General features: G+C 36.4%; 54 protein-coding genes (2 of these 54 cut by a window edge). 39 read left to right on the top strand and 15 right to left on the bottom strand.

Annotation, left to right across the window (positions count from 1 at the left end):
- Positions 1-722: the start of a SulP family inorganic anion transporter gene (locus tag QE109_RS07460; protein ID WP_281093811.1), read on the bottom strand. Its footprint begins 958 nt before the window's first position; the window shows 722 of its 1,680 coding nt (coding positions 1-722); its start codon is at positions 720-722; its stop codon lies off the left edge, out of view.
- A gap of 188 nt (positions 723-910) precedes the next feature.
- Between QE109_RS07460 and QE109_RS07455 the strand changes: the two genes are divergently transcribed.
- Genes QE109_RS07455 through QE109_RS07435 form a run of 5 tightly spaced genes read left to right on the top strand, consistent with a single transcriptional unit; the run spans position 911 to position 5,978 of the window.
- Complete coding sequence (locus tag QE109_RS07455; RefSeq protein ID WP_281093810.1) at positions 911-2,287, top strand: deoxyribodipyrimidine photo-lyase; 1,377 nt, start codon at positions 911-913, stop codon at positions 2,285-2,287.
- Positions 2,280-4,361 carry an LTA synthase family protein gene (locus tag QE109_RS07450; protein WP_281093809.1) on the top strand — a complete coding sequence of 694 codons (2,082 nt, stop codon included), beginning with the start codon at positions 2,280-2,282 and terminating at the stop codon, positions 4,359-4,361. The genes QE109_RS07455 and QE109_RS07450 overlap by 8 nt, the downstream gene beginning before the upstream one ends.
- A gap of 18 nt (positions 4,362-4,379) precedes the next feature.
- A complete protein-coding gene (sfsA, locus tag QE109_RS07445; protein WP_281093808.1) occupies positions 4,380-5,096 on the top strand; it encodes a DNA/RNA nuclease SfsA in 717 nt (238 codons plus the stop codon).
- Between the two features lies 1 nt (position 5,097).
- Entirely contained in the window at positions 5,098-5,388 is a 291-nt protein-coding gene (locus QE109_RS07440) for a LysO family transporter (protein WP_281093807.1), read from the top strand.
- Entirely contained in the window at positions 5,388-5,978 is a 591-nt protein-coding gene (locus QE109_RS07435; RefSeq protein WP_281093805.1) for a LysO family transporter, read from the top strand. Before QE109_RS07440 ends, QE109_RS07435 begins: the two co-directional genes overlap by 1 nt.
- A gap of 75 nt (positions 5,979-6,053) precedes the next feature.
- On the opposite strand, the gene tpx is transcribed toward QE109_RS07435, so the two are convergent.
- Entirely contained in the window at positions 6,054-6,554 is a 501-nt protein-coding gene (gene tpx / locus QE109_RS07430) for a thiol peroxidase (protein ID WP_281093804.1), read from the bottom strand.
- Between the two features lie 158 nt (positions 6,555-6,712).
- On the opposite strand from tpx, the gene QE109_RS07425 reads away from it, so the two are divergent.
- From QE109_RS07425 to QE109_RS07410, 4 genes are all read left to right on the top strand, one after another.
- A complete protein-coding gene (locus tag QE109_RS07425; protein WP_281093803.1) occupies positions 6,713-7,186 on the top strand; it encodes a pyridoxamine 5'-phosphate oxidase family protein in 474 nt (157 codons plus the stop codon).
- A gap of 35 nt (positions 7,187-7,221) precedes the next feature.
- Positions 7,222-8,022 (top strand): inositol monophosphatase family protein, encoded by an 801-nt coding sequence (locus QE109_RS07420; protein ID WP_281093802.1) that lies wholly within the window; start codon positions 7,222-7,224, stop codon positions 8,020-8,022.
- Positions 8,023-8,085: 63 nt separating this feature from the next.
- On the top strand, positions 8,086-8,715 hold the full coding sequence (locus tag QE109_RS07415) for a flavodoxin family protein (RefSeq protein ID WP_281093801.1): 630 nt from the start codon (positions 8,086-8,088) through the stop codon (positions 8,713-8,715).
- Positions 8,716-8,759: 44 nt separating this feature from the next.
- Positions 8,760-9,587 (top strand): carbon-nitrogen hydrolase family protein, encoded by an 828-nt coding sequence (locus QE109_RS07410; protein ID WP_281093800.1) that lies wholly within the window; start codon positions 8,760-8,762, stop codon positions 9,585-9,587.
- Positions 9,588-9,715: 128 nt separating this feature from the next.
- Here QE109_RS07410 and QE109_RS07405 read toward each other — a convergent pair whose 3' ends face one another.
- The gene (locus QE109_RS07405; RefSeq protein WP_281093799.1) at positions 9,716-10,459 is read right to left on the bottom strand and encodes an HAD-IB family hydrolase; all 744 of its coding nucleotides are present in this window, start codon (positions 10,457-10,459) and stop codon (positions 9,716-9,718) included.
- A gap of 169 nt (positions 10,460-10,628) precedes the next feature.
- On the opposite strand from QE109_RS07405, the gene QE109_RS07400 reads away from it, so the two are divergent.
- Together QE109_RS07400 and QE109_RS07395 are read left to right on the top strand one after the other, a co-directional pair.
- Complete coding sequence (locus tag QE109_RS07400) at positions 10,629-11,237, top strand: acetate uptake transporter (RefSeq protein WP_281094039.1); 609 nt, start codon at positions 10,629-10,631, stop codon at positions 11,235-11,237.
- 140 nt (positions 11,238-11,377) lie between these two features.
- Positions 11,378-11,605, top strand: coding sequence for a hypothetical protein (locus tag QE109_RS07395; RefSeq protein WP_281093797.1), 228 nt, complete (start codon positions 11,378-11,380; stop codon positions 11,603-11,605).
- A 134-nt stretch (positions 11,606-11,739) separates the two neighbouring features.
- Here QE109_RS07395 and QE109_RS07390 read toward each other — a convergent pair whose 3' ends face one another.
- On the bottom strand, positions 11,740-12,381 hold the full coding sequence (locus tag QE109_RS07390; RefSeq protein ID WP_281093796.1) for a lactate utilization protein: 642 nt from the start codon (positions 12,379-12,381) through the stop codon (positions 11,740-11,742).
- A gap of 199 nt (positions 12,382-12,580) precedes the next feature.
- Here QE109_RS07390 and QE109_RS07385 point away from each other — a divergent pair, with 199 nt between their 5' ends.
- Positions 12,581-14,896 carry an ATP-dependent Clp protease ATP-binding subunit gene (locus QE109_RS07385; RefSeq protein ID WP_281093795.1) on the top strand — a complete coding sequence of 772 codons (2,316 nt, stop codon included), beginning with the start codon at positions 12,581-12,583 and terminating at the stop codon, positions 14,894-14,896.
- Positions 14,897-15,133: 237 nt separating this feature from the next.
- On the opposite strand, the gene QE109_RS07380 is transcribed toward QE109_RS07385, so the two are convergent.
- Complete coding sequence (locus QE109_RS07380; protein ID WP_281093794.1) at positions 15,134-16,501, bottom strand: D-serine ammonia-lyase; 1,368 nt, start codon at positions 16,499-16,501, stop codon at positions 15,134-15,136.
- Positions 16,502-16,617: 116 nt separating this feature from the next.
- Here QE109_RS07380 and QE109_RS07375 point away from each other — a divergent pair, with 116 nt between their 5' ends.
- The 3 genes from QE109_RS07375 to QE109_RS07365 all read left to right on the top strand — a co-directional run bounded on the left by QE109_RS07375 (position 16,618) and on the right by QE109_RS07365 (position 18,649).
- Entirely contained in the window at positions 16,618-17,124 is a 507-nt protein-coding gene (locus QE109_RS07375; protein ID WP_281093793.1) for a hypothetical protein, read from the top strand.
- The gene (locus QE109_RS07370) at positions 17,121-18,092 is read left to right on the top strand and encodes a helix-turn-helix transcriptional regulator (RefSeq protein WP_281093792.1); all 972 of its coding nucleotides are present in this window, start codon (positions 17,121-17,123) and stop codon (positions 18,090-18,092) included. The genes QE109_RS07375 and QE109_RS07370 overlap by 4 nt, the downstream gene beginning before the upstream one ends.
- Positions 18,093-18,205: 113 nt before the next feature.
- The gene (locus tag QE109_RS07365) at positions 18,206-18,649 is read left to right on the top strand and encodes a GyrI-like domain-containing protein (RefSeq protein WP_281093791.1); all 444 of its coding nucleotides are present in this window, start codon (positions 18,206-18,208) and stop codon (positions 18,647-18,649) included.
- A gap of 98 nt (positions 18,650-18,747) precedes the next feature.
- Here the strand turns inward: QE109_RS07365 and QE109_RS07360 are convergent, their stop codons facing one another.
- Genes QE109_RS07360 through QE109_RS07345 form a run of 4 tightly spaced genes read right to left on the bottom strand, consistent with a single transcriptional unit; the run spans position 18,748 to position 23,212 of the window.
- Complete coding sequence (locus tag QE109_RS07360; protein ID WP_281093790.1) at positions 18,748-20,490, bottom strand: NADH-dependent [FeFe] hydrogenase, group A6; 1,743 nt, start codon at positions 20,488-20,490, stop codon at positions 18,748-18,750.
- A gap of 13 nt (positions 20,491-20,503) precedes the next feature.
- The gene (locus QE109_RS07355; protein ID WP_281093789.1) at positions 20,504-22,297 is read right to left on the bottom strand and encodes an NADH-ubiquinone oxidoreductase-F iron-sulfur binding region domain-containing protein; all 1,794 of its coding nucleotides are present in this window, start codon (positions 22,295-22,297) and stop codon (positions 20,504-20,506) included.
- A 13-nt stretch (positions 22,298-22,310) separates the two neighbouring features.
- Positions 22,311-22,706, bottom strand: coding sequence for a (2Fe-2S) ferredoxin domain-containing protein (locus QE109_RS07350; RefSeq protein WP_281093788.1), 396 nt, complete (start codon positions 22,704-22,706; stop codon positions 22,311-22,313).
- Positions 22,706-23,212 carry an NADH-quinone oxidoreductase subunit NuoE family protein gene (locus QE109_RS07345; protein WP_281093787.1) on the bottom strand — a complete coding sequence of 169 codons (507 nt, stop codon included), beginning with the start codon at positions 23,210-23,212 and terminating at the stop codon, positions 22,706-22,708. The genes QE109_RS07350 and QE109_RS07345 overlap by 1 nt, the downstream gene beginning before the upstream one ends.
- Positions 23,213-23,517: 305 nt before the next feature.
- Between QE109_RS07345 and QE109_RS07340 the strand changes: the two genes are divergently transcribed.
- From QE109_RS07340 to QE109_RS07235, 22 genes are all read left to right on the top strand, one after another.
- On the top strand, positions 23,518-24,528 hold the full coding sequence (locus QE109_RS07340) for a hypothetical protein (RefSeq protein ID WP_281093786.1): 1,011 nt from the start codon (positions 23,518-23,520) through the stop codon (positions 24,526-24,528).
- Positions 24,529-24,681: 153 nt separating this feature from the next.
- Positions 24,682-25,437: a tRNA pseudouridine(38-40) synthase TruA gene (truA, locus tag QE109_RS07335; protein WP_281093785.1), complete on the top strand. Its 756-nt coding sequence runs from the start codon at positions 24,682-24,684 to the stop codon at positions 25,435-25,437.
- Positions 25,438-25,553: 116 nt separating this feature from the next.
- On the top strand, positions 25,554-26,840 hold the full coding sequence (gene larC, locus QE109_RS07330; RefSeq protein ID WP_281093784.1) for a nickel pincer cofactor biosynthesis protein LarC: 1,287 nt from the start codon (positions 25,554-25,556) through the stop codon (positions 26,838-26,840).
- 129 nt (positions 26,841-26,969) lie between these two features.
- The gene (gene larE / locus QE109_RS07325) at positions 26,970-27,746 is read left to right on the top strand and encodes an ATP-dependent sacrificial sulfur transferase LarE (protein WP_281094038.1); all 777 of its coding nucleotides are present in this window, start codon (positions 26,970-26,972) and stop codon (positions 27,744-27,746) included.
- A gap of 39 nt (positions 27,747-27,785) precedes the next feature.
- The gene (gene larB, locus QE109_RS07320; protein ID WP_281093783.1) at positions 27,786-28,532 is read left to right on the top strand and encodes a nickel pincer cofactor biosynthesis protein LarB; all 747 of its coding nucleotides are present in this window, start codon (positions 27,786-27,788) and stop codon (positions 28,530-28,532) included.
- Between the two features lie 237 nt (positions 28,533-28,769).
- Positions 28,770-30,419, top strand: a complete 1,650-nt coding sequence (gene hcp, locus QE109_RS07315; protein ID WP_281093782.1) for a hydroxylamine reductase — start codon at positions 28,770-28,772, stop codon at positions 30,417-30,419.
- 229 nt (positions 30,420-30,648) lie between these two features.
- Positions 30,649-31,395, top strand: coding sequence for a transposase (locus QE109_RS07310; RefSeq protein WP_281093781.1), 747 nt, complete (start codon positions 30,649-30,651; stop codon positions 31,393-31,395).
- Positions 31,396-31,514: 119 nt separating this feature from the next.
- Positions 31,515-32,354, top strand: a complete 840-nt coding sequence (locus QE109_RS07305; RefSeq protein ID WP_281093780.1) for a Cof-type HAD-IIB family hydrolase — start codon at positions 31,515-31,517, stop codon at positions 32,352-32,354.
- Positions 32,355-32,450: 96 nt separating this feature from the next.
- Positions 32,451-33,551, top strand: a complete 1,101-nt coding sequence (aroB, locus tag QE109_RS07300; protein ID WP_281093779.1) for a 3-dehydroquinate synthase — start codon at positions 32,451-32,453, stop codon at positions 33,549-33,551.
- A 9-nt stretch (positions 33,552-33,560) separates the two neighbouring features.
- Positions 33,561-34,916: a 3-phosphoshikimate 1-carboxyvinyltransferase gene (aroA, locus tag QE109_RS07295; protein WP_281093778.1), complete on the top strand. Its 1,356-nt coding sequence runs from the start codon at positions 33,561-33,563 to the stop codon at positions 34,914-34,916.
- The gene (gene aroC / locus QE109_RS07290; protein ID WP_281093777.1) at positions 34,906-36,006 is read left to right on the top strand and encodes a chorismate synthase; all 1,101 of its coding nucleotides are present in this window, start codon (positions 34,906-34,908) and stop codon (positions 36,004-36,006) included. The genes aroA and aroC overlap by 11 nt, the downstream gene beginning before the upstream one ends.
- Positions 35,999-36,847, top strand: coding sequence for a shikimate dehydrogenase family protein (locus tag QE109_RS07285; RefSeq protein WP_281093776.1), 849 nt, complete (start codon positions 35,999-36,001; stop codon positions 36,845-36,847). The genes aroC and QE109_RS07285 overlap by 8 nt, the downstream gene beginning before the upstream one ends.
- Positions 36,848-37,068: 221 nt before the next feature.
- Positions 37,069-37,905, top strand: a complete 837-nt coding sequence (locus QE109_RS07280; protein ID WP_281093775.1) for a methyl-accepting chemotaxis protein — start codon at positions 37,069-37,071, stop codon at positions 37,903-37,905.
- A 29-nt stretch (positions 37,906-37,934) separates the two neighbouring features.
- A complete protein-coding gene (locus QE109_RS07275; protein ID WP_281093774.1) occupies positions 37,935-38,810 on the top strand; it encodes a branched-chain amino acid ABC transporter permease in 876 nt (291 codons plus the stop codon).
- An 8-nt stretch (positions 38,811-38,818) separates the two neighbouring features.
- The gene (locus QE109_RS07270; RefSeq protein ID WP_281093773.1) at positions 38,819-39,805 is read left to right on the top strand and encodes a branched-chain amino acid ABC transporter permease; all 987 of its coding nucleotides are present in this window, start codon (positions 38,819-38,821) and stop codon (positions 39,803-39,805) included.
- Between the two features lies 1 nt (position 39,806).
- A complete protein-coding gene (locus QE109_RS07265) occupies positions 39,807-40,616 on the top strand; it encodes an ABC transporter ATP-binding protein (RefSeq protein WP_281093771.1) in 810 nt (269 codons plus the stop codon).
- On the top strand, positions 40,609-41,337 hold the full coding sequence (locus tag QE109_RS07260; protein WP_281093769.1) for an ABC transporter ATP-binding protein: 729 nt from the start codon (positions 40,609-40,611) through the stop codon (positions 41,335-41,337). Before QE109_RS07265 ends, QE109_RS07260 begins: the two co-directional genes overlap by 8 nt.
- Before the next feature lie 96 nt (positions 41,338-41,433).
- Complete coding sequence (locus QE109_RS07255; RefSeq protein ID WP_281093768.1) at positions 41,434-42,705, top strand: ABC transporter substrate-binding protein; 1,272 nt, start codon at positions 41,434-41,436, stop codon at positions 42,703-42,705.
- Between the two features lie 172 nt (positions 42,706-42,877).
- A complete protein-coding gene (phaZ, locus tag QE109_RS07250; protein ID WP_281093767.1) occupies positions 42,878-43,765 on the top strand; it encodes an intracellular short-chain-length polyhydroxyalkanoate depolymerase in 888 nt (295 codons plus the stop codon).
- A 1-nt stretch (position 43,766) separates the two neighbouring features.
- A complete protein-coding gene (locus QE109_RS07245) occupies positions 43,767-44,585 on the top strand; it encodes an alpha/beta fold hydrolase (protein WP_281093766.1) in 819 nt (272 codons plus the stop codon).
- 196 nt (positions 44,586-44,781) lie between these two features.
- Entirely contained in the window at positions 44,782-45,435 is a 654-nt protein-coding gene (locus tag QE109_RS07240; RefSeq protein WP_281093765.1) for a sigma-70 family RNA polymerase sigma factor, read from the top strand.
- A 150-nt stretch (positions 45,436-45,585) separates the two neighbouring features.
- Positions 45,586-47,124 (top strand): putative polysaccharide biosynthesis protein, encoded by a 1,539-nt coding sequence (locus QE109_RS07235; protein WP_281093764.1) that lies wholly within the window; start codon positions 45,586-45,588, stop codon positions 47,122-47,124.
- Positions 47,125-47,249: 125 nt separating this feature from the next.
- On the opposite strand, the gene speB is transcribed toward QE109_RS07235, so the two are convergent.
- The 5 genes from speB to QE109_RS07210 all read right to left on the bottom strand — a co-directional run bounded on the left by speB (position 47,250) and on the right by QE109_RS07210 (position 53,881).
- Positions 47,250-48,098, bottom strand: coding sequence for an agmatinase (speB, locus tag QE109_RS07230; protein ID WP_281093763.1), 849 nt, complete (start codon positions 48,096-48,098; stop codon positions 47,250-47,252).
- Between the two features lie 3 nt (positions 48,099-48,101).
- Positions 48,102-48,947 (bottom strand): polyamine aminopropyltransferase, encoded by an 846-nt coding sequence (gene speE / locus QE109_RS07225; protein WP_281093762.1) that lies wholly within the window; start codon positions 48,945-48,947, stop codon positions 48,102-48,104.
- A 134-nt stretch (positions 48,948-49,081) separates the two neighbouring features.
- Positions 49,082-50,530 carry an aminotransferase class I/II-fold pyridoxal phosphate-dependent enzyme gene (locus QE109_RS07220; RefSeq protein ID WP_342637119.1) on the bottom strand — a complete coding sequence of 483 codons (1,449 nt, stop codon included), beginning with the start codon at positions 50,528-50,530 and terminating at the stop codon, positions 49,082-49,084.
- A 60-nt stretch (positions 50,531-50,590) separates the two neighbouring features.
- The gene (speD, locus tag QE109_RS07215) at positions 50,591-51,403 is read right to left on the bottom strand and encodes an adenosylmethionine decarboxylase (protein WP_425365113.1); all 813 of its coding nucleotides are present in this window, start codon (positions 51,401-51,403) and stop codon (positions 50,591-50,593) included.
- A 333-nt stretch (positions 51,404-51,736) separates the two neighbouring features.
- Positions 51,737-53,881 (bottom strand): heavy metal translocating P-type ATPase, encoded by a 2,145-nt coding sequence (locus QE109_RS07210; protein WP_281093759.1) that lies wholly within the window; start codon positions 53,879-53,881, stop codon positions 51,737-51,739.
- Between the two features lie 211 nt (positions 53,882-54,092).
- On the opposite strand from QE109_RS07210, the gene QE109_RS07205 reads away from it, so the two are divergent.
- The gene (locus QE109_RS07205; protein WP_281093758.1) at positions 54,093-55,949 is read left to right on the top strand and encodes a U32 family peptidase; all 1,857 of its coding nucleotides are present in this window, start codon (positions 54,093-54,095) and stop codon (positions 55,947-55,949) included.
- 9 nt (positions 55,950-55,958) lie between these two features.
- Entirely contained in the window at positions 55,959-57,299 is a 1,341-nt protein-coding gene (locus QE109_RS07200) for an aspartate aminotransferase family protein (RefSeq protein ID WP_281093757.1), read from the top strand.
- Here the strand turns inward: QE109_RS07200 and QE109_RS07195 are convergent.
- A protein-coding gene (locus QE109_RS07195; protein WP_281093756.1) for an ABC transporter permease crosses the window boundary here: on the bottom strand, positions 57,276-57,671 show its 3' portion. The gene runs 330 nt beyond the window's last position; 396 of the gene's 726 nt are visible here — the last part of the coding sequence; the start codon falls outside the window, past its right edge; it ends in the stop codon at positions 57,276-57,278. The genes QE109_RS07200 and QE109_RS07195 overlap by 24 nt on opposite strands.

Raw genomic sequence — 57,671 nt, 5'->3', positions numbered from 1 at the left:
CTGAAAGCGGGTATATGTGGCATTGGGAGAGCTGAAGATAACTCGCCAAATTTTGAACCAATAGTCATCACATCTATACCGGATATTTGGACGATCAAAGTTGTGACAATTAAGGCAACTAGTGATCCGGGAATCTTAATTTTATCTTTTGGCCAAAAAACTATAATTAATAGAGCAATTATACCAATTAATAATGTATATAAATGCGTCGTATTTATAGCGCTCATGTAGGCTTCCCATTTGCCAATGAATTCTGCAGGGACAGATTCTATACGAAGTCCCAGAAAATCTTTTACTTGGGATGAGAAAATTGTAACTGCAATACCACTTGTAAATCCTGTTGTTATAGGATGAGGAATATATTTGATGACACTACCAAGTCTAAATAGACCCATCAGAATCATCATTGCACCACCCATCATCGTCGCCATAATAAGGCCATCAACACCGTATTTCACAACGATTCCATAGACGATGACCATAAAAGCGCCTGTAGGTCCACCTATTTGAACACGGCTACCTCCAAGGAATGAGATTAAGAAACCAGCAATAATAGCAGTATGTAGTCCTTTTTCGGGGCTTACACCTGATGCTATAGCAAGTGCAATGGAAAGTGGTAAAGCGATTATTGCAACGATAATACCTGCTGTAAAATCACTAAGAAACTGTTGTTTTGTATAATTTTTAATGGTTGTAAAAAACTTAGGTCGAAATTGATTCATCTTTCCCCCTTTGCAAGTTGAAATATAACGTTAACAAAGCATCTGTTGATAATAACAGCCAATGTTGTTATAATTGGTTCGTATATGAACGCTAATCTTGCAACTGATATTGTCGTATAAAACACCCATATTATTGTAGCACTTTAATGGGAGTGTTACCACATTCATTTTAAAAGGAAGACAATACAATGATCTCTAATGAAAGAATTCAATATTTACATAAAAATGGCGTAAATCAAGAGGGAAAGTTTATAGTCTATTGGATGCAAGGTGCTCAGAGAGTGCTTGACAACCATGCCCTTGAATTTGCTATATTAAAAGCCAATGAGCTAAATGTACCTCTAATAGTAGCTTTTGTAATAATACCCGATTTTCCCAGTGCTAACGCACGTCATTTTCTCTTTATGTTAGAAGGTCTACTTGAAGTAAGCAAAGCACTTAAGGCGAGAGGTATAGGTTTTTATTTACAGAAGGGTCAGCTTTTGGAGCAATTGTTAAAGCTTGAGAAAAGCACAAAAGTTTTGATTATGGATAAGGGATATGGTACTTACGAACGAGAGATTAGAGCTGAAGTTACAGCAGCATTTGGCTGTGATGCTTATGAAATTGATACAAATTTAGTCGTACCAGTTGAAACTGCTTATCAGAAGGAAGCTTATGCAGCTTACGCCATAAGACCTTCTATTATGCGATTGATAGATCAATTTAATGAGCGCTGTGAAGAGAGACTGCCCCATATCGCTTTTGTATCATTTCAAGACTTGGATATGGCTAATAGCCTCGAAATTGATAACCCTGTAGCGTTTATGGCTGAACATCTTAGTCATTTAGAAAGTCTTCCTAAGATAACTGGATTTTATGGTGGCACTTCGCAAGCAATTAATAAACTAGAAGCTTTTGTTGAAGATGGATTGGCACTATATGAAAACAAACAATCTGATCCTGGGAGTTTTGGCACTTCAAAACTGAGCCCATATTTGCATTTTGGCCAAATCGCACCAGTAACAATACTCAGTAGAGTTGAAAATAAATCAAAAGCATTTGTAGAGCAACTTGTTGTAAGACGGGAACTTGCTTATAATTATATCTACTTTTCAGGAGACAATAGATTAACACTAAAAGAGACACTGCCTAGCTGGGCTTATGAGTCGTTGATGGCCCATGCATCAGATACAAGAGAATACCTATATAATCTTTCAACACTAGAATCTGGAAAAACACATGACCCTTATTGGAACGCAGCACAACTAGAAATGGTGCTAAGTGGTCATATGCATAATACGATGCGTATGTACTGGGGAAAAAAGATAATCGAATGGACAAACCACCCAGAGAAGGCATATGAATGGATGCGATACTTAAATGATAAGTATTCTTTAGATGGAAGAGACCCCAACGGTTATGCTGGAATTGCATGGTGTTTTGGAAAACACGATAGGCCGTGGAGAGAGAGAGCCATCTTTGGTAAAATCCGGTATATGAACGACAAAGGCTTAATAAGAAAATACAATATGACAGAGTACCTTGCCCATGTAGCGCAGTTGAGAGGAGCAGATTTTGAATAAATATAATAAAAAAAAGATAGATTTTTTAGAATCTTGGCGGACAAATGCAATTCCATTTTTGAAGATGATAATGATTTATGTGTTTATCATTATTGGCACTGAAGCAGTTTTTAGAAAGAGCTTAGTTGGCACTCTGACTTGGGTTGCACAGTCTCCTTTTCTATTTTTACTTAACCTTGCAATGTTGGTTATGGTCTCAAGCTTACTTCTGATTATTACCAAAAGGATTGTATGGGTAACGATTTTTGTTGGTACAGTAGCAACGATTCTAAGCTTTGTGAATATAGGTAAGTATGCACTTAGAAATGTCCCGCTGCTGTATGAAGACTTTTTTCTTGTGAAAGAAGTTTGGGTTTTGATGCCTCAACTGGTGAACGCAAAGACACTACTGATGGTAGTGATTGGTGCTCTTGTACTTGCAGCTATTAGCTTTTTCTTGTTTAAATTCTTTAAAAGCAATTCTCTTCATAAGCATAGGTTACTTTCGGCGACAGTGATGATGGTATCATTAATTTTGTTGATCGTTGGTCAAAATGTAAACTCAGCTGATATTGATATTTCCAAGAGTGGCTTTTTATATTCTTTGTCCAATAATACGAGAGCAGCCTCGGTTGTCGTTGATGAAGCACAGCTTGAAGCTGCTGACAATCTGTTCACAAAATATGTGCAAGAGTATAACACACAAAATCCAGCTGATTCTGTAGAAGATGCTGTTAAGCCCAATATCATTATCATTCAAAGTGAAGCTTTTTGGGACATCAATAAACTTGGTATAAAAATGTCTAAGAATCCGATTTCATTTTTTGAATCTTTACGAGAAGAAAGCCACTATGGTGAACTTTATGTCCCAGTTGTAGGTGGTGGTACTTCTAATACGGAGTTTGAGATATTAACTGGCATGACGCTCAAAAATTATTCTAATGATTGGTATATGGTTTATCCCAATGAGATTAAGAGTTCCACAGTATCATTGGCTTCAATTTTAAGAAAACAAGGCTATGAATCTGTTGGAATTCATCCTTATATGTCATGGTACTACAACCGCTTAGAAGTATATAAATATCTTGGATTCAATGCATTTAAAACCATTGAGTTTATGAATAACATTGATAAAGTTGGGGACTTTGCTTCAGATCAGTATGCAACAGATCAAATTATTAAGGCAGTAGAGACAACTGACAAGCCGCTTTTTAATTTTACAGTCACAATGCAAAATCATGGACCATATGGAAATCTTAGATTTGCTGCGGATGAGTTTGATATCGATATTAACTCAAAAATGTCTGATTCTAGCCGCTATTTCCTTCATAATTATGTACAAGGTCTTTACCTTTCGGATTTAGCACTTGAAAATCTAGTGGACTATCTTAGAGAATGTGGAGAACCGACAATTCTTGTGTTTTATGGTGATCACTTGCCGATGCTAGGTGAAGATTATCAGGCTTATAGAGATGTTGATTATGTAGGCGATGAAGATAATGCGTCGCTCCAAGTAGACCTTCGAATGATGGCGATCCCATATGTGATGTGGAAAAATTATGATGATACCTCAGTTAAGACACCTACAATGAACGCTTCTTACTTAACTTCGTATTTGTTGAAAGAAGCAGGTCTTGATATGCCAGATTATCTTAAAGCACTCTACATGGCAAGAGAGAGTATGCCATTATACTTTAGAAATTTTGGTTATGATGTAAAAGGAGATAAACTCTCATCTGATACTGCGGAGTTTATGAACACAAAAGCACTTTATTTATCAATTTATGATGATTTAAAAGAAGGAGTAGGCACTAGCGACTGGCTAATTGATGATTTTGTAGATTACAATAAGGCTTTATCTGAAATTCACATCAGTTCAGCAACTGTGTTAACAAATCAAACAGATATAGTGGGGAACCATTTTTATGAATCAATGGTTGTAATGGTCAATGGTGAAAAAACAAGTTTTGAATTTGTGGATGATCAACATATTACACTAAAAAAGAAACTGACATCAGGTGATAAAATTGAGATGAAACTATATGATAGTGAAGATAAAATTCTAGGAAGTGCGCCAGTTTTTATGATGCCTTAATGATAAGAGAGGTTTATAATGAAACTATTAAAAATTGAGGATTTGATTAAAGGGAAATTTATAGCCCGTCCAAATCGCTACATCGCAGAAGTTGAGATTGATGGGAAAATAGAAACTGTTCATGTGCATGATCCTGGCAGGTTAAAAGAATTACTATTTGAAAATAATGAGGTACTGGTTAAATATGTAGCTTCAGAAACACGTAAAACAAGCTGGGATATGATAGCTGCTAAAAAAGAAAATGAATTTGTTTTGATTCATTCTGGCTATCATCGTTATATTGCTGAAGCTATACTAAAACACCCTAAGCTCAATCCTTTCGGTGAATTTGAAACTTTAAAAGCTGAAGTTAAATATGGAAAATCTAGAATTGACTTTAAAGGCAATATAATGAATACACAAACAAAAGTAATCGAAGAATTATGGGTTGAAGTGAAAGGCTGCTCACTATCTGAAGATAAAGTAGCTATGTTTCCTGATGCACCTACGATCAGAGGCACTAGGCATCTAGAGGAACTTATAGAGATTAGAAATCATGGTGCAAGAGCAGGTGTTTTACTTTTGGTTTTAAGTGATGCAGACCTATTTGTACCAAAGATAGATACTGATCCAAAATTTTACGAAGCCTTTTATAGAGCAATAGATAGCGGTGTTGAAATCCACCCTATAAAAGTGTTGTTATCATCATCAGGTGATTTAAATTACTTTGGCACAGTGCCAATAAAGGATGTCTAATATGAGTAGTATTTTGCTTTATCTAGGGTTGTTAATTGTGGGCGGCTTTTTAAGTTACAAAGGATGGATTCATAAGAATTTAAGTGCTAAAATCGATAAACTTCAATTGGCGTGTTTGTTTGCTCTTTTATTTGTGATGGGGATGCGTATCGGCATGAATGATCGCGTACTAGAAGCTTTTGCACAAATAGGATTACATGCAGTGCTTTATGCAATTTTCACGGTGGCTGGAAGTGTATTTATGGTGCATATCCTCCTTAAATTTTTTGGAAAACGTAAGGAGGCAAACTGATGACGATCAAGATTATTTTAGCTGTAATTATAGGTGGTGTTGTGGGTTTCTTTGTACCAGATTCGTTTTATGCAGCAACAGATGTACTTTTGACAATAGGGCTATGTTTGCTTTTGTTTTTTGTGGGAATAGATATTGGAAAAAATAAAAATGTAATGCGTGATATCAAACGTTCAGGGCGACTTTTTTTCTTGATACCACTTGGTGTAGCAGTGGGAAGTTTACTTGGCGCGATTGGTGTTGGTTTTCTTTTAGGTTATCCAATCAATGAATCAGGGGCAATTGGTTCGGGTATGGGCTGGTATACTTTATCATCAATTATCATCGCACCTTATTCTTCAGAACTTTCGGTACTCGCTTTTTTAACCAATGTAGTTAGAGAGGTATTTGCAATTGCGTTAATTCCTATTATTGCTAAGCATATTGGATTTATTGAGGCAATTGCACCATCAGGAGCAACTGCTATGGATACAACTTTACCGATTATTTCTCGTAATACCAACGGAGAAACAGCAATTTTATCTTTTTCAACGGGTTTAATCCTCTCCACTATGGTTCCTATTTTAGTGCCACTTTTTTTATTCAAGTAAAAACTTCTAATGGATTGAAAGCACAAAAAAGGGGAGTCACAACATAATAATGTGAGACTCCCCTTTAAATATTTTTTACATTGTTTCAATAAATTCTAAAACTTTATCATAGTCGGGATGTGAACCGACTTCTTTAACATATTCTACATAGCGAACTTCATCATTGGCATCTACAACAACGATTCCTCTTGCTAATAGTCTAAGTCCTTCAATCGCATAACCATACTTGACACCAAAATCTAAATTTTTATGATCTGAAACAACAATAGAGTTTTCGATGCTATTGGCTACACAAAATCTCTTTTGAGCAAATGGTAAGTCAACGCTTATTGTAACAACCATTACATCTGGATTTTTAGTTGCTTCTTCGTTGAAGCGAATCGTTTGAAATTCACAGATGCGTGTATCGATTGAAGGTACAACACTATAAACTCTTATTTTTCCTTTTAATTCTTCAGAATTAAATTCAGACATATCTGGTTTAGTTGCTTTAAATTCAGGAGCCTTCATACCAACTTTTATTTCTTCACCTAATAAAGTAATAGGATTTCCACCCATAGTGATTTGATCTCTCATGTAAAACCTCCATATTTTTGTTTACATACTATAGTTAACCCAAAGCATCAGATTTAAACAATTTTCTCAGTAGTTTACAAAATGTTAAAAAATGGCGTTCACAAGGCTATAGAATGGGTGTATAGTGAATATTGTAGGAATGAAATTAGGAGGTAATTATGTTTAGACCTATGCGAAAAACAAAAAAAGAGATGCCGTTAGAAAGAATAGAAAAATTGATATCAGAGGGTGAATATGGTGTTCTAGCAGTAATTGATACAAATGGTTACCCGTATAGCATCCCTGTAAACTATGTTGCTGATGCGAAAAACATCTATATACATTGTGCAACTGAGGGGATGAAGATTGATGCAATCCTAGCAAATGACAAAGTATCATTTACTATAGTAGGTAGACATTCAGTTGTTGCAAAACGCTTCTCTAGTGATTTTGAAAGTGTTGTCTGCTTTGGAAAAGCAAGGTTTATTGATGACGAAGTTGAGAAATTAGAAATTCTAAAATCATTTATTGTTAAATATGCGCCTGATTTTCAAGAAAGTGGTTTTAAATACGCGAGTACTGATCATATGAAAACTTCAATAATTGCGATAGAGATTGAACATAAAACTGGTAAGACGACTCTTGATTTGTAAATATAGCTATATTAATAGAAAGAAAAGGAATTTAGATGTATAAAATAGAAGAAAGATATCATCCTATAATTGAACTTGCCCTAGAAGTCGGTGCACTTCAGAGACAATTTTTTAGAAAAGATGGGCTTGAGATTTCAACCAAAAGTAGTACAGTTGACATGGTTACAGAAGCCGATATAGCATGTGACCAATTGATTGTTAATCGTATAAAAGAACTGTTTCCACTAGACGAGATCTTATCTGAGGAACAAGGACTACAGCCTTTAACGCAAGATGAAACATCTGGTTATCAATGGATCATAGATCCACTAGATGGAACGACAAATTTCTCTATAGGTCATCCAATCTTTGCAGTATCAATCGCTAGATGGTATAAAGAAGAGCCAGAGTTTGGCGTAGTTTATATCCCCATGTTAAATGAACTCTATTATGCTCAGAAAGGGCGTGGTGCTTTTTATAACGACAAAGTGATGCGCATCTCAAAACAGACAAAGCTCAATGAATCTGTTCTTGCTACAGGTTTTCCATATGATCGCGCCACTGCTATAAATAATAATTCTAAAAATATTGAAAAGATGATTCCATTAATCAAAGGGGTAAGAAGAATGGGAGCTGCAGCATATGATCTTTGTCTAGTGGCTTCTGGTATATATGATGCGTATTGGGAGCTTAGATTAGGTAAGTGGGATATGGGTGCAGGTTGTCTGATGATTACTGAAGCTGGTGGTGAGTTTAGGATGACCATTGACGATGGCAAATATAATGTAATCACAGGGCCCAAAGCACTCTGCGATCAAATTGAAAAAATAGTAAATATGTCTAATGGTGACGAGTAATAAAATATATTTTTAATTTTAAAAAAAGTGACATTTGAAATTTTATGACATATGATATTCTGTATGTCAAAGGATAAGAGGATGGATATCAAGATGATAAAAAAAAGTATTGTGATCGTAATGGGGAGTCATCGTAGTAACGGCAACACACAGTATTTAGTTCATAATCTTGTGGATAGATTAAACACATTAGCACTTTATCCACAAGTGATTGATGTGAATACACTTAATATAAAACATTGTATCGACTGTAATATATGCAAAGAAAATTGGGGACAATGTGTGCATGATGACGATATGACAGATGTCTACGCACTGTTTAAACAAGCTGATGTGCTCATAATTGCTTCTCCTGTCTATTTTAACGGTGTAACAAGTAAGCTTAAAACACTGATTGATCGATGTCAGATGATTTTTTTGTGTGACTTTGAACATCATAAGCCATTTGTTGAACAAGTAAATCCAGATGAAAAATTGGGTTTTGTATTTTCTATAGGTGGCGCCAATACTTATCCTCATCAATTTATGGGGAATGAGCTGACAATTAAACTCGTTTTTGATAACTTGAGAGTACCTCTTACAAATCACTTGAAATACTTTGGTACAGACCATCAACTTTTAGTTGACCGAAGTGAAGTTTCAAAGGATTTAGATGAAATCGTAAAGGATATTGAAGCATACTTAATGCCGTGAGATGGCAGTTTGTAAATGAAGACTATAACAAAGGGGTGAGTAGTTTGAAAGAGAAGTTCAAATTGGGATTAATTCAGATGATTACATCTAGGGATAAATCGATTGCAGTTGGCAAAGCTATTGAAAATATCTCACAGCTAGCAGACAATGGGGCGAATCTTGTTGTCCTACCTGAGATGTTCAATTGTCCATATGAAACCCAACGCTTTCCGAGCTATGCCGAGCCAGAAGGTGGCGAAACATGGCAAAAGATGCAGCAAATTGCCATTGAAAAGAAAATTTACCTTGTTGCAGGTTCTATACCTGAGATAGAGGCAGGCAAGATCTATAACACTTCATTTGTATTTGATCCAAATGGAAATCAAATAGGCAAACATAGAAAAATTCATATGTTTGATATAAATATCGAAAATGGGCAATATTTTAAAGAGTCTGAAACGTTAGAAGCTGGAAATCAACCTACTGTTTTTGAAACAGAGTATGGTAAAATTGGTTTGGCAATTTGTTATGATATTAGGTTTCCTGAACTGGCGAGGCTTATGGTAGCAGAGGGTGCAAAAATGATCATATACCCAGCAGCATTTAATATGACTACTGGACCAGCACATTGGGAACTGTTATTTAGATCTAGAGCTGTGGACAATCAAGTTTTTACAGTGGGTTGTGCACCTGCTAGAGATTACTCTTTAGGATATATCTCTTATGGCAATTCTATTGTGGTTGATCCTTGGGGTGATGTTTTAGGCAGACTTGATGATACTGAAGGCTACTTACTAGGTGAAATTGATTTTAATGAAGTAAGACAGATTAGAGAACAACTGCCAATCATCAGACAACTTAGAAATGATGTATATTCAACTAAGTTAAAATAGTATAACAACAAGACAATCAAGAAAAACCTGTGATTCTTCTTTTAAAAGAGAATCACAGGTTTTGTTGATTTTTGTCCGTTTCTTTCAGCTATTACTTAATAGAAGCAAAATATTCAAAATTAATTAAATCATATATGAAGTTGTTCCTCACTGATAATCTTCACACTTGCATCTAATTCATAGACTAAATCTTTTCTTTCGATGATGACTTTAGCGCGTTTAGCAAGCTCAGGTGTGGTTTTTATGTTGAGCAAGAGTTCTCTAGCTGGATTGATAGCAACCGGATGACCAACGCGACTTAACATAGAAAAATCTCCGTTTGTGTCGCCATAAGCAAAACTTTGAGATAAATCTATATTAAATTCTTTAACGATTTCATCAATTGCGCTATTTTTACTATCAGAATCCCACATTGGGACTACTTCCCCTGTATAACATCCGTCGCGATCGACTAAATAGCCAGTTCCGCGATAGCCATCAATGTTATATTTATCAGCCATTTTTGAAACTAGAAAATCTGGACTTCCAGAAATGAAGAAAACTTTATGACCCTGCAGTTTATGCCATAAGATGCGGCTTCTCGTGTACTTGTAAACAATATCACCATGTAGTGTAACAACTTGATTAGAGATAAACTCTAGATCTGCAACACGCCTTCCTTTTAAAGCATCGTAATAAGTGTTTACAAGTTCCATCATATAATCATCATATTCTCCGACGCGTTTACGCCATTCAGTAAAAGCGTTTTTGAGACTAGTATGCCAAAGGGCGGGATCTATAATCTCATATTTTACCATCTTTTTAAAGTGTTCTATCATCAATGAATTGCGGTAAAGTGTACCGTCAATATCAAAAAATGCAGCTATATTCATATATTCCTCCAATTTAGTTAAGTGTTGTTTGACTATTATTATATTATACCCTTTGCGTGGAAACTTGCGACCTTTTTTTTACGATGATTTTTCTTGATATGGTGGGACATTTATGATAATCTAATTTGGAGTTTGATTTTTAGTGAAAGATTTATCATTGGGAGGATTTATCGTGGATCAGAACGAAAGAAAGATTTTTACAGCAGACCCGTCGGCACTTGGATTATTTGGTCTTGCTATGGTTACTTTTGTGGCTTCAACGCAAAAGTTAGGATGGACTACAGGTACATCTTTTATTATTCCTTGGGCAATTTTCTTAGGTGCAATGGCACAAGTATATGCATGTGTTAATGACGCTAAAAAAGGAAATGTATTTGGTGCTACAGCATTTGGTGCGTATTCACTATTTTGGTTAGCTGTTGCAATGACTTGGATGACCTCAAATGGCGTTTTCGGAGAGGCAATGAAAGCTAATGCTGATGTCAAACAGCTTGGTTTCGCTTTTCTTGGCTATTTGATTTTCTCACTTTATATGACATTGGCATCACTTGAAACAAATAAGGTTCTAATGATTATTTTTGTATTAATTGATTTTCTTTTCCTTGGATTATCTTTAAGTGTAATTTGGGGCATAGAGATTGGTCATGAGATTGCTGCAGTGAGTGAGTTTTTAATTGCACTTGTTGGTTTCTATGGATCAGCAGCAAATGTAATCAACCATACTTTTGGTAGAGCTTTCTTACCTGTTGGTAAGCCACTTGGTATTTTCAAAAAATAACAAGTTACTAGTTGAATTTACAAATTTGCCGCACAGTGATGTGCGGCTTTTTTTTTAAAATCATATCCTGTTTTTTATTTCTCGACTATTCAATTTAACGAATTTGATGTACAATAAGGTTGAAGATGTAAGGAGGTTATATGACTGAGAATATTTTAAAGGTTCAAATTGAACAAACCGAAGGATTGCCATTTTCAGAAGAAGCAATTTTCAAGGCAGTCGCTGATAATTTAGATAGAATTGACACTGAAAGTGATGAGGCGTGTTTACTTGTTACTGGTCCTATGGCGATGATTTTGTATTGGGAAGGCGATAAGGTAATCGTTGAACGTGTAATGCGTTCAGACGATTTAAAAAACGAGCTATAAGTACGTGAATGTCTAGGAAAAATTCAGTATAGAAACTGGATTTTATTATGTTATGAATCATAAATTAAAAAGCTCTTACTAGAACAGGGATTATCGTCTAGAAAGAGCTTTTGTTTATTAACAAATCAAGTATATTAATAGCCATAGTTTCCATCGACAAAGATGACATGTATTCTGTCTTTATCGCGTTGATGAGCAATGATACTGTAACTACAGCAAATTCTACCTTCACTTCGACAATCCGAACAGGAGCCAGTAAATGTACAAGGTGTGCCAGTATTTAATCTAACATTATTTGCTGGGGCACAAACTTCACGGTTTCTTGTAACCGCTTCTTCGATATTCTTTACGATTTTGTTTGCAGATAAGATGATGAATACTTTGTCTGGTCCATATGAGATTGCAGCAACTCTATTGCCAGCCCCATCTACATTATAGAGTTCTCCTTTTTCAGTAATGGCATTTGAACTACAAAAATATGCATTTGCTGAAAAGGCATTTCTGTGTACTTGCTTAAGTTCAGCTGCTGTTATTTCAGGTGCATAGCGATCATAAAAATGATAAGGTTGTTCACGAATCCAATCAATCAAACCCGTTTCAAAAAGAGTCATTGAACCACCAACTGCAACTGAAGCTTGCTCAGGTACAAGTTTTTTGAGAAGGTCTTTAAGTGCATCAGTTGAATGAACATAATAACCATTCATGTTGTTTTTGGATAAATTCACAATTGTTCGTGCAATACGTGCTTCGGTAACTTTTTTGAGATTTTGATCCATCTTTTTTCTCCTTTTGTTAAATTGATAGTTTCAGTTAGAGTGTATCTAAAAAACGTAATAAAAACAACTTTTTGCGTTTATTCATAAAAAATTTAATATTTATAGGATTAATTATTAGTATGAGTAGGTTATAATTAGGGTAACTAACGTAAATAGAGGTCTTAGATGTTTATAATATAAATGATAAGGTGAGTGAAATATGAAAAAATGTTCTGAATGTAAAAAAAATGTAGCTATGATGAGGACGGCAAAAACTGAGAATGGCAAGACTGAATATGTAGATTTGTGTCTTGAATGTGCTCAGAAAAAAGGCTACCCAGTTATGGATGAAATAATGAATCAAATCAACTTAAGCCCAGAAGAGATGGACAATCTTTCAAAGCAGATGAATCATCTTTTTGACAATGTTTCTCAGGACGAAGATAATCCTTTGATGCAGTTTATGAATTTTGATCAAGATCATGAGCATTTTGATGATGAAGATGAAGAAATTGATCTTGAAGGCTATGATGATGCTTTTGTTGATGAAGAAGAGGATTTTAGTTACGATGAAGCTGAAGCCGAAGAAAGAACAGGTAACGATAAGAAGAAATCTAAGAAACTTAAACTAAAAACACTTAGTAAATACGGTAGTAACTTGATTGAAAAAGCAAATAAGGGTGAAATTGATAGAATTATAGGTAGAAATCGTGAAATTGACAGAGTCGTACAGATCTTAAATCGACGTAGTAAAAATAATCCACTCTTGTTGGGTGAGCCTGGTGTGGGTAAAACAGCAATCGCAGAAGGGCTTGCTGTGCGTATCGTGGAAAAACAAGTGCCTGAAAAGTTATTGGATACGGAGATTTATCTTTTGGACATGACTGCAATTGTTGCAGGAACTCAGTTTAGAGGACAATTTGAAGGTCGTATGAAAGCCATTATCACTGAAGCTTCAAAACATGGCAATATCATATTGGTGATTGATGAGGTCCACAATATCATGGGAGCAGGTGAAGTACATGGTGGAGTTATGAATGCAGCCAATATACTTAAACCTGCACTTGCAAGAGGCGAAGTACAGATTATAGGTGCGACAACACTGGATGAATATCGTAAGCATATTGAGAAAGATGCAGCGCTTGAAAGACGTTTTCAACCTGTGATTGTTGATGAACCAAGTGTTGAGGACAGCATCGAAATCTTAAAAGGAATCAAAGATTATTATGAGAGTTTTCATAAGATTGTTATAGATGATGATGTGATAGAAGCAGCTGTAAAGATGTCAGAACGCTATATTACGGATCGTTTTTTACCAGATAAAGCAATTGATGTTATTGATGAAGCAGGCTCTCGCGCAAATCTAAAAAATCATGGTTTGGTTGAAGTTAAGGCGTTAGAAGAAGAGATTCAAAGGCTAGAAACGTTAAGAGCAGAAGCAACTGAAGCCGGTGATTATGAAAAATCTGCTGAGCTTAAAGCGGAAATGATTCGATTAACTGAGAAAATAGAGAATTTAGATAAAGAAAGTGCACATGTATCTTTAACTGTAGAAGATGTAGCATATGTGATTGAAGCATGGACCAAGATTCCAGTTAAAAGTATCACAGAAGAAGAAGCTGAGAAGTTAATTGAACTTGAGAATAGACTACACAAACGCGTGATTGGTCAGCAAGATGCTGTAGATGCAATATCAAAAGCAGTGAGAAGAAATCGATCTGGATTTAGAAAGAAAAGAAAGCCAGCATCTTTTATCTTCGTTGGTCCAACAGGTGTGGGTAAAACTGAACTTGCTAAGTCTTTAGCAGAAGAACTCTTTGGAACTGAAGACGCAATCATACGTGTTGATATGTCAGAATTTATGGAGAAACACACCGTTTCTAAATTGATTGGTGCCCCTCCTGGATATGTAGGCTATGAACAAGGCGGTCAGTTAACCGAAAAAGTAAGAAGAAAACCCTACTCGGTAATTTTGCTTGATGAAATAGAAAAAGCACATAGTGATGTCTATAATGTTCTCTTACAAATTCTTGAGGACGGTAGATTGACAGATGGTCAAGGAAGAACTGTTTTCTTTGAAAACACAGTAATTATCATGACTTCAAATATTGGTACAAATTTAAAATCTACTGGTATAGGCTTTGGAAGCGAGTCAGACCAAAAGATGGATCATACGATTCGTGAACTGCTCAGAGAATCTTTTAGACCTGAGTTCCTTAACCGAATTGATGATATCATTGTCTTCAAAGCACTTCTTCATGATGAGCTTAGACAAATTGTCGATCTTCAGCTTAAAGAAGTTGCTAATGAAGTAAGAGATAAGAAGATGACACTTGAAGTAACAGATGAAGTGAAGAAATTATTAGTTGATGAAGGTTTCGATGAAAAATATGGCGCAAGACCACTTCGACGTACAATTCAACGTATGATCGAAGATGAGATTGCTGAACTTTATATTAGAAAACTCATCAGTGAAGGTAATTTACTCAAAGCGGTAATTGAAGAGAACAAAGTTAAGATAAAAGTTCAGGCATAAATAAATGGCTAGTATCAATTGGATTTTATGTATCAATATAGTTTCAAGTTAAGTGCGCTAATAGAACTGTAATTAATAAAAAATAATAATTTATAAAAATAGTAATTGAGAAATAGTAATTAATAAAGAGAGTAAATGCTAGAACTTTAGAAACAAAGTTACGGCACTTACTCTCTTTTGTTATATTTTAGAGTGCTTTAGTAGATTTACTTTCTACTTAGAACTTTATGCTTCAATTTAGAACTCAATTTTGGTTTTTTCACCTCTTGAGATGAATTCTGTCATAATGGATTCAGGCACAAGACCACCTCCAGTTGCCCATGAAATATGGTGTGCGTTCTCCATCTTTTCTAGTAAGTTATTTTCAAGTAAATATTCGAACCCCACTGTATCGTAGAAAAGATTAATGGGGCCAGTAAAACCAGCTAAAGCGGAGGGCTCTAAGCCTTTATGTTCAGAAAGAGAAAACATATAAAGCAACCAATATAATTTGTCATCTGAAATGGTGTAAGCGCCATCAATCAAAGTTGAAACCACTCTCCCAACAAATCCAGATGCTCTCCCTACTGCCAATCCATCGGCATCGGTTATATTGTCAAGACCAAGCTCTGAAACTGAAATGGCGTTGTGTTTCTCTGTAGCAAGTCCGAGTAACATGCAGGGTGAGTGTGTCGGTTCAGCAAAAAATATACGAACATTATCACCATAAATTAGTTTTAGACCATAACTGATACCACCAGGTGCTCCACCAACACCACAAGGTAAGTAAATAAAGAGTGGGTGAGCATCATCAACGATTTGGTTTTTAGAATCCAGTTGCTCTTTTAACCTTAAAGCTGCTACTGCATATCCAGTGAATAGTAAAATAGAATTTTCATCATCAATAAAATAGCAATATGGACTTTGAAGTGTGCTTTTTCGACCTTCCTCCACAGCCATAGAATAATCAGATGCATGTAAAACAACTTCAACACCTTTATGTTTAAGTAGTTCGACTTTCCATGATTTTGCATCTTGTGACATGTGAACCGTCACATTAAAGCCGAGCGCAGTACCTATAATGCCAATACTTAAACCGAGGTTTCCTGTGGAGCCAACCACAAGTGTATACTGTGAAAACAAGTTACGTGCTTCGGAGCTATCAAGAACTGAATAATCAGATGAAATAGTAATTAGCCCACTCTTAAGTGCTAATTGTTCAGCAAGGTAGATCACTTCATAAACACCACCTCTTGCTTTAACTGAACCTGCTATTTCAAGGTGGGAATCGAGTTTTGCACTCCAACTCCCTATGATTCTACCTCCAATAAATGTTATAAGGCTTCTTTGAAACGCCTCAATAGGTGTTAGTTCAGATTCTATGAGACCATTTTTAGCGATCGTTTCAGGGAATAGTTTTTGGAAAAGAGGTGCAAATCGTCTTAAGCGCTGATCTGCCTCGATGATATCATCAAGTGTAGGTAGTATTGAAAATTCTTCTTCTAAAGTTGCAATGGCTTCACTATATTTTTTTTTATGAGGATTAATCCAAAGTTGCTCTTTATAGGCTTTTAAATCAGAGAGTACTGAATCAATATTGCTTTTATCAATTGTTTTGCTTTCCATAAGATTACCTCCCAATAATGTAATGTCATTTTAATATTAACAGATTTATGGAACATTTAAAATCTAAATAAAGAATGGTATAATGAACTCAATAAGCGCGTTAAAAGGAGAGAAATATGACACTTATGAAGCAGTTAAATAAATATAAACAAACGATCCTTATGACTTTGAGTTTGATACTCATAATTGGTTTCTTTATCCCTTGGGTTGTAGATAATCCTAGCAATGAAACTTTTGCAAAGTCGGATATTAGCATGTCTGGCTATAAGATTTTTACTGGATACCACGAACTCGCTTCAACTTTTAAACCCCTAGTAGAGGCTTTAGGATATCCTAAAATTGCTTTTTTACTGAATTTAGGTTACGTACTCATCTTGTTACCATTTTCAAGTCTAGTTGCACTTGTTTTCAACGGGTTGAGATTAAAGCATGCTTTAGTAGCCAACTGGGTTGTTTATATAACGCATACCATAATTCTGTTTTCGACATTTTTAGTGATTGTTCTCTTTAAAGATTTGAGAATACTATTTTATTCGTTACTTTCATTTACTGCTGGGTTTTATTTGGTGTTAGTTGTTGCAATACTAGGAATTGCAGTCTTGATTTTGACGAGGAAAAAATGAAACATTATCGTTTGATGGGGATTCTGTTACTACTTGAAAATAATGCCGTAATGACTGCAAGCCAACTTGCAGAACATTTTGAAGTTTCTGTAAGAACAATTTATAGGGATATAGATGTCTTATCTGAGGCTGGTTATGGAATTGTTACTGAGAGTGGTAAAGGTGGTGGAATATCTTTGATGTATTCTAAGCGACTTAGGTTAAGTGCTATGGATGAAAAAGAATTATTCCAGGTTGCTCAAAAATTTGCTACAAAAGATCCCGATGATCTTCATGCACAAAATATTGCCTTGAAGATAAGAAGTCAACTTCCTAAAGAAGCACAAGTTGTTTTTGATAAATTGACAGAATCAACTTTAATTGATCACTCAAATTGGCAAGGCAAAATCCTCAATAATGATGAAGTGGAATTTTTAATCCAGGAAGGGATAATAAAGTCGTTAAAAATAGTCATTGATTATACCAGTGGTACGGGATTTAGTACCAATCGTATAGTCTGGCCACTTGGGATCGTTAGAAAAATAAATCAGGCTTATCTTGTTGCTTTTTGTGAAAAACGTAAAGAAATTAGGACTTTTAAAATAGATAAAATTTCAAGGATTGATTTGAGTCAAACTTCGTATACGTTTGAGGGGACATTTGATTTAAAGAAGTACTGGGGAGATGCAACTGGAAATTATAGCAAAAATAATTCGTTGCCGACAAAGCCAAGAGTTGTAAGTGATGGAGAGCCACATTATCCAGTGAAACTCAGATGTGCCGAAACATCGTTGATACACCTATCGGGTTTTAAACTTTTGGAGATATGTGCCGATGGTTCTTTTGTGTTTGATTATATTTCAAGAGATATTGCCTTATCACAGATATTTGGTATAGGAGAGCAGATCATCGTAATATCTCCTAGTGAGTTGCGAGAGGATATCATAAAAAAAGCAAAATATATCTTGGAACATTATTCAATGGAGTAGCTTATTTATAAGCTTCTTTTTTTGCTATTTTTACACTGACATATAGATGTCAACAATAGCTTGATATACTTATCCTAGTTACTGATAAACGAATAAAGTTGATGGAGGTAAAGATGAAAGCTAAAATTGTAAATGTTAAAGCAGCAAAAGTGATGGGCATGGTTTATAAAGGTAAAAATTTAAATGGAGAAATTCCTGCCATGTGGACGATTTTTAACAGAAGATATGTTGAACTAAAAAATGCAGATCTGCAGGTGTTTTATGGTTTATGCTATGGCTATGAATCAAATGGTGATTTTTCTTATATGGCAGGGCTGGCAGTAGATCCTATTGCGGATATTCCAAATGGTATGGAAGTAGTTGAATTACCTGCAGGGAAGTATGCTGCTTTTACATTTAAAGATCATATCAGTAAAATGGGCGAGTTTTGGGATGCGATTTATAAAATATATCTACCAGAGAATAACCTTAAACCATTGCAGGGGATGACTTTTGAATTATATGATGAAAGATTCCCAATTAATGGCGAATGTGATATATACATCCCAGTTGAATAGAGTTATGACATTAAAAAACAACTTATTCAAGGCTGCAATCCTATTTGGAATTGCAAGAGCCTTTCATAAGTTGTTTTTTTTATGCGTTTGAAATATAACTATATTTTTTCTCTTGGTACATAATGCGTATGAAGCAAATCGTGCGCTTTTTCGCTATTTGGTTTTCCAAGGTATTCGTCATATAGTTTTTTAATATAAGGGTTATCGTGTGATTTACGTAGGATTTTATTTTTATCTTCTTGATAAATAGCTGCCTGACGTTTTTTTATGATTTCCATGTCGCCGTGATGGTATGGTTGTCCACCACCACCGATACAGCCACCAGGACAAGCCATGATTTCAATTGCATCAAATTGTGAGATGCCATCGCGAATGTCTTCAAGTAACTTTCTTGCGTTACCGAGTCCGTGTGCAATCCCAATTCGGAGGTCCATATCGCCAACTTTAACGGTTGCAGATCTGATACCTTCTATTCCTCTAAGTTGTTGAAAGTCAACTTTTTCTAATGATTCACCAGTGATCCAGTCGTATGCAGTTCTAACGGCAGCTTCAATTACACCACCAGTAGTTCCGAATATTACAGATGCGCCAGTACTTTCGCCAAGAAGTTGATCAAATTCTCCTTCAGGAAGACCTGCAAAGTTTACACCTGCTTCTTTGAGCATCAAAGCAAGTTCTCTTGTTGTGATAACGATATCCACATCACTATGATCGTCTTTAGTGAGTTCTGGTCTTGCAGCTTCTGCTTTTTTAGCGAGACAAGGCATAACTGAAACCACTACAATATCTTTTGGGTTCAAATTCATTTTTTCTGCGTAGTAGGACTTTACAATAGAGCCCATCATGATTTGAGGTGATTTACATGTTGAAGGAATATCTAGCATATCCGGAAATTGGTGTTCAAAAAATTTAACCCAAGCAGGACAGCAACTAGTAAGCATCGGTAAGGTACCACCATTTTGAATCCTATTAATCAATTCGGATGCTTCTTCCATAATCGTGAGGTCTGCTGCAAAATCTGTATCGAAAACTGCATCAAAGTGAAGACCTTTTAGTGAGGTCACAAGTTTACCTGTAGTGATAACACCTGGATCCATATCAAACATTTCCCCAATTGCAACGCGTACTGCTGGAGCAACTTGAACGACGACGTGTTTTTTAGGGTTACTTAGTGCTTCCCAAACTGCACCTGTATTGTTGACTTCGGTAAGTGCCGCTGTTGGACATACTGCAACACATTGACCACAGAATGTACATGAGGTATCTACCATGTCAAGGTTAAAAGCTGGTCCAACAAACACATCAAAACCTCTATTTACTGCTGATAAGATGCCACAGGTTTGAACTGTGTTGCACATTGTTTCGCATCGTCGACACATTACACATTTGTTGGGGTCTTTAACCAGTGCGTATGAAGATGTATCCTTTTGATAGTCCAGCTTTTCACCTTCATAGCGAATGTGTCTGATACCAAGTTCTTGTGCAAGTGCTTGTAAATCACATTCTAGGTTTTTAGGACACACAAGACAATCAAATGGATGGTTGGAAAGTAATAGCTCTACAGCAGTTCTTCTGGCTGATATAGCACGAATATTATCAGTACGGATGATCATACCCTCTGTACAAAGCTCAGAGCATGATGGTACAAGAGCAGGTCTACCTTCTACTTCTACCATACAGACGCGGCAAGAAGCACTTTGGTTGACGATCCCAAAGTCTTTTAAGTTCATGTGACAAAGTGTAGGGATTTTGAGTCCTACATTCTTAGAAGCATCTAAAATAGTTGTACCCTCTAGAACTTGTAAGGGCATGTCGTTGATTTTTATATTAAGCATTTTCATTGGAATACCCCCTTTATGGTTTTAAGACGGCTTGGAATTTACAAGCTGTGTAGCAAGCACCACATGCGATGCATAGCGACTCGTCGATAACGTGTTTTTGCTTTGGTGCGCCTGAGATACAGTTTACAGGACATACTCTAGCACACGCGGTACATCCAATGCATTTTTCTTCAATAATTGAATACTTAGCAAGTGCCTTACATGCACCAGCTGGACATCTCTTATCTTTAATATGCGCAATATATTCATCATAGAAATATTCAAGTGTACTAAGAACTGGGTTTGGAGCAGTTTGACCGAGTCCGCATAGTGCACTATCTTTGATTGAATTTCCAAGCGTTCTTAATTTGTCAATATCTTCCATGGCACCGTTGCCTTGTGTGATTTTATCTAGTAGTTCATACATCCTTTTGGTACCAAGACGACAAGGTGTACACTTGCCGCATGACTCGTCTTGTGTGAACTCAAGATAGAACTTGGCAATGTTGACCATGCAATCATCTTCGTCCATAACGATCATACCACCTGAACCCATCATAGAACCGATGTTTTTAAGGCTTTCATAATCGATAGGTGTATCAAGATCTGCTACAGTGATGACGCCTCCTGATGGTCCGCCAGTTTGAACGGCTTTAAAAGCTTTGCCACCTATGATTCCACCACCGATATCGTAGATGATTTCTCTTAAGGTGGTTCCCATAGGCACCTCAACTAATCCTACATTGTTGATTTTGCCAGCGAGTGCAAAGACTTTTGTGCCTTTAGAGGTTTCGGTTCCAATGCTACTAAACCACTCTGGTCCTTTTAATATAATAGGGCATACACTTGCAAACGTTTCAACATTGTTAACACTAGTAGGTTTGCCGTTAAATCCTGCAATTGATGGATAGGGTGGTTTCTTAGTAGGTTCGCCACGCTTACCTTCTACAGAGTGTATAAGAGCGGTTTCTTCTCCACAAACAAACGCGCCAGCACCTAACTTGATCTTGATTTCAAAGCTAAAATCTGTGCTGAAAATGTTCTTACCTAAAAAACCATATTCTTGTGCTTGCTCAATTGCAACCTCTAATCTTTTGATCGCTAATGGATATTCAGCTCTGATATAGATTATACCCTCAGAAGCGCCAATAGCATAACCTGCTATTGCCATTGCTTCAAGTACTGTATGTGGATCGCCTTCAAGAATTGACCGGTCCATAAAAGCACCGGGATCGCCCTCGTCAGCATTACAAATTACATATTTTTGATCCGCTACGGGTTTTCTTGTAAATTCCCATTTTAGTCCAGTTAAGAAGCCGCCACCACCTCGACCGCGTAAACCACTAGCTTTTACGATATCGATTACTTGTTCAGGTGTATGTTCTGTTAAAACTTTTCCTAAAGCCTCATAACCATTAAAAGCAATATATTCATTGATATCTTCTGGGTTGATCAACCCACAATTGCGTAGTGCAATCCGATATTGCTTTTTATAAAAACTCATTTCATCGTGTTTTGGTAGTGCTTTTTGTGTTTCTGGTTCTTTATAAAGCAAGCGCTCAACGACACGACCTTTTATGATATGTTCATTAACGATATCATCGACATCAGTTAATGCGACTTGAACATAAAATATATTGTCTGGATGAATTTTAACAATTGGACCTTGTCCGCAAAAGCCAAAACATCCAGTTTTTATAACTGCAACTTCTTCACCATATCCAGCACTTTCAAGTTTAGACTTGAATTTATCTACGATTTCTAGACTTTGTGCTGAGACACAACCGGTACCGCCACATACCATAATGTGTGTTCTTTGTGTAGTCATACCCCAAACCTCCTTATAAAGCGCTCTGATAAGTCTTGATTAACACGTGATCGTCAAGGATTTTACCCTTTCCAATATGTTGATCGAGAATATCAGAAACAAAAGCTTTATCGACATTGCCATAAATCGTTGGTTCATGTCCTGGCATGTTCACTTGTACAGTAGGTTCGCTGTGACAATAACCCATGCAACCGACTTGAACGACTTTGATATGATCTATTCCCTGATCTGTAATTTGAGTGATCAGTTCGTTTAAAACTTCTCTGCTGCCAGCAGCTATACCGCAGGTCGCCATTCCCACAAGGATTTCTACTGTTTGATCATCTGATTCTCCAGACTCTCTAAGTTTTACTTTTTTGATTTGATCTTCTCTGATTTTTTTGAGTTCTTCTAAGGATTTTACTGGCATTATGTTTCACTCCCTTCTTGCGCTCTATACTCTGCTATGATGTTGCTTACATCACCTGGTTTCACGTGACCAAAAACTTTGTCATCGATCATAACCACAGGTGCAAGACCACATGCGCCAATGCAGCGGACATCTTTTAATGTAAACAGACCATCAGCTGAATTTTCTCCGGATTTGATATTAAGCTGCTCAGAAAATTCATGCATTACTTTTTCAATGCCTTTGACAAAGCATGCAGTCCCCATACATACGCTAATGGTATGTTTTCCTCGCTTTGATTGGGTAAAATACGAGTAGAAACTCACTACACCATAAACCTTTGCAGCTGGGATATCGAGTTTCCTTGAAACATAGAGTTGTAATTCGCTAGGGAGATAACCAAATAGATCTTGTGCCTTGTGCAAAATGGCTATGAGTGATTCTTCTTTGGCATCTTGCTCGATAATAAAGGCATCTAGTGCTTTTAGTTTCTCATCAGCGTGCTCTAGACTAAAAATATCTGACATATAAACCTTCCTTTCATTGTTTGATTTATAAATCCTCAAATATTCTGAAAATAAAAACTATTCAGATATTAATAGTATATACTTTTATGTGATAAGTTAAAACCTACTATTTGCCTTGATATTGTTAAATAATATAACTTCACCTTGATTTTTATACAAAAACGGTTAAACTATAGTTATCTGTTTAAATAGGTAACCAAAATATTTACTATTTTTGGTAATAATTTGATCAACTGGACGCCCCATAGTGGAGACAAAATTCTTCTTATGGGGGTTAATTATTTTATAAAAGAGGTAGGACAATAATGTCTTTTGTTAGAAGTGGCCCAAGAATACTAATTGTAGAGGCCAAAGATGAACAATTATTTAGGTCATTTTTAAAAACGCAATTTGAGCAAGTTGAAATTAGTGATCGAGTTAAAACTTTTGAAGATATCATCTCTGTGATGAACCATCATCAAACACTTATATTTATTGCAGAGAATGGCAAGGAAAATGTAACAAGATTTGATGTAGAACACTGTGTGATTATCAATGATAGCGCACAAGCATTCTTAATGAAATCACTTAACCAATGTAGTGCAAATAATATTGCTTACGTTCGGCGTGCGCCGAGAATTATCGTTATGAAAGTAATTGGAAATGTGGAAAATACGATTAACGAAATTACTGAAGATTTTAGAGCGTCTGTAGAGTCAACTAGAACAGTTATTAATGCGTATTCTGAAGGGACAGTGATCCTTTTCACAAAAGGGAATATAAATAAAAAACTAGAATTTTCGGACTTTTACCACAAATCAGTTTACACAACAGAACATTTTTCTGAGACCATCAATATTCTAGACCATCACGCTTTAAAATACATCAACCGAAACACTGAAAATAAAGATTGGTATAATTTGACCATTAATATTAAAGATAAATATGAAGATTACAAGACACACTACGATCGCATGATTTATGCACTGGATTGTCTTGGTGCTGGTATGGTCTTGAAAGAAGGCTGGAGTGAAGATTCTGGTAGGTTCTTTAGTAGTACAGGTGGTTACAAGGTAACACTTTACACCTATATGGAACCTAAGGAAATTAAAAAAGTCCTCTTTGCACTTGAGTATATGGAAAATGGTGAGCGAATCGTAGATTTTGATCTATATTACAAAAAAAAGAAAATTCACTGGGATGAAATCAAAATCAAGGGTATCTCAAGTAAAGAGAAACTCAGTGATTATTATAGACAAGAATTATATAAAAACCTTGAAGAAGAAGATATTCGCTTTATTAGTGGGCTAGAAGATTATATCTTTGCAACGAGATAATCTTCCTGTACTTCACCTTTTTTGATATACTGATTAGGGAAGCGAAACACTTTGTGATTAACATGAAGCTGACGAAATCGTCAGCTTTTTTTATCCTAATACTTATGGAGGAGCGTATGAGTTTATTTGTTAGTAAAGTCATACAGATGAATTATGAATAATTATAAGATAATTTTGCAGTATGAAGGCACACGCTACAAAGGGTGGCAAAGACTTAAAACCACTGATAATACCATCCAGCAGAAGCTGGAAATGGTCCTAAGTAAACTCATGAATGAAGCCATAGAGATCCATGGATCAGGAAGAACCGATGCCGGTGTACATGCGAAAGGCCAAGTCGCAAATTTTAAGTCTCACATGTGTATTGGAGATCAAGATAAAATCGAGTTATTCATACGTGAGATTAATTACTTTCTTCCAGAAGATATTGTAGTGGTTTCTTTAGAAGAAGTGGATGACCGTTTCCATGCAAGATTTATGGTAAAGCAAAAAACTTATGTCTATCAACTGTGGCTTGCTGAACACCCCCCGGTATTTGAACGTAATTATGTTTATGACCTTGGGAGTAAGCGTGAGCATTTGTCACTGAAACTAATGGAAGATGCTGCAAAACTGTTTGTTGGTACACATGACTTTAAAGGTTATTCAACAGATAAGACTAAAAAAAGTACAATTCGAACAGTTGATGAAATAAAGTTCATCAAAGAACAAAATATGCTGAAAATAGAATTCAAAGGAAATGGATTCCTTTATAATATGGTTCGCATAATGGTGGGGACTATAATAGAAGTAGGACTAAGAGAACGAGAGCTCTCTACACTAGAGAAAGTCTTTGACACAGGTATTCGTGAATACGCTGGAGAGACTGCACCTGCTAAAGGGCTTTATCTTGAATCTGTTATTTACTAGATCGAGTGTAATCGTTATGAACATAGCAAATATAAAGGGTATGTTTAATTAAAGAGAAGATAAGATGCTGTGCATGAAGCCGGCAAATGACTATTTTGTTAATTTGAGGAGGTTATATGAAAGCATTATATTATGATTGTTTTGCAGGTTTAAGTGGGGATATGAATCTTGGAGCGATGCTTGACCTAGGCGTTGAGTTTGAATATCTAAAAAAAGAACTTTCAAAACTTGGATTAGATCATGAGTTTAGATTGGAACTTAAAATTGATAATAAACATGGTATTTTTGGAAAAAAACTAGATGTAATTGATCTTAACAATGAACATGACCACGGACATAACCATGACCATGCACATGACCATAATCATTCACACGACCATAATCATCCACACGACCACGATCATCCACATGACCATGGGCATTCACATGAAGACAATCATTCGCATGACCATGAGCATCTTCGTGATTTTAGAGAAATCAAGCAGATAATTGAGGCGAGTACGCTATCGCAAGATGTGAAAGATAAAAGTATGAAGGTGTTTTTGCTTATTGCAACGGCTGAAGCAAAAATCCATGGTAAAACAGTCGATGAAGTGCACTTTCACGAAGTAGGTGCGATTGACTCTATCGTCGATGTAGTAGGTGCAGCGATTTGCCTAGACGCACTGGGTGTAGATAAGGTGATGGCTTCTACTGTTGAAGTGGGAAGTGGTTTTGTGAGATGTGCACATGGTCTCATGCCGATCCCAGCTCCAGCTACGGCTGAGATTTTAAAAGGTGTCCCAATCAGTAGTAAAGTTGAAAAATTTGAGATGACAACTCCTACAGGTGCTGCGATACTCAGTGCATTTGTAGATGAATTTACAAATCAAAAGAACTTTGCCATCGACAAAGTGGGGTATGGACTAGGATCACGTAACCTCGATATTCCTAACCTCGTGAGAGTGATGCTTGTAGACTTATATGAATCAAACGAACCCTCACAGTGGATTTTAGAATCCAATATCGATGACATGTCATCTGAACAATTGGTATATGCCGAAGAAAGACTTTTTAATGCAGGTGCACTTGATGTGTATAAAACGCCGATTATTATGAAAAAAGGACGTTCTGCAATTAAACTGACAATCCTAGCTCAGGAAAAAGACATAAAGCAAATTCAACGTACTTTGTTTACTGAGACGACTTCTATAGGTATGCGTATGTATCCTGTTGAAAAAGTGAAAATCGAGCGTCGGTTTGAAACGATTGAGACTGAATTTGGACCGATATCGCTTAAGAAAGCTTATTTTGAAGGGGAGCTTGTCAACGTCAAACCCGAATATGAGCAGATAAAGGCATATGCACTTGAAACGGGACTTTCCATTAAGGAAGTATATAGAAGAATCAATAAATTACTATAGTCGTTTATTTATAAATGTATATGAGAGGAAATTAATTTGAATTATTTAAATAAAGATCATGGGAGAAAGTATAAAGAAGATGTAGTTACGGTTTCACTTCTTAGAGATGCAGACGCGAAATTTAATAAACTGTGTGAGGTAATTGAGCAATATCCTGGACTTGTTGTGGCTTTCTCAGGTGGTGTAGATAGTACATTTCTCATCAAAGTTGCTAGTGAGCTTTTGGGAGAAAAAGCAATTGCACTTACAGTGATATCCCCGTATATTGCACAGTGGGAGATAGAAGAAGCAAAGGAACTCACGCAGCAGCTTGGTATTAATCATCGTTTTATAGAAGTGGGTATTCCAGAAGAGATCAAGAACAACCCAGTAGACAGATGTTATCTATGTAAAGGCAAGATTTTTAGTACGATCAAAGCCTTTGCAAGAGAGGTGGGAATTGATTTTGTAGCAGATGGTTCTAATTTTGATGATACTAAAGATTATAGACCGGGTATGAGAGCTTTAGCAGAACTTGAAATTCAAAGTCCACTGATGACTTGTGAAGTAACAAAGGACGAAATCAGGGCTTGGTCAAAATTGCTTGCACTTGAGACTTGGAATAAGCCACCTTATGCATGCCTTTTGACGAGACTACCATATGATACTTTGGTTGATGTTAGTGAACTTAGGATGATTGAAGCTGCAGAATCTTATCTGATTGGCAGAGGCATCCGAGCAGTTAGAGTGCGTAAGCACGGTAGTATTGCTAGGATTGAGATTGAAACTAGAGAGATTGATAAGGTTTTTAATTTACAAACGATGCGTGAAATTTCTGAGAAAATTAAATCCTTTGGCTTTGAATATGTGACTTTGGACCTTGAAGGGTATACCATGGGCAGTTTCAATAGAAATGTTGGAAAATAAGTATATTGAGTTTATAGATTTTAGAAGGGACGCGATATTGTGAATACTTTAGAGATAAAAGCACTTTTAGAGGCAGTTGCAAATGGCAACATAAGTGTAGATGAGGGTGCTAAAGAGCTGGAAATGTTGCCTTTTAGTGACTTGGGCTATGCAGTAATTGATCATCATAGAGCACACAGAACGGGTCATCCGGAAGTGATCTATTGTGAAGGTAAGACCAGTGAACAGGTCACAGGAATTGTTCAGCACATGGTGGAAAAGGGCGTCAATATCCTTGCAACTAGAGCAAGCCAAGACGTTTTTAATGCGGTAGTAGATCAGTGCCCAAGCGCAAGATACAATCCCCTTGGACGCACCATTACGATTAATTCACATGATGTTTCCAGTTCTGAGGATTTTGTTGCGATCGTTGCTGCTGGTACTTCAGATCTTCCAGTGGTTGAAGAAGCCTATGAAACGGTGATGGCACTAGGTTTTAGGGCTGAGAAAATTGTCGATGTTGGTGTCGCTGGGATTCATAGATTGTTTGCTAGGCTAGATACTATCAGAAAGGCAAAGGTGATCATCGTCGTGGCGGGTATGGAAGGTGCACTAGCTAGTGTAGTCGGTGGTCTTGTAGATAAGCCCATCATTGCAGTGCCAACAAGTGTGGGTTATGGTGCGAGTTTTGGCGGTATCAGTGCACTGCTGACGATGTTAAATAGCTGTTCGTCTGGTGTAACGGTAGTCAATATTGATAATGGTTTTGGGGCTGCTTTTGCAGCTGCTCAGATCATGAGATTATGATGGTTTAGGAGGTGTCTCTTTAGAGGCATCTCCTTTTGATTTTGTTTGGTAATGGCGATAGCACTTACAGCGACAAAGGTTTCAAGATAAAAGTGAGTACAAATTTGAATTGATAATTTTTTAACTTTTTTGCAAAATGTAACTTGTGTTACCGATTCATCCTTATATGTGGGATATACTCAGATTGTAGTTGAGTTACGCGGAAAAAAATTTGAACACGTATAAGGAGAATGGGATATGAGTATGTTTTGTTATCAATGCCAAGAAGCAGCTGGCGGTAAAGGATGTTCTAAAATAGGTGTTTGTGGAAAGACAGACAATGTTGCGAATCTTCAAGATCTTTTGATCTTTACTTTAAAAGGGGTTTCAGAGTACAATCAGCAGGCTAGAGCAGCAGGACTTAATACTGCAAAGGCAGATCATGTGATATTAGATGGTTTATTTGCAACCATTACCAATGCAAACTTTGATCAAAATGCGATTAAAGATAGAATTGAAGGTGCGCTTGTACTTAGAAATGAAATTAAAGAAGCACTAGCTTCTGCTGGTAAACTTGAAGCTAAAACTTATCACGAGTCTGCAACTTGGATGGCTGAGCGTGCAGCATTTGAAACGAAGTCAAACGAACCTCAAATTGGCGTTCTTGCTACTGAAAACGAAGATGTGAGAAGCTTAAGAGAACTTATCATCTATGGCTTAAAAGGTATGGCTGCCTATGCTGAGCATGCTGCAAACCTTGGTCATAACGATGCGACAATTAACGATTTTATCGAAAAAGCGCTTTTAGCGACAATCAACGACGGCTTATCTGCTGATGAACTTGTAGCACTTACACTTGAAACTGGTAAATTTGGTGTAAATGTCATGGCCCTTCTTGATAAAGCCAACACAAGCAGCTATGGTAACCCTGAGTTAACTGAAGTTAATATCGGCGTTAGAAATAATCCTGCGATCTTAATTAGTGGTCACGACCTTAAAGATATGGAAGAGTTATTGGCACAAACAGCTGGCACTGGCGTAGATGTGTACACACATAGCGAGATGCTTCCAGCACATTATTACCCAGCATTTAAAAAATACGATCATTTCGTAGGAAACTATGGTAATGCATGGTGGAAACAAAAAGAAGAATTTGAGTCATTTAATGGCCCAGTTGTTTTCACAACTAACTGTATCGTGCCACCTCTTGCAAGCTATAAAGATAGAATCTACACAACTGGTGCTGCTGGCTTTGAAGGCTTTAAACACCTTCCAAATAGAGCAGAGGGCGGTGCTAAAGACTTTAGCGAAGTGATCGCTCATGCTAAGAGATTACCTGCACCAACTGAGATTGAAACAGGTAAAATCATCGGTGGTTTTGCGCACAATCAAGTGTTAGCACTTGCTGATAAAGTGGTAGACGCGGTTAAAACTGGTGCGATCAAGCAATTCTTTGTAATGGCGGGTTGCGATGGCCGTATGAAGTCTAGAGATTACTATACTGATTTTGCTAAAGAACTTCCTTCTGATACAGTGATCTTAACTGCAGGTTGTGCAAAATACAGATACAACAAACTTGGACTTGGCGATATCGGTGGTATCCCTAGAGTGCTTGATGCTGGTCAATGTAATGATTCTTATTCACTTGCAGTGATCGCGCTTAAACTTAAAGAAGTGTTTGAGCTTAACGATATCAACGAACTTCCAATTTGCTACAACATCGCTTGGTATGAGCAAAAAGCAGTAATCGTACTACTTGCACTCTTATCACTTGGCGTAAAAAATATCAAGCTTGGACCAACACTTCCAGCATTCTTATCACCAAACGTTGCTAACGTTCTCGTTAACACATTTGGCATCAACGGAATTGGAACAGTAGAAGAAGACCTAGTTCAATTCCTTGGCTAATAGGTGTCAGGTCATAGTTTGCGAAGTTGCAAAATTTGGTAGAAATGTTAGCGAAAACAGATAGATAAAGTGTCATATATAATGAGGAAATAAAATGAAAACCACTTACTTTAATTGTGTAAGTGGTTTTTTTTATGTGCAAATATGTAAAATAATGGAAATTACAAATATACTGTGATAAACTACTGATAGGTTGAGTTAAAGCTATCGTAGATAAGGAGTAATTTTCATGAGAAAAAAGAGACATATTAGTGAGACCGGTGTTTATCACGTAGTCATGAGAGGGATTAATAAGCAAACGATCTTTGAAGCTGAACTTGATTATCTTCAGTATCTCGCGCTTTTGAGTTATTATAAGATAATCTATCATTATGAAGTATATGCTTACTGCTTGATGAGCAATCATGTCCACTTGCTGATTAAAACGGAGGCGTCTCTAAGTGAAATTATTAAAAGCTTAAGTATTTCTTATGCTTATTGGTACAATCATAGGTATAACCGTGTAGGACATTTATTTCAAGGCAGATTTTTAAGTGAATCAGTGAATTCGGATGTCTATTTTAAGAATGTTCTACGTTATATTCATCAAAATCCTGTGTACGCCAGTATTGTAAATGAGCCAAGCCTTTACAAATGGTCAAGTTATGGCGAATACATCCGCGAGCCGCTTCTCTGTGATACTTGTAATAAATCTATGATCACAGATTTTGAACAATTCCATAACAAGTATAAACGTGAAATTTGGCTGGATTATGATTCAAAAAATTTATCAGATGAAAGTGCAAGGTTAATTATTGAAGATGTTATAGGGCATACGAATATTAAAGCAGTACAAACTTATAAAGTAGACATGAGAAATACACTATTGTCTGAGATGCGCACGAGGGGACTAAATGCAAAGCAAATTCAGAGGCTTACTGGTATATCATATCATGTTGTTACTAAAGTGCGGAAGCTAAAAGGTGTCAGGTCATAGTTAGCCAAAAGGCAAACTATGACCTGACACCTTTTAGCTTTTTGTTTACAAAAAAGCAACATTGCGCAAATTGAATTCGCCATTATTATAGCGTATACTCATATGATGGAGGTAATTATATGAATCAAACAAGAATTAAAGCAGTAATCTCTGATCTAGACGGAACTTTACTCAATTCAGAACATACGCTCAGTGAATATAGTAAATCCGTTGTGAAAGCGCTATCTGAACAAGGTGTTCACTTTATGATCGCAACAGGTCGGCATCATATGGATGCAAGCAAGATAAGAGAAAAACTAGGTGTAGAGGCCTATTTAATAACTGCAAATGGTGCAACAGTAGCCAACAAAGAAGGAGAGTTAATCTTTCAAGCGACGATTAGACCAGAAGTCGTAAAGGATATTTTGGATATTCCAGTTGAGAAAGGTGTATTTAAGAACATATACCAAGGTGAACACTGGCTAATGGAAGAATCTGATAAGATTTTTGATACGTATTATCAAGAAGGCGATTTTCAGTATACACTTTGTCGTTTTGTTGAACGTATAGAACATCCAACGAATAAAGTGTTTTTTACAGCTTTTGATCACAATAAGTTAATCAGCATTGCAGATCAAATTATTAAAACGCATGGCGATGAAGTAGAAGTAACTTTTTCCATGCCAGAATGTCTTGAAATTATGCCAAAAGGTGTGAATAAAGGGGCTGCAATACTTGAAACCATTAAGCATTTCGATATAGTAGCTGATGAGGTTATCGCTTTTGGAGATGGACTTAACGACCTTGAGATGTTACAAGTCGTGGGAAAAGGTTATCTCATGGGTAATGCGAATATACTATTAAAAGAAAAATTACCAAATCACGAAGTTATCGGGAAGAATGCTGATGATGCAGTGGCAAAGCAAATTGTGAAACTTTTTGGACTTGAAGATAAAGTACCTTATAAAGCAGCTATTTAATCTGCTCTATAAGGTATTTTGTTTTATCAGATGTTTTTTCTTTTGTATTTACATAATGGTGGTATAATAATAAAAACTAACTTAGGAGAGACGACTATGCAAAAATCAGAAAACGAAAAGACAACCTTAAACCTAAAACTTGACAATCGTTCTTACCCTATACACATTGAACCAGGTAGTATCAATAGTGAATCCTTAAGACAGTTGGTCCAGCAAAGCGATGCTGGAAATTGTGTTATAATTACTGATCATCATTTGTATGATATTTACTCTGATTGGCTAAAAATGCTTAAAGTAATTGTTGTAAAAGCTGGTGAGAGTTCTAAAGATATATGTGTATATGAATCTGTTCTGGAGCAAATGATAAAGCTTGGAATATCAAGAACAGGCACAATAATCGCTTTTGGTGGAGGCGTCATAGGAGACCTAGCTGGCTTTGTAGCCGCAACTTACATGAGAGGTATTGATTTTTATCAAATTCCCACCTCTTTACTCGCCATGGTGGATAGTAGCATTGGCGGAAAAGTAGCGGTCAATTTATCAAGTGGTAAAAACCTGGTGGGTACTTTTTATCAACCGAAAGCGGTCTATATTGACCCTTTACTACTTAAAACATTAGATAAAAGAGAATGGGCAAATGGCATGGCCGAAGTATTAAAGTATGCGATTGGTTTTGATCGCGAATTTTTTGATGAGTTATCAAAATATACTTTAACGGATATCATGGCAGATGAACAGCTTCTCATACCAATAATTGCAAGGTGTTGTAAGATTAAGATTGATGTGGTAGAGCAAGATGAAAAAGATATGGGAATTAGAAATCTTCTTAATTTTGGTCATACAATTGGCCATGCAATTGAAGCTCATTATAATTATGAGAAATACTTACATGGTGAAGGTATTGCTATTGGCATGGCAATAAAAGCAAAATTAGCTGTGGATAGTGGGTTGCTTAATGAAGCAGAAATGGAAAGAATTTTAGAGGTTATAAGCAAATATGACTTACCAATTAAACTAAGTGATATGATGACTAAAGAGGAAGTAGATCAACTTCTTTCATATATAATTCATGATAAGAAAAGGCAAGTAGAGGAAGTTGAATGGATAACATTTAAAAAACTAGGTCAACTCGAAAGTAAACCTGAGAAAATTGAAACTTTTATTGAGCAGATCAGCAAAGAACTCTTGAAAGCGTAAGGTATAATCATGAATCAAAAGACTTATAAGGTAAATATAAATCAAACAAAGAGCAGTAGAAAAATCGTATTGAAAGGAAAGCTCTTGGTTCCGCCATCTAAGAGTATGAGCCATAGAGCGATTATTTGTGCTTCGCTATCAAAAATAGAGTCTGTAGTTGAAAACTTAACACTCTCAGAAGATATTGAAACAACAATTAAAGCGATGCAATGTTTCGGTGCAACCATTAGACTTGAGCAAGATGAAGAAACAAAAAGGTACTGTGCGATTATATCAAATTCTCAAATTGAACAACTGTTAGAAACTAAAAGGTTAGATAATCAGAATAAAAAAAATCAAAATTTATATGATCAAGAGCATTCAAACAGCAAAATTACAGAAGTTTACTGTCACGAATCAGGTTCGACTGCAAGATTCTTGATTCCGTTTTTTCATTTGTTAAACGGTCCTGTGAAATTTACTGGAACTCCAAGGCTTAGTGAAAGACCATATACAGCTTATCTAGAATTGTTTGATCTGCAAAACATTTCGTACCAAACACAAAGTGGTGGACTACCGTTAACAGTTCAGGGGAGACTAAAAGCAGGTGAGTATCCAGTTGTTGGCAACGTAAGTTCGCAATTTATCAGTGGTCTAATGTTTGTACTTCCATTATTAGAGCAAAAGTCTAAAATAGTTATTACGCCACCTTTAGAGTCAAAAGCTTATATCACACTTACAAAGGATTGCTTAAAGACTTTTGGCATTCATATTGAAGAAAAGGATGAACTAAACTATATCATAGCAGGTGGACAAACCTATAAGGGAACAAATTACAAAGTTGAGGGTGATTATTCACAAGCAGCATTTTGGATAGTTGCCAATGCACTTGGTGCAGAGGTTGAATTAAGTGGTATACAATCAAGTTCAAAACAAGCTGATAAAGCAATTATTGATATTATTAGAAAAATCGAAAGACAAGAATGGTTGGAAAAACCTTGTAGAATAGACGTTGCACAGTGTCCGGATATCGTCCCTATATTAGCAGTTTATTGTTCCTTAAAAAGAGGTAACTATCAAATCGTAAATGCTGAAAGACTAAGAATTAAAGAGTCAGACCGGCTTAAAGCGATGGCAACTGAACTTACTAAAATGGGAGCAGACATTTCAGAATCTGAGGATGGTTTAGTCATAAAAGGGGTCGAATATCTAATTGGTGCAGAGGTGGATTCGTGGAATGATCATCGCATTGCAATGGCATTATCCATAGCCGCAACTTTTGCAAAAGGACAAACCACAATTAACAATGCGCATTGTGTGAGAAAATCTTATCCAAATTTTTGGGATGACTATAAAATGTTAGGAGGTCAAATCAATGTCGAGTAGCTTTGGGAAAGAACTTAAAATATCATTATTTGGGGAGTCACATGGTACAGCAATTGGATGTGTAATTGATGGCTTGCCACCAAAGATTAAGTTAGATTTGAAGTTAATTGAGAAAAGAATGTTGCAAAGAAAACCAGGACAAAGTAAAATGACGACTCCTAGAGCTGAAACTGATCAATTTGAAATATTAAGCGGTATTTTCGAAGGGAAAACCACAGGTGGTCCTTTATGTATTCAGATCAGAAACGCAGATCGACAATCTGATGATTATGAAGAGTTAAAGAAAGTATTTAGACCTGGGCATGCCGACTATGTTGGCTATGTTAAATCTATGGGAGCGTATGATCCTCGTGGTGGAGGTCATTTTTCAGCTAGATTAACAGCGCCTCTTGTATTTGCTGGCGCAATTGCAGAACAAATATTGGCGGAAAAGGGAATCAAGATTGTAGGGCATATAAAAAGTATTGGTCAGGTAAATGGAAAGTCATTAAGTGAGTTTGCACACTTTGATGAAGAACTCGCGGATCTTGACAACCAAATTTATAATATATTCCCAGAGGAATTAGAAGCTATGTTAGCTGAAGTTGATGAGGCGCGTATAGCGGGCGACTCGGTAGGTGCATCAGTTGAAGTAAGCGTATATGGGCTTCCGGTCGGATTGGGATCACCATTTTTTGATACAGTTGAAGGAAAGTTGGCGCACGCGTTATTCGCTATACCTGCTGTAAAGGGTGTAGAATTTGGCGATGGTTTTACATTTGCACACAAAAGAGGAAGCGAAGTGATTGATGCATTTGTTTTGGATCACCAAGGCAATGTTCAAACAAATGCAAACCATAATGGTGGAATCAACGGTGGGATTACTAATGGTATGCCACTTTTGTTTAAATGTGGCTTTAAACCAACCGCATCTATCTCGATGACACAGGAGACTTTAAATTTCAACACTAAGGAAATGACAAATCTCAAAGTTAAAGGACGTCATGACCCTTGTGTTGCAATGAGAGCGGTTCCAATTGTCAAAGCAATGGCTGCGATAGTTTTGCTCGATTTATTAATTGAGAATCTAGGAGTAGGAATCAATGCATAAAAAACAGAGTGAAAAAAATCTGAATGTAGAGCGATTTGGTTTGCTGGGTGAAACTTTAACATATAGTAAGTCTCCTCAGATACATCAGATATTTTATAATATGCATCACTTAGAAGCAGATTACAAGCTATATGAAGTCTCAAAGGATGATTTTGGAACGGAAAAGATGTTAAGTGAGTTACGTCTTTTAAGTGGATTTAATGTCACTATTCCATATAAAGAAGTGATAATACCTTATTTAGATGAAATAGATCCCGTAGCTAAGCGGATTGGCGCAGTAAATACTGTGAAACAAATAAATAATCGATGGATTGGCTATAATACTGATTACTACGGTTTCATCGCTTCTTTTGAAGCTGAGTTACAAAAGCTCAAATTAGAGACGCATAAATCGCGAGCAATTGTACTAGGATCTGGTGGAGCAGCCAAGATGGTGGTTGTTGCCCTTGAGGACTTAGGATATAATGAAATCGTAGTTGTATCTAGAAATGTATCGAAAATAGAACCATTTTTTCCAAATTGTAGGTGTGTTGACTATGTTTGGTTGAATCAAATGGTATTAAGTTCAGATGTGTTAGTGAACTGTACACCAATTGGTCATAAATCTATACAATCATCTGAATTGATTGGAAATACAACCCTGGAAAGCCAAACATTTGTTTTTGACCTCAATTATTCGCCTCTTATGACAGAATTACTAATTAGGGCAAATGCACTTAATGTGCCTGGTTGCAACGGATTGTTTATGCTCGTTGCTCAAGCGTTGAAGGCTGAAGAAATTTGGTATGATCAAAAATATGATTTGAAAAGTATCACGAAAAGTATCTTAGAGCAAATATAATTGAAAAAAACGTGACGGATGTCCAAATAATGTACATGAATTTGTACAATAAGTGAACATCCGTTTATTTTTTTGTCACATTTTCTCATCAACATAGTAAATTTTGTAGCAAAATGCACATTTATTAGTGCAAGAAGTGTAAACTTTTTTTTGGCATAGTAATTGCTTAGTATAGAAATGAGGAATGCAGGACAAAAACAACATAAGTTTAGGAGCTGAATATGATTACGGATATTTCCCAAAATGTGGTGATGAAATTGTTCAACGATATTATTCCATTGTTGAATTTACTTGTTGATGACAAGCTTATGATCGGAATAAACAATACTGAGCGCTGTTTAAAGTTTTATACAGGGACTGCTGGTACAGTTCAAACCGAGGAGCAATCACTACTTAAAAAGGGTTCAGCCGCGTACGACAGTATCCAAACAGGCAAACTAGTGCATAAAGTGATTCCTAAAGAAGTCTTTGGTTTTCCTTATAAAGCCGTAGGCTATCCAATTTTCGATGAAGTCGGAACGGTAGTAGGAGCCATTGGATTTGGTATAAGCCTTGAAAAGCAGCATCAAATGGAGGAATTAAGCACAATTTTGTCAGATGCTTTAGGAAAAATATCAAAATCCTTTTCTGAAGTGTCAGGAAATTTGCAAAATGTAGTAGATAGCAATCTTGAAATAGGGCGCGATGTAGTCGCTTCAAGAGAATCAACTGATAAGACAGATGAAATTATTAGTTTTATCACTACAATTGCAAATCAAACAAACTTGTTGGGGTTAAATGCAGCAATAGAAGCTGCGAGATCAGGTGAGTTTGGACGCGGATTTGGAGTGGTGGCTGAAGAAATTAGAAAATTATCTAAATCAAGCAAAGATTCCGCGGATCTGATTAAGGATACACTTGGTCAGATAAAAGGTTCTATTGGCAACATTGAACGGAAAATTAACGATAATAATGCGATTTTTGAATCCCAGACCGAGGCATTCAATGACATCTCGCATTCAGTACATGCGTTAAATGAAAGTGCAAAGATACTAGAGAGTCTTGCAAAAAGATTCTAAATTGAAAAAACTTAGATGAGGTGAGCATTTTGAGTACTTTTATTCAAGTAATACTGCGGAGCTTAGAAACTGGAAGCATATACGCACTGGCAGCACTTAGTATCATCATTATTTTTAGAACATCAAATATTGTGAACTTCTCACAGGGATCAGTTGCAATGTTTAACACATTTGTCGTAACTTATCTTTTTAACTCTTTGGGAATCAATATTTGGTTGGCTGCACTTGGTGGAATCTTAAGTGCAATTGTTACAGGTTTATTGATTGACCTAGTTGTTATTCGTCATACTAAAAAAGTGCATCCTGAGGCCAAACAGATTATCACGCTGGGGATGCTTATGATTGTTCTGGGGATATCACCGCTAATATTTGGCGTGGACCCATTAAGATTACCTAAATTAATCGAAACTGGTAATCTATCAATTTTTGGTGCTGATATATCTTATAATGGTGTATTCAATATCATATTTGGTCTTTTTGTAATGGGTGGTTTGTTTGTTGTATTACAAAAAACAAAAATTGGTTTGGCAGTTCGTTCAACAGCTTCAAATGAACATACTGCTAAACTTATGGGCGTGCCTACAAAGACCGTTACCATGGGTGCATGGGCAGTAGCAGGTGTACTTGGTGTATTATCAGGAGTTATGACAGCACCTATGACATCGGTAACACTTCATATTATGGATGATGTTCAACTTAATGCTTTGATAGCAGTGGTACTTGGTGGATTTCAAACATTTTATGGTCCAGTAGTTGGTGCATACGTGATAGGTATTGGCAGAAACTTATTACTTTACTATGGTAGTTCCGTATGGGGTGGTCAGATATTATACATTCTAATCTTAGTATTCTTGGTGTTTAGACCGCATGGTTTATTCGGCAAGAAAATCATTAAAAAGGTGTAGGTGAAAAGATGAAAAAAATTATTAAGAATCCTTACTTACATTTTGTCATTCTGGGTTTAATCTTGGCATTAGTCCCTAAAATGGCTGAAATGGGATTGATTAAAACAAGCTATTTGACGACATTGGGCGGAACATTTATATTTGCAATTGCAGCACTTGGACTTAATATACTCCTTGGCTATTCTGGATTGATTTCACTTGGAACAGCTGGATTTATGGGACTTGCTGCATATTTATCAGCATATTTTACAAGTGATATGAATATTCCATTTGAATTAAGTATGTTTTTAGCAATTCTGATTCCAACATTAGTGGGGATATTAATTGGCCTTGTTTCTTTAAAGATAGAGGGGATTTACCTTGCAATTGCAACCTTAGCGGTATCAGAAATCATGAAGAAGACGTTTGAAGAGTTTGATGTCTTTACCAACGGTTTCAGTGGTAAAACAGCGAGTTATCCAACGTTACTTGGTACTTTTGAACTTAATCGTGCAACGACATATTATTTTGTTGTTGTCGTTCTAGTATTGGTAATGCTTTTAACTTATAACTTGATGAATGGTAGACTTGGACGTGCGCTTAATGCCATGAGAGGCAGTGAAGCTGCATCACAAGCGATGGGTGTAAATCTTCTAAAGCACAGACTTATTGCTTTTGCACTTGCGACGATGTATGCAAGTATAGCAGGTGTACTATATGTTCACTTTATCAAGTATGCGTATCCAACAACCTGGTCGCTTAATTTATCGCTTAACTTCTTATCAATGATTATCATAGGTGGACTTAGGTCGATATATGGAACACTTTTGGGTGCAGTCATAGTATTTGCAGTACCGGATTTACTATTGAAGCAGATTCCTATTTTAAGTGATTTATCTTACGTTTTAAACGGAATTCTAATCATTCTCGTCATCATTTTCTATCCAAATGGATTGATTCATATGTTTACAGACCTAAAAAAACTATTTGGAAAATTGATTAAAGGAGAGAAATAATATGCAAAATAATTTAGACAACTCAGTGCTTAAGGTTGAAGGCCTTTCAATAGCATTTGGTGGCTTAAAGGCAGTTGATAATCTCTCCTTCGAAATTAAAGAAAAAGAGGTTTTTGGCCTAATTGGACCAAATGGTGCTGGTAAAACAACTGCATTTAACTGTATAACACAATTTTACAAACCTGATTCAGGTAGCATCGTATTTAAAGATCGCTCTGGTAATGTTCATAATTTACTGGAAAAAAATGTTCATGACATTGTAAAACTAGGGTTGGTAAGAACATTTCAAAATGTAGAACTCATTAGAGAGTTAAGCGTGATAGATAACGTCTTGATAGGTGCACATGTTGATTTTAAATCTACAATCATTGATCAGGCGTTGAGATTACCTAGAGCTAGAAAAGAAGAGAAAAAATATAGAGCAGAAGCACTTCGCGTTCTTGGGATACTAGGTATTGCCGATCGTGCAGATCTGCCAGCAGGCGGACAGCCTTATGGTGTGCTGAAAAAAGTTGAGTTTGCGAGAGCGCTGATGTCAAATCCTAGATTGATTATCTTAGATGAGCCAGCGGCGGGTCTTAATGATATTGAAACTGCTGAGCTTTCAAAGTTGATTCGAAAACTTAGAGATGAACTTGATTGTTCTATACTTTTAGTTGAACATGATATGCGACTTGTTATGGATGTGTGTGACAAAATATGCGCCATTTCATTTGGTAAATTCCTAGCAGTAGGTACACCAAAAGAGATAAAAGAAAACAAAGATGTGCAAGTTGCATATCTTGGAATCGAGGTAGAAGAAAATGCGTAAAGATATGAAAACAGCGTTATCTATCAAAGGTTTAGTTGTAAGATATGGTGCAGTAGAAGCTTTAAAAGGCATCGACATAGAAGTTAAAGAAGGCGAAATAGTTGCACTACTAGGTGCAAACGGTGCAGGTAAAACTTCTACACTTAGAACTATTTCTGGACTTGTAGAACCTGCTGAAGGTTCAATTATGCTATATGATGAAGAAATAGCAGGCAAAGAAGCTGAGAAAGTAGCAGGACTTGGAATTGCTCAATCACCAGAAGGCAGAGCCGTTTTTAGAGATTTTACAGTGGAAGAGAACTTAAAAATCGGTGCATTTACACTTAAGGATAAGCAACAAATTCAAAAGAATTTTGAAAGAGTTTATAAGTATTTTCCTGTACTTGAAGAAAGAAAAAATCAAGTTGCATCAACATTATCTGGTGGAGAGCAACAAATGCTAGCGATTGCTAGAGCACTTATGAGTAGTCCTAAGGTTTTGTTACTTGATGAACCCTCATTAGGACTAGCACCTTTAATTGTTCAAGATATCATGAATATTGTTAAAGAGATTAGGCAAGAAGGCACAACTATCATTATAGTTGAGCAAAATGCTGCACAAACTTTGAAAATTGCAGATTATGCTTATTTACTTGAACTTGGACAAATCAATACACATGGGGAATCAGAAGTGTTAAGAAATGATCCGAAATTAATTGAAGCATATTTGGGATCCCATTAGATCTACACATTTATTCCAGTTATTAAGTCGAGATTAAATCCCAATCTTGGCCTAATATAGATTACAGTTTTATACACATAAGAGGAGGAGTAAGAAATGAAAAGATTTTTATCGCTTTTATTAGTTTTAGTAATGGTATTTTCATTTGCTGGCTGTGCAAAAACAGATGAGCCAACTACAGAAGGAACTACAAGTGCAGCAGGTGAAGAAACTACAGCTGCACCACAAGAAGAATTAGAGTGGGCACAAGGAATTACAGATACAGAAATTATCGTAGCAAATAGTGCTGCGACATCAGGTGCATTTGCGCCAGTAGGCGTACCGTTTAACGCTGGTATTGAAGCTTACTTTAAAATGATTAACGAAGCTGGAGGAATCCAAGGTAGAGACATCGTTTTCACACATGTTGATGATGAATTTGACCCAGTTAAAGGTAAAGCAGCTCTTTCAAGCTTTGTAGAAGATGAAAAAGTATTTGCAATCGTTGGTCACTTTGGTACACCAGTAGTTGCTGCAACTATTGATGATCTTAAAGAATACGGTATTCCAGCTGTTTACTTTGCAACTGGTATTGGCCAATTATACAATGAAAATGCAACAAGTGATGGCAGAAATATCTTCCCAGTACAACCAATCTACAAAACTGAAGGTAAAATCATGATCGCTCGTGCTGCTGGAGACTTTGAAGCCAAAAAAGTTGGTATCGTGTATACTAATGATGACGCTGGTAAAGATTTACTTTGGGGCGCTCAAGAAATGGCAAAAGAACTTAATATTGAATTAGTTGAGCAACAAGTTTCAGCTGGTGCAACAGACGTATCTTCTGCTATTACAACAATTAAAGATGCTGATGTAGATTTTGTTGTTGTTGCTGCTATTCAAGCAACATTCCCAACAATCGTTAAAGAATTAGCTGCTCAAAACGTTAACAAAGATGTAATTACAACTTACGTAAACGTGTCTCCAATTATTGCTCAAGGCGTTGTTAATGAAATCGCTGGCAAATTTGATGTTTACGGTAATGGTTGGGTTTCATTTGAAGGCGAAAGAGCAAAAGCTTTAGAAGAATTCCAAAAATATGCTGTTGGTTATGAAACTAACGTATATGCTATGACAGGCTGGATCGCTGCTCACTTCTTTGTAGAAGGTCTTCAAAGAGTTGATGGCGTAATCACATGGGATAACTATATGGATGCACTTGAATCTGCTCCAATCATGAACCCATTTGGTGGAGAAATTAACTATGCTGGCGGATTAAGAGCTGGTACACAAGAAATGAACCTTTCAAAAATTAATCCAGAAAACAAAGATGGTGAATGGTTACCAGTTGCAGATCTTGCATCAATTGATTCACTTATCGGAAAGTAGTTTTTAGTAGTATAATAGAATAGAGAACGACTCTTGTTGAATAAATGAAACAACCTTAGCAGATGAAGCACTCACATTATACACTTTTTATAGTGTGAGTGTACTCATCGGTTAGGTTGTTTATTTTGAATCAAAATACTAAGTAAGTCATTTTATGAAAGTGAGAACGTACATGAACGAATTCGAATTCAAAAAAATGCATATTAAAAATGAAGTTTTAGCTTATAGAGAAGGAGGCGTTGGCGATAGAAATCTATTGTTAATTCACGGAAATATGTCTTCTTCTGCACATTTTGACCATTTGATGGACGCATTATATGATGATTTTAAAATCTACGCAGTGGATTTGCGCGGGTTTGGCCACTCTTCTTATCATGACAGATTTGACAGTTTGAAAGATCTAAGTGAAGATCTAGAGTACTTTATTGATAAGTTGAGATTGAAAGATTTGGAAGTTTTAGGATGGTCAACAGGTGGTGGTATCGCCATGTATTTAGCAATTGACAACCCTGAAGTAGTTAAGCGGTTAATTTTACTAGAAAGTGTTGGTATTACCGGTTATCCAATGTTTAAAAAGGATGCACAAGGTCAAGCTATCCTTACAGAGCTTTTGACCACAAAAGAAGAAATTGAAAACGACCCAATACAGGTTGCACCAGTGCTAAATGCAATCAAGAATAAGGACGCTGAGTTTTATAAAATGTTATGGAATGCAGCAATTTATAATGTTGGGAATCAGCCTACACCTGAAGACTATGATAGATATGTTGAAGAAATGTTACTTCAAAGAAATTTAGTTGATATTGATTATTCTCTTACGAGGTTTAACCTTTCTCATACTGATAATGGTTATGGTATGGGAACTGGTGAAATTGACAAGATAAAATGTCCAGTTTTAATTATACAGGGAGAAGACGATTACGTTGTTCCTATGGCTATGGCAACTGGTATACATGAAGCACTCAAAGATAACTCAAGATTAGAAATTCTTAAAAAATCTGGACACAATCCAATGGTTGATCAATTTGATACTGTTGTTAAGTTAATTAAGGAGAAATAAAATGTCTTTTATAGAGGTTAACCATAATAAAGCCTACTATGAAGTACACGGTGAAGGGGAAACTTCACTGGTTATTTTAAATGGCATAATGATGAGTAGCGCAAGCTGGCAACCATTTATGGGTATGCTCAGCAAACAGTTTAAAGTAGTTTTACTTGATTTTTATGATCAAGGAAAGTCTGAATATCTTGAAACGACATATACACAGGATTTACAAGTAGAACTTGTGAAAGAACTTCTCACAGCACTTGACCTTAAGCAGGTGACACTTATGGGGATTTCTTATGGTGGAGAAGTTGCAATGAAGTTTGCGGTGAAGTATCAGCAGATGCTATCAAAATTAGTACTTGCGAATACCACTGCATACACCAACCAGCAACTTAAAGCGATAGGAGATTCGTGGATCTACTCAGCGAAAACCTATGATGGCAAACAATTTTTCAAAGCAACCATTCCACCGATTTATTCATCAGAATTTTATGAATCAAGAGTGGCGTGGTTAGATGCAAGAGAAAAATTATTTGATAAAGTATTTGATGAAAAATGGTATGAAGGTTTTATAAGGTTAGTGATTAGTGCAGAAACCCATGACGTGAGAGACCAAATTAATGTAATCAACATCCCCACATTGATCATAGGTGCTGATGAGGATATCATAACGCCTTTATCATGTCAGGAACAGATCCATCAAGAAATCAAAAACAGCCGATTTGTTGTGATTAAACATTGTGGACATGCTTCGATGTATGAAAAACCAATTGAATTTTTTAGTACTGTTATGGGTTTTGTCACTGTAGGACATGAACATTTTGTAATCTAGAAAATCGTATTTAAAAAGTAATTAATAAAATAATCCCCTTACAATCTGTGTTCACTGGCGTGTTCTTTTCAAGATACGCCAATGGATGAGGTTGAAGCAACATTCTTATAAACGCGAAAGCGTTTTTTTTCTTGTAACAAGAATGACTTTTTTTAGATTCCTTTCATAGTGGTATAATAGTAGCGGAGGGATTGTTATGCAAGATACAACCATTATTGAAGCGAAAACTATAACTGAAAAGCGTGAACAGTTTATTGCTGAACATATACCATTTGTTGTTTACACGACTTCCAAAATATTGGGACGCTATCTCTCTGTTGAAAACGATGAAGAATATAGCGTAGCGCTCGAAGCGTTTAACTCGGCGATTGATACTTATGAAGCCGGCCAAAGTAAATTTGAAACCTATGCAACTACAGTGATTCGAAATAAGTTGATTGATTATCATAGAAGTCAAAAAAAACACTATGGACAAGAAGCGTTAAATGAGGATTTGATAGCAAGACCTTCAAGTGACGAAGAATTGCGTATGGAGATAGAGGATTTATCATTAAAACTTAAACCCTTTGGGATGACTTTTGATGATTTAGTTGAAGCGAGCCCTACACATAAAGATTCACGTAGAAAAGCCATAGATATAGGTGTCAAAGCATCAACTATAACATCGGTGATTACATTACTCTATACTACATTAAAATTACCTGTACAAGAAATTCTTAAATTTATAAAGACTACAAGGCGTTTCCTCTATCTACACAGGCACTTTATACTGGTTATTATCGTCATATTTAAAGAAGATTTAGTGAGTTTAAAAGAATGGATCTTAGAGACAAAACGCCCTCAAAAATAAATGTTATGCCGCTTTTAAAATAGCGAAATATCCAGTATAATGATAAAAGGCTTATAAGCGAGATGCTGTGAGCCTTTAATTGTTTAACATAAAAATATAAAATGAATGTTTTCAGAAGCTATGTAGATTATAAAGGAAAAATGAGGTCATATGAAAAATAAATTTGCTAAAAATCTGGGTATACTTGGTTTGATAGGATTACTAATTAAATTAATAGGAGCAATTTATAGAGTACCACTTGCGGTCTTTATGTCAGAAGATGCTGTGGCTTACTATTCTTTGGCTTATCCTTGGTACAATATACTGATTGTTATTTCTTCAACGTCTATACCAGCTGTTATTGCAAAATTAACCGCTGAAGCCATTGCTACAGATAATCGAAAGCTTCAAGATGATGTCTTAAATGTATCTCGAAGACTGATGCAGCTATTTGGTTTAATCACCATGGTTCTCCTGATAGGGTTCTCGGGAATTATATCCAATGCTCTTGGTTATCCAGAAAGTAAGTATTCGTTTTATGTGCTAGGAATCGCTTCATTCTTTGTAGCGCAAAATGCCGCATATAGAGGTTTCTTTCAAGGAACACAGCGTCTAGAACTGTATGGAATCTCACAGCTTCTTGAACAACTCGGACGTGTCTTTTTAGGGCTAGGCATGGTTGTGATGGTGTCGGGTATGGCGATAGGAGATGGCTATGTAGCAGCTGCTGGTACATCGGGCGCGTTATTTGGTGCGATTATAAGCTGGGGTTATTCCATCAGTCGTCATAGAAAATATTATAAAGATCATCAAAAGATGATATCTGATTTTAAAGGCGTATCAAAGAAAATCTTCACAATACTAATCCCTATCGCTATTGGGGCGTCTATTATGCCGCTACTGCAAATAATTGATGGCACAGTTGTTGTGTGGCGTCTAAGAGATATCGGCCTAGTGGACCAAGCAGCAGTGCTCTACTCATATATATCGTTCTATTCAAGTCCAATTATAAACATTGCACAAGCAGTTTTCGCAGCACTCGAAGTAAGTTTATTACCTATGATTACAAAGAGCTTTACACAAAAGAGTGCGTCACTCAAGCATCAAGTTAACCTAGGCGTGCTTTTATCTATCGTTCTAGGTCTACCTATGGGGCTTGGCATTTGGGGATTCTCAGAGCAAATACTACTCTTTTTATATCCGACAAAAGTTGATATAGCAGTTGATGCGGCCTCTGTACTATCAATTATGGGATTATCCATTGTGTTTTTCTCAGTGTTTATAGCAACGACGAGTATTTTGCAAGGCATCAATCAATATAAAAGACCAGTACTTCACCTTTTCATCGGAGCTGTCGTAAAAGTTATCTCAGCTTATATTTTGATAGGGATTGAAACCATCAATATAGATGGTGCAGCATATTCTACATTATTGGCATATCTTGTTGCAGCTGGGCTTAACTTATTCTATGTTTATAAGGCAGTTAAACCTTCGAGGGAATTTGTTAAAAAAGGACTATTAACACTTTTAGCTAATATTGTGATGATTCTCTCTGCAAAAGGTGTATTTGCAGTTTTAAATGGTAGATTACCAATGAGACTTAACTTACTTGTATCGATTGCAATCGCAGTTGTTGTATATGGTGTATGCATCTACTTTGGCAAGGTAATTACTAAAAATGATTTTGATAATCTCGGAGAACACGAATAAAACGAATAAAACGAGTAACACCTTTATAATAGATTTAAGACAATAAACTAAAATTTTCAAAATAAAATCCTGCTCTCTTATGTATCTCAAAATACAAAAGAAAGCAGGATTTATTTTGTCTCATATTATAAAATTGTAAGCATAAATTCTCTAATGACTTTACAAGCTGTTGCAGTACTAACACCTGTTTGATCATAATGAGGTGAAAGTTCTACCACATCAGCACCGATAATGTTAAGCGGGCTAAGGGTCTTTAAGATCTTGATCATATCACCGAAAAAGATACCACCTGGTTCCGGTGTACCTGTACCAGAGAAGATAGAAGGATCAAATACATCAAGGTCAATAGTGACATACACAGGTGTCCCTTCTTCGATAGATTCAACCACTGAAGCAAGCGTCTCGTAGCTAAATTTTTCAAGATGTGTATGTGCTTTAGCCCATTCAAACTCAGCTTTTTCACCTGATCGGATACAAAACTGTGAGATGTTGCCATCACCCATAAAGTCCCACGCACGTCTAATAACAGCCGCATGTGATAAGGGTTCGCCCATATAATCTTCTCTAAGATCTGTATGTGCGTCGAAGTGTATGAGCTTAAGGTTTGGATGTTTTTTATAAGCAGCTCTAATTGTACCAAGTGAAACCAAGTGCTCTCCACCGATTAAAAAAGGGATCTTATCTGCTTTTAGTATCTCAGTAGCTGTTTCTTCAATGAGCTCCAATGATTTGGCCGCGTTACCAAAAGGCAGATCTAGATTGCCAATATCAGTGAGGTGATAATCACTTAGATCTTTGTCAAGATATGGGCTGTAAGTCTCAAGACCGAAAGAGTCCATGCGGATGTAGTCCGCAGCAAAACGCGTTCCAGGTCTAAAAGAAGTAGTCGAGTCAAATGGTGCGCCAAAGATAACGATCTGAGCATCATCAAAAGCACAGTCACAACCAATAAACGTATGAATATTTGAATGCATGGATTACTCCTTTAAAAGTTTTTTAACAAAAGTAGGAAGTGCAAAACAGCCAGTGTGTAACTCTGTATTGTAGTATTTAGTTTCTAGACCAAAAGCCTCCCAAGCTTTAGGATCAAAATCAGCGATAGGATCAAGTGTCTTAGATGCAAAACCAAATAACCAGTGACCTGATGGATACGTTGGCATGTGGAATTGATATACTTTACTTATTGGGAATATCTTCTCGATTTTAGAATGTGATCTTTTCATCTCACGTGCGTAGTTTGGATAGTAAGGGCTCTCGTGTTGATTGATAAGGATGCCGTTATCAGCAAGAGCAGTATAGCAATCTTTGTAAAATGCTTCTGAAAATAAACCTTCACCAGGTCCAATTGGATCTGTGCTATCTACTAATATCAAATCATATTCATTTACTTTTCCATGGATAAAAGCAAGTCCATCTTCAAAATAAAGAGAAACCCTTGGATCGTGGAGTTTGCAAGCAGTAATCGGAAGGTATTTTTCGCATGCACGAACCACCATCTCATCAATTTCAACCATGTCAATTTTTTCAAGGTGTTTGTAACGTGTTAATTCTCTAACTGTACCACCATCACCGCCACCGATAACCAGTACGCGTTTGATTGAAGGGTTAGTTGCCATCGCCACGTGTGTAATCATATCGTGGTAAACAAATTCATCTTTCTCGTTAACCATCATTAAACCGTCTAAAGTAAAGAATGTACCAAATTCTTCAGATTCAAAAAAATCAATCGTTTGGAATGGGCTTTCTTCAGAATAAATGTGCTTTTTTACTTTTATTGAAAAATCTACTGTATCAGTGTGTTTCTCGGTATACCAAAGTTCCATAGTGACCTCCATTATTTATGGCTAAATTAAGCCGCAAGTTATTTAATATATGATTGTGTATCTATTTCTTCTATTTCTAATTATAACCCTTCATAGGTTCAGCCAATCATCTGAACAACAATTGGCTGATGGTTTTATTCTTTTATGACTTTTATAAAGTCGGCACTTGGATCTTCCATGCCAGTAATGACACCGTGCGACGCTTTAAAAAGTTTGATTTGCTCAATTACAGATTCGTTGATGCGCTCGCCATAACTTACCACAGGTATGCCTGGAGGGTAACTCATCAAAGATTCGCCACTGATTCTACCTAATGTCTCTTCAAGAGCAACCATCTCTTTTTCTGCATAAAATGCATCTCTAGGTGAGATGATAACATTTGGATAGTGTAAGTCGATTTTTTTATAGTCAAGGCGGCTATTTTGAAAACGTTTGCTGATATCTTCAAGCGCAGCGATCAATGCATCGATATTGTCATAATCATCACCAACACTTAAGATTGCAAGTGAGTTATAAACGTCACCTGTTTCCATCTGTATGTTGTATTCATCGCGTAGAATATCGTAAAGTTCCATCCCATTAAGCCCCATGTCACGCGTTGTAACACTGAGTTTGGTAGGGTCAAAGCCAAAGATACCAGGTTTTCCTTGGGATTCCATGCCAATAGAATAACAGCCGGGAATAGCATTGATTTTTTTACGTGCATACTCAGAAACTTCTATAATATGGTTTAATATGCGTTCGCCTTCCAGTGCTAACATCTTTCTAGCGACATCAAGAGATCCCATAAGCAGGTAGGATGGACTTGTGGTTTGCATCATATTGATGACTTTACGCACATATCTACCATCAATTGAGGTAGTATTGACTAAAAGAGCTGAGCTTTGTGTCAAAGAGCCACCTGTTTTATGAAGACTGACAGAAGACATATCAGCACCAGCTTGCATACCGCTAAGTGGAAATTTATCGTTAAAATGAAAGTGTGTCCCATGTGCTTCGTCTACTAACACAAGCATGTTTTTTTCATGACAGAAATCAACAATTGTCTTTAGATCACATACCGCACCGTAATAAGTGGGGTTGATGATAAAAGCAGCTTTTGCATCTGGATGTTCATTGTAAGCCTTTTTAAGAGCTTCTAAAGTCACGTTATGAGATACACCCATTTCTTCATCGATTTCTGGGCTCATGTAAACTGGAGTTGCACCGCAAAGGATCAAAGAATTAATAGCAGATTTATGCACGTTTCGAGGTAAAATAATTTTATCACCCTCGCTAACAGCAGTCATAATCATTACTTGTACTGCAAATGAAGTTCCACTTACGATAAAATAACCTCTATCAGCACCAAATGCATCAGCAAGTAAATCTTCTGCCTCTTTAATGACACTGATAGGATTACCTAAAAAGTCTAGTGGCTTCATAGAGTTGACGTCAAGTTCAAGCATTGCCTCACCAAAGTACTCAGCGTATTCTCTTAGGCCGCGACCATGCTTATGACCAGGAACATCAAATGGAATGACGTTTTTCGCGCGATATTCTTTCATCGCAGTAAAAACGGGGGTTTTAGAATGATCTAACATCATTCGCCTCCTTCCGGATAGATAAAGGTTATTAAGACGACTTTTAAATTAGTAAAAGCACTAAGCTTTACCAATATTTCTGCCATAGTATATTTCAGTCATTTCTTTTTTGAGTTTAGTCATGATCTCGCGTTGCTCTTTTGGAGTAAGATCATCTTTATTTACTTCGAAAAGGTAATTGTTCATCTCAAAGTCTTTAAGCATCATTTTTGTGTGGAATATATTTTCTTGGTAAACATTGACATCTATAAGCTGATATTTATTAAGTGTTCTTTTTGCAATGTAGTTCTGAATAGAATTGATATTGTGATCGATGAACAATTTTTGACCCGTTGCATCTCTTGTAAATCCTCGAACGCGATAATCAATAGTAATAATGTCCGAATCAAAACTATCGATAAGATAATTAAGTGCTTTAAGTGGAGAAATCTGTCCGCAGGTCGAAACATCAATGTCTACTCTAAAAGTACTCAGTCCATTATCAGGATGGTACTCTGGATAAGTGTGGACAGTTAAATGACTTTTATCGAGATGTCCAACAACATGCTGTGGGACATTTACGAGAACACCTTTGTTACAAGAAGCATCTAGTGCTTCATCTGGGAGTTCCTCTTCAGAAATAAGGATAGTAACACTAGCTCCCTGTGGTTCATAATCTTGTTTTGCAACATTTAAAACATGAGCGCCGATCATTTTCGTAACATCTTGTAATATATTAGTAAGACGTTCAGAGTTGTATTGTTCATCGATATATTCTATATACTTTTGTCTGTCCTCAGCTGAACGCGTATAGCAAATATCGTAGATATTAAAGCTCAATGTTTTAGTTAAGTTGTTAAAACCGTGAAGTTTAATTTTTTTATAACCTTTCAAGGTAAGCCTCCTTAAATCAAGATAATTAGTCAGTGTAAAATGCATGATAATACTTAAAATATTAACTAATAAGTATACTAATACTGTTTTTAGCACAAGTACAATTATAGCACAAACTCACATAATTACTAGTGGTTTGAATGGTTTTTTTATTTTTTTTTAACATGTCAATTTTCGACTATAATAAGTTTAATATATTAAACAAAACAGGTGCAATTACGAAACAAAAAAAGAAAAGCCATTTTATGGGAAGTCCGTAAAATGGCTAAATAGGTCATGTTGAAAGTTTAGTTTGTGAGATTGCTTGTAAAAAATAAGGTGTTTTTTGAAACGTTATAAAGGTTTTGGTTTATATCTTAAAACCCTAGTTGAATTTAAAACTGCAATGAGTGTAACGCCAACATCAGCGAAAATAGCCATCCACATGGAGCTTAAACCAACAGTTCCAAGCGCCATGATCAGAAGTTTAGTGCCGAGTGCAAAAACAATGTTTTGTGTAACGATTTTTTTTGTTATTTTTGAAATCTGAATTGCTTGAGGTATTTTTGAAGGTTCATCAGTCATAAGCACAACATCAGAAGCCTCTATAGCGGCATCGCTTCCAATTGCTCCCATAGATATCCCGATATTTGCACTTGCAAGTACGGGTGCATCATTGATGCCATCACCCACAAATGCCACATTTGCACCATCATGTATAAGTGAAATGACTTTTTCATATTTATCTTCAGGTAGTAGTTCACTATAAACAGTATCAATATCTAGTGATGTTGCAACTGCATGGGCAGCTTCTTTTCGATCGCCTGTTAACATGAGCACACGGTATCCCAAGGTTTTTAAGCGCTTAATTGTCTCATGTGCATCTTTTTTAACCTTGTCTCTGATATCAAAAGCGCCAATATATTTCCCATCAAGTGCAATGTAGATATGAGTATAGGGGGATAAAATTTCGGGAATTATAATACTTTGATCATGCATTAGACTTTTATTACCCGCAATAATTAATCCCATTTTCGATTTCACAATCACACCTTTACCACTAACCTCTTCAAGAGCTATAATGTCATCGAGATTGACTTGATGGTTTGAAAATTGAATAATTGATTTAGCAACAGGGTGGTTTGAGTGATATTCAGCTAAAGTTGCAAGTTTTATAAGTGTATTATTATCAACTTGTTCATCTGGTAGGTGCGTTTGATAAACTTCAAAAGCCCCTTCGGTTAGTGTTCCAGTTTTATCAAAGACGATGGTATCTACATGACTTAGTGCTTCTAAATAGTTACTTCCCTTTATGAGAATACCATTTTTAGATGCATTACCTATGCCACTAAAAAAGCCCAAAGGAACTGAGACAACAAGTGCACATGGACATGAGATGACTAGGAAGATCAGTCCTCGATAAAGCCATGTATCAAAAGTATCAAAGCCAAAGATAAATGAAGGAATTACCACCAGGCCAATTGCAAAGAAAACAACTATTGGTGTGTAATATCTTGCAAACTTTGTGATGAAATTTTCAGTAGGCGCTTTATTAGAAGTTGCATTTTCTACTAATGCTAAAATTCTAGCGACTGTGGATTCTGCATATACTGAAGTTACTTTTAATTTTATGATCCCATTGACTACGACACTACCACTGAGTACAGCATCACCAAGTGCAAAGTACTCAGGGATTGATTCGCCAGTAAGTGCAGAAGTATCTAGGTTACTACCTCCTTCAACGATAATACCATCTAGTGGCACACGTTCACCGGGTTTAACCATGATGATTTCATCAATTTGAACTTCTTCTGGTGATACATTCATCCAGAAATTACCTCTAAGTACAGAAGCTTCATCAGGTCTTATGTCAAGTAATGAACTAATAGCATGTTTAGAACGATTGACAGCAAGATCTTGAAAATATTCCCCAATCTCATAGAAAATCATAACGGCTACCGCTTCAGGATATTCACCTATAGCGATAGCACCAAAAGTAGCTATAGACATAAGAAAATTCTCATCAAATATATCGCCACGCAAGATGTTTCTAAAGGATTTATAAAGCACTTTATGACCTGACAAAATATAGGCCATTGCAAGTGCTACAAACTCTACATAGGGCATATTCTTGCCTAGTATGCCAACTGTAAATAGAACCAAACTAATGATCAATCGAATTAAGTTTTTCTGATTATGACCAATGCCGCGTGCCATTGTCTGATGACTATGCATGGCAGCGTTAGTTATATTTTTTTGTTCTGGTTTCCCTTCAGATCGAAGTGAGACCACGACATCTGGTTCAAGTGATTTGACGATGTTTTTTATTTCATCAATTGTTAAATCTACATTTGAATCTTTATTTTCAAATGTCAGTTTTGACCTTGAAAAGTCTAAAACCACATTATCAATGCCTGATATATTCTTTGCACGCGATTCAATTTTAGCAGCACAATTAGCACATCCCAGGCCCTCTAGATTTAGTGTTATTTTTTCCATATAATAATACCTCTATATAATTATAGTGTCGAACATATGAATACTTGCTCATATGTTCAATTATATTTTACCGCCATTTAACGTGAAAGTCAATACCAAAGGAAGGTTGTGTAATATGATTTTGAGGTGTAAAATAATAGACGCGACATATCATTAAACCTATACATTTAGGTGCATATATTATAGAAAGATTTTTTTTTGAGGAGATATTATGAGGTTTTTTAATGGTAAAAAAATTGAATTACTTGCACCTGCAGGCAATTATGAAATTTTTAAAGGGATAGTAGAGAGCAAATGTGATGCCATCTATTTTGGTGGTCAACGTATGAATATGCGTATGATTAGAAAAGGGTTTAACTTTACGGATGAAGAACTAAAATTAGCTGTTGACCTTGCTCGTGAGAGGAACAAAGCTACCTATATAACGGTAAACAATTTATTAGATGAAGACGATTTAGAAGCGCTGGATGCTTATCTTTTGTTTCTTGATGAAATTAAACCAACCGGCATTATTGTTCAAGATATGGCAGTGCTTAGTCGAGCGCATAAGTTGAATTTAGGAATAGAAATTCATGCATCAGTTATGATGAATGTACACAATCTTGAGACGATTCACGCTTTAAAAGAGAAAGGTGTAAATCGTGTGGTTTTATCAAGAGAAACGACACTTGCAGAAGCTTCTTTCTTTCACCAAAATTCTCAAATGGAATTTGAATACTTCACACATGGAGATATGTGTGTTGCACATGGTGCGCAGTGTTACTATAGTTCCATGCTTTTTGGGATGAGTAGTAATAGAGGAAAATGTCTCAAACCATGCCGTTGGTGGTTTGATTTTGAGGGTAATCGTGCTTATCCTCTTGCTGTAAAAGACATGTCTATGATCGCTCACCTTCCTGAGATGATCCACTCGGGTATAACTTCTTTTAAAATTGAAGGTAGAATGAGAGAAAAAGAGTTTATCGTAGATTTAATCAACCGATATGGGGATGTAATTGATCGATATATTGAGGATCCAATAGGTTATGATTATAAAGCACAAGAAGCATGGATTTATGAGCATAGAAAAAGAGATCTTTCCACAGCCTATGCATTTGGTACACCGGGACTCTCTAATATCAATGAAAGGTATGAAGGGACAGGTAAGTTTTACAGCACTGGTAAGATGTTTAGTACACCAACGGAGGAATCAAAAGTAGAACAACATCAAGTAGACCAGCTGATATCTGTATTTGATAGGCAAGAAGTAAACCGTGAAAAGCTATCGGTTAGAGTTGAAGATATGGACCAAGTTAGAGTTGCACTAGAAGAAGGTGTAGATCGTATCTATCTTGCATCCGATATTTTTGAACCGAAGCACCCTTTTACGATAGAAGATATCATAGAGATTTCTAGTGTTAAAAATGAGACTGAATTATTTATAGCACTTCCTAGAATGATGGATGAACTTCAATTTGAAAAGTATAAAGTTTGGCTTGAAAAAATAGAAAATTCAGGCGGAAAAGTGGAAGGATTGCTGATCACCAACCTAGGCGTGGCTAAGGCTTTTGCAGGTAAAGACTATAAAATGGTGGGAGATTTTTCGCTGAATATTTTTAACCGAACTGCTGCCCAGTTTTATTTAGATCAAGATGTTGAAATGATAACACCATCAATAGAACTACCGGCAAAAGAACTAAAAGCATTACTAGATTCAGGTGTCCCTTGCGAAGTGATTACACACGGCAGACTTTCGACTATGTATATGTCGCATGATCTTTATGAAGCTCAAAATGTATCAACTGATGATACACTTGTCTATGAAAATGAAGGTGGTAAGTATGTGGTCAAACGAGATGTTCACGGAAAAACACATTTACTTATGCAAAAACATTATACTTTGCTGCCAATTGCTGACCGACTTTCCGGTGCTCGGATTAGAATAGAAGCTCAAAACGATACACCAGATGCGCTAAGAGCTATTATTAAAGCGCATAAAGCAGTGATCCATAGAGAAGTATGTGGTATGGATAGTCTTGGAAGTTTAGGAAAGAGCCACTTGGTAACTTTAGGTGCTATACGTTTTTAGGAGGTAAAAATGAACCCGTCAAATCAACAAATGAAGCAAAACAATCATGAGTATCAAGAGCATCAAGAGCATCAAGAGCATCAAGAGCGTCATATGTCGCCTGATGAAATCATAGCTTTAAAAGCAAACTATTTTTACCCAAATACGATGCATTTTTATAAAAAGCCACCCCATATAGTAAAGGGAAAGATGCAGTACCTTTATGATCAAGTTGGGAAACAGTACACAGATTTCTTTGCAGGGGTTACGGTATTAAATTGTGGTCATAGCAATCCAGATATCTTAAAAGCGGTACATGCACAGCTCGAACTTCTTCAGCATACCTCTATTATATATTTGACGCAGCCCATGGTAGAACTAGCGAAGGCGCTTTCAGAGGTACTACCAGGAGATATCAAATCTACTTTTTTCTGTAATAGCGGAACAGAAGCCAATGAAGGCGCACTATTACTTGCAAGGATGCATACTGGCAAGAAAGGGTTTATCGCTTTTGAAGGAGGACTTCATGGACGTTCGCATCTGACCATGAGTGTCACAGGTATACCCATGTGGCGAATCGATCCTTTTTTAGAACCAGATGTATACTTTGCAAGATGCTTTACGCAAGTGGGGATGACAAGTGAAGCAGCTTGTGAACTTGCACTAAAAGATGTAGAAGAGATACTAGAGGCGCACAGCACAGAGATCGCCGCTTTAATCGTCGAACCTATTCAAGGAAATGGCGGTATGAATACTCCTGCGGGTGATTTCTTCATAAAACTAGAAAAGCTATTAAAAAAACATGATGTATTGTTGATCGTAGACGAAGTGCAAACGGGATTTGCTAGAACGGGTTCTTACTTTGCAATTGAACAGTTTGGCGTTGTGCCAGATATCATCACCTATGCAAAAGCTTTAGGCAATGGCATCCCTATAGGTGCTTTTAGTGCTAAACCTGAAGTTGCACTTTCGTTTAACAAGCCTTCAGCTTCTACACTTGGTGGTAATCCAGTCTCGGCGACAGCTGGACTAGCTGTACTTGATTATATAAAAGCACATAATCTGTGTAAACGAACAACTTTACTAGGTGCTATTTTGAAAGATGGTCTTGAAACACTTAAGTCAAAACATAGCCTAATTAAAGAGATCAGAGGGATGGGACTGATGTTAGGTGCAGTACTGGATATAGACAGTGGTGCTACCGTTGATTTGATCCTAGAAGAGATGAAAAAGCGAGGGTTCATTATTGGCAAGAATGGCCTTTACAGAAACGTTCTTGCTTTTCAACCCCCGCTAGTTATCGAAGAAATAGATATAAAATTAATGCTTGATGCCCTTGACGAAACATTATCGTTCTTGCCAACGGCATAGTCTTTTTTCTAAAAAATCGATGCTACTAAATAAAAGAACGCCCATGAGGCTGATGACTACTATACCTGCAAACATGCTGGTATAGTCTAGTTTGAGCCAACTGTCCATGATAAAGTAACCGATACCATAGCGTGTGGCAAAATTTTCTGCGAAAAATAAAACAGAGATAGACGTACCGATGCTCACTCTTAGCGATGTTAAGAGATTGGGGATAATAGCGGGTATTATCAGATGCTGATATACCTGCTTTTTTGTTGCCCTCAGTGTTCGCATGGAAGTGAAATAACTTTGATTGATTGACTTTACACCATCTCTTGTGCTGACTAAAATTTGAAAAATAATGATGAGTCCCACTAAGATGATCTTTGATAA

The sequence above is a fragment of the Fusibacter bizertensis genome, assembly GCF_029914245.1.
Taxonomy (GTDB): Bacteria; Bacillota; Clostridia; order Peptostreptococcales; family Acidaminobacteraceae; genus Fusibacter_C; species Fusibacter_C bizertensis.
This window is presented reverse-complemented; position numbering and strand designations above follow the sequence as displayed.

Excerpts from the sequence above, each read along its gene's own strand:
- QE109_RS07455 (WP_281093810.1), top strand. The coding sequence starts at position 911 with ATGATCTCTAATGAAAGAATTCAATATTTACATAAAAATGGCGTAAAT.
- sfsA (WP_281093808.1), top strand. The coding sequence starts at position 4,380 with ATGAAACTATTAAAAATTGAGGATTTGATTAAAGGGAAATTTATAGCC.
- QE109_RS07440 (WP_281093807.1), top strand. The coding sequence starts at position 5,098 with ATGAGTAGTATTTTGCTTTATCTAGGGTTGTTAATTGTGGGCGGCTTT.
- QE109_RS07435 (WP_281093805.1), top strand. The coding sequence starts at position 5,388 with ATGACGATCAAGATTATTTTAGCTGTAATTATAGGTGGTGTTGTGGGT.
- tpx (WP_281093804.1), bottom strand. The coding sequence starts at position 6,554 with ATGAGAGATCAAATCACTATGGGTGGAAATCCTATTACTTTATTAGGT.
- QE109_RS07425 (WP_281093803.1), top strand. The coding sequence starts at position 6,713 with ATGTTTAGACCTATGCGAAAAACAAAAAAAGAGATGCCGTTAGAAAGA.
- QE109_RS07420 (WP_281093802.1), top strand. The coding sequence starts at position 7,222 with ATGTATAAAATAGAAGAAAGATATCATCCTATAATTGAACTTGCCCTA.
- QE109_RS07415 (WP_281093801.1), top strand. The coding sequence starts at position 8,086 with ATGTCAAAGGATAAGAGGATGGATATCAAGATGATAAAAAAAAGTATT.
- QE109_RS07405 (WP_281093799.1), bottom strand. The coding sequence starts at position 10,459 with ATGAATATAGCTGCATTTTTTGATATTGACGGTACACTTTACCGCAAT.
- QE109_RS07395 (WP_281093797.1), top strand. The coding sequence starts at position 11,378 with ATGACTGAGAATATTTTAAAGGTTCAAATTGAACAAACCGAAGGATTG.
- QE109_RS07390 (WP_281093796.1), bottom strand. The coding sequence starts at position 12,381 with ATGGATCAAAATCTCAAAAAAGTTACCGAAGCACGTATTGCACGAACA.
- QE109_RS07385 (WP_281093795.1), top strand. The coding sequence starts at position 12,581 with ATGAAAAAATGTTCTGAATGTAAAAAAAATGTAGCTATGATGAGGACG.
- QE109_RS07380 (WP_281093794.1), bottom strand. The coding sequence starts at position 16,501 with ATGGAAAGCAAAACAATTGATAAAAGCAATATTGATTCAGTACTCTCT.
- QE109_RS07375 (WP_281093793.1), top strand. The coding sequence starts at position 16,618 with ATGACACTTATGAAGCAGTTAAATAAATATAAACAAACGATCCTTATG.
- QE109_RS07370 (WP_281093792.1), top strand. The coding sequence starts at position 17,121 with ATGAAACATTATCGTTTGATGGGGATTCTGTTACTACTTGAAAATAAT.
- QE109_RS07365 (WP_281093791.1), top strand. The coding sequence starts at position 18,206 with ATGAAAGCTAAAATTGTAAATGTTAAAGCAGCAAAAGTGATGGGCATG.
- QE109_RS07360 (WP_281093790.1), bottom strand. The coding sequence starts at position 20,490 with ATGAAAATGCTTAATATAAAAATCAACGACATGCCCTTACAAGTTCTA.
- QE109_RS07355 (WP_281093789.1), bottom strand. The coding sequence starts at position 22,297 with ATGACTACACAAAGAACACACATTATGGTATGTGGCGGTACCGGTTGT.
- QE109_RS07350 (WP_281093788.1), bottom strand. The coding sequence starts at position 22,706 with ATGCCAGTAAAATCCTTAGAAGAACTCAAAAAAATCAGAGAAGATCAA.
- QE109_RS07345 (WP_281093787.1), bottom strand. The coding sequence starts at position 23,212 with ATGTCAGATATTTTTAGTCTAGAGCACGCTGATGAGAAACTAAAAGCA.
- QE109_RS07340 (WP_281093786.1), top strand. The coding sequence starts at position 23,518 with ATGTCTTTTGTTAGAAGTGGCCCAAGAATACTAATTGTAGAGGCCAAA.
- truA (WP_281093785.1), top strand. The coding sequence starts at position 24,682 with ATGAATAATTATAAGATAATTTTGCAGTATGAAGGCACACGCTACAAA.
- larC (WP_281093784.1), top strand. The coding sequence starts at position 25,554 with ATGAAAGCATTATATTATGATTGTTTTGCAGGTTTAAGTGGGGATATG.
- hcp (WP_281093782.1), top strand. The coding sequence starts at position 28,770 with ATGAGTATGTTTTGTTATCAATGCCAAGAAGCAGCTGGCGGTAAAGGA.
- QE109_RS07310 (WP_281093781.1), top strand. The coding sequence starts at position 30,649 with ATGAGAAAAAAGAGACATATTAGTGAGACCGGTGTTTATCACGTAGTC.
- QE109_RS07305 (WP_281093780.1), top strand. The coding sequence starts at position 31,515 with ATGAATCAAACAAGAATTAAAGCAGTAATCTCTGATCTAGACGGAACT.
- aroB (WP_281093779.1), top strand. The coding sequence starts at position 32,451 with ATGCAAAAATCAGAAAACGAAAAGACAACCTTAAACCTAAAACTTGAC.
- aroA (WP_281093778.1), top strand. The coding sequence starts at position 33,561 with ATGAATCAAAAGACTTATAAGGTAAATATAAATCAAACAAAGAGCAGT.
- aroC (WP_281093777.1), top strand. The coding sequence starts at position 34,906 with ATGTCGAGTAGCTTTGGGAAAGAACTTAAAATATCATTATTTGGGGAG.
- QE109_RS07285 (WP_281093776.1), top strand. The coding sequence starts at position 35,999 with ATGCATAAAAAACAGAGTGAAAAAAATCTGAATGTAGAGCGATTTGGT.
- QE109_RS07280 (WP_281093775.1), top strand. The coding sequence starts at position 37,069 with ATGATTACGGATATTTCCCAAAATGTGGTGATGAAATTGTTCAACGAT.
- QE109_RS07270 (WP_281093773.1), top strand. The coding sequence starts at position 38,819 with ATGAAAAAAATTATTAAGAATCCTTACTTACATTTTGTCATTCTGGGT.
- QE109_RS07265 (WP_281093771.1), top strand. The coding sequence starts at position 39,807 with ATGCAAAATAATTTAGACAACTCAGTGCTTAAGGTTGAAGGCCTTTCA.
- QE109_RS07260 (WP_281093769.1), top strand. The coding sequence starts at position 40,609 with ATGCGTAAAGATATGAAAACAGCGTTATCTATCAAAGGTTTAGTTGTA.
- QE109_RS07255 (WP_281093768.1), top strand. The coding sequence starts at position 41,434 with ATGAAAAGATTTTTATCGCTTTTATTAGTTTTAGTAATGGTATTTTCA.
- phaZ (WP_281093767.1), top strand. The coding sequence starts at position 42,878 with ATGAACGAATTCGAATTCAAAAAAATGCATATTAAAAATGAAGTTTTA.
- QE109_RS07245 (WP_281093766.1), top strand. The coding sequence starts at position 43,767 with ATGTCTTTTATAGAGGTTAACCATAATAAAGCCTACTATGAAGTACAC.
- QE109_RS07240 (WP_281093765.1), top strand. The coding sequence starts at position 44,782 with ATGCAAGATACAACCATTATTGAAGCGAAAACTATAACTGAAAAGCGT.
- QE109_RS07235 (WP_281093764.1), top strand. The coding sequence starts at position 45,586 with ATGAAAAATAAATTTGCTAAAAATCTGGGTATACTTGGTTTGATAGGA.
- speB (WP_281093763.1), bottom strand. The coding sequence starts at position 48,098 with ATGCATTCAAATATTCATACGTTTATTGGTTGTGACTGTGCTTTTGAT.
- speE (WP_281093762.1), bottom strand. The coding sequence starts at position 48,947 with ATGGAACTTTGGTATACCGAGAAACACACTGATACAGTAGATTTTTCA.
- QE109_RS07220 (WP_342637119.1), bottom strand. The coding sequence starts at position 50,530 with ATGTTAGATCATTCTAAAACCCCCGTTTTTACTGCGATGAAAGAATAT.
- QE109_RS07210 (WP_281093759.1), bottom strand. The coding sequence starts at position 53,881 with ATGGAAAAAATAACACTAAATCTAGAGGGCCTGGGATGTGCTAATTGT.
- QE109_RS07205 (WP_281093758.1), top strand. The coding sequence starts at position 54,093 with ATGAGGTTTTTTAATGGTAAAAAAATTGAATTACTTGCACCTGCAGGC.
- QE109_RS07200 (WP_281093757.1), top strand. The coding sequence starts at position 55,959 with ATGAACCCGTCAAATCAACAAATGAAGCAAAACAATCATGAGTATCAA.